Source organism: Nocardia cyriacigeorgica (assembly GCF_005863245.1).
GTDB classification, from domain to species: Bacteria; Actinomycetota; Actinomycetes; order Mycobacteriales; family Mycobacteriaceae; genus Nocardia; species Nocardia cyriacigeorgica_C.
In genome coordinates this window covers 1-56,115 of the sequence record NZ_VBUT01000015.1, presented here as the reverse complement: position 1 = coordinate 56,115, position 56,115 = coordinate 1, and the positions used below count along the sequence as shown (strand labels likewise).

At 66.9% G+C, this 56,115-nt stretch carries 54 protein-coding genes and 3 tRNA genes (1 of these 57 only partly in view); 31 read left to right on the top strand and 26 right to left on the bottom strand.

Annotation, left to right across the window (positions count from 1 at the left end; all coding sequences use genetic code 11):
• The 4 genes in view from FEK34_RS28750 to FEK34_RS28735 are tightly spaced (at most 6 nt apart) and all read right to left on the bottom strand, a layout consistent with a single transcriptional unit that may run on beyond the window.
• A protein-coding gene (locus FEK34_RS28750) for a HEAT repeat domain-containing protein (protein WP_138453005.1) crosses the window boundary here: on the bottom strand, positions 1-692 show its 5' portion. Its footprint begins 370 nt before the window's first position; 692 of the gene's 1,062 nt are visible here — the first part of the coding sequence; it begins with the start codon at positions 690-692; the stop codon falls past the left edge of the window.
• The gene (locus FEK34_RS28745) at positions 676-2,001 is read right to left on the bottom strand and encodes a putative toxin (RefSeq protein WP_138453003.1); all 1,326 of its coding nucleotides are present in this window, start codon (positions 1,999-2,001) and stop codon (positions 676-678) included. Before FEK34_RS28745 ends, FEK34_RS28750 begins: the two co-directional genes overlap by 17 nt.
• A 6-nt stretch (positions 2,002-2,007) precedes the next feature.
• Positions 2,008-2,307, bottom strand: a complete 300-nt coding sequence (locus FEK34_RS28740; protein ID WP_138453001.1) for a WXG100 family type VII secretion target — start codon at positions 2,305-2,307, stop codon at positions 2,008-2,010.
• Between the two features lies 1 nt (position 2,308).
• On the bottom strand, positions 2,309-2,629 hold the full coding sequence (locus FEK34_RS28735) for a WXG100 family type VII secretion target (RefSeq protein ID WP_138452999.1): 321 nt from the start codon (positions 2,627-2,629) through the stop codon (positions 2,309-2,311).
• A 97-nt stretch (positions 2,630-2,726) separates the two neighbouring features.
• On the opposite strand from FEK34_RS28735, the gene FEK34_RS28730 reads away from it, so the two are divergent.
• A complete protein-coding gene (locus FEK34_RS28730; protein ID WP_138452998.1) occupies positions 2,727-3,158 on the top strand; it encodes a hypothetical protein in 432 nt (143 codons plus the stop codon).
• A 31-nt stretch (positions 3,159-3,189) separates the two neighbouring features.
• Positions 3,190-4,095: a dihydrodipicolinate synthase family protein gene (locus tag FEK34_RS28725; RefSeq protein WP_138452996.1), complete on the top strand. Its 906-nt coding sequence runs from the start codon at positions 3,190-3,192 to the stop codon at positions 4,093-4,095.
• Positions 4,096-4,107: 12 nt separating this feature from the next.
• Here the strand turns inward: FEK34_RS28725 and FEK34_RS28720 are convergent, their stop codons facing one another.
• A complete protein-coding gene (locus FEK34_RS28720; RefSeq protein ID WP_171048464.1) occupies positions 4,108-4,767 on the bottom strand; it encodes an AAA family ATPase in 660 nt (219 codons plus the stop codon).
• A gap of 511 nt (positions 4,768-5,278) precedes the next feature.
• On the opposite strand from FEK34_RS28720, the gene FEK34_RS28715 reads away from it, so the two are divergent.
• Complete coding sequence (locus tag FEK34_RS28715; protein WP_171048463.1) at positions 5,279-6,373, top strand: DUF4238 domain-containing protein; 1,095 nt, start codon at positions 5,279-5,281, stop codon at positions 6,371-6,373.
• 175 nt (positions 6,374-6,548) lie between these two features.
• Here FEK34_RS28715 and FEK34_RS28710 read toward each other — a convergent pair whose 3' ends face one another.
• Positions 6,549-7,235 carry a TetR/AcrR family transcriptional regulator gene (locus FEK34_RS28710; RefSeq protein ID WP_138452990.1) on the bottom strand — a complete coding sequence of 229 codons (687 nt, stop codon included), beginning with the start codon at positions 7,233-7,235 and terminating at the stop codon, positions 6,549-6,551.
• 91 nt (positions 7,236-7,326) lie between these two features.
• On the opposite strand from FEK34_RS28710, the gene FEK34_RS28705 reads away from it, so the two are divergent.
• Both FEK34_RS28705 and FEK34_RS28700 read left to right on the top strand, forming a co-directional pair.
• Positions 7,327-8,502: a serine hydrolase domain-containing protein gene (locus tag FEK34_RS28705; RefSeq protein WP_138452988.1), complete on the top strand. Its 1,176-nt coding sequence runs from the start codon at positions 7,327-7,329 to the stop codon at positions 8,500-8,502.
• Between the two features lie 76 nt (positions 8,503-8,578).
• Positions 8,579-9,391, top strand: a complete 813-nt coding sequence (locus tag FEK34_RS28700) for a PucR family transcriptional regulator (RefSeq protein ID WP_171048462.1) — start codon at positions 8,579-8,581, stop codon at positions 9,389-9,391.
• 55 nt (positions 9,392-9,446) lie between these two features.
• On the opposite strand, the gene FEK34_RS28695 is transcribed toward FEK34_RS28700, so the two are convergent.
• From FEK34_RS28695 to FEK34_RS28675, 5 genes are all read right to left on the bottom strand, one after another.
• Positions 9,447-10,505: an IS110 family transposase gene (locus tag FEK34_RS28695; protein WP_138452984.1), complete on the bottom strand. Its 1,059-nt coding sequence runs from the start codon at positions 10,503-10,505 to the stop codon at positions 9,447-9,449.
• Between the two features lie 310 nt (positions 10,506-10,815).
• Positions 10,816-11,229, bottom strand: coding sequence for an NUDIX hydrolase (locus FEK34_RS28690; protein ID WP_249358005.1), 414 nt, complete (start codon positions 11,227-11,229; stop codon positions 10,816-10,818).
• A gap of 305 nt (positions 11,230-11,534) precedes the next feature.
• Entirely contained in the window at positions 11,535-12,203 is a 669-nt protein-coding gene (locus tag FEK34_RS28685) for a hypothetical protein (protein ID WP_138452981.1), read from the bottom strand.
• Between the two features lie 5 nt (positions 12,204-12,208).
• The gene (locus tag FEK34_RS28680; protein WP_138452979.1) at positions 12,209-13,348 is read right to left on the bottom strand and encodes a radical SAM protein; all 1,140 of its coding nucleotides are present in this window, start codon (positions 13,346-13,348) and stop codon (positions 12,209-12,211) included.
• Complete coding sequence (locus FEK34_RS28675) at positions 13,345-14,028, bottom strand: ATP-binding protein (protein ID WP_138452977.1); 684 nt, start codon at positions 14,026-14,028, stop codon at positions 13,345-13,347. The genes FEK34_RS28680 and FEK34_RS28675 overlap by 4 nt, the downstream gene beginning before the upstream one ends.
• Positions 14,029-14,320: 292 nt before the next feature.
• On the opposite strand from FEK34_RS28675, the gene FEK34_RS28670 reads away from it, so the two are divergent.
• Together FEK34_RS28670 and FEK34_RS28665 are read left to right on the top strand one after the other, a co-directional pair.
• Complete coding sequence (locus FEK34_RS28670) at positions 14,321-15,637, top strand: helix-turn-helix domain-containing protein (RefSeq protein ID WP_249359705.1); 1,317 nt, start codon at positions 14,321-14,323, stop codon at positions 15,635-15,637.
• On the top strand, positions 15,634-16,527 hold the full coding sequence (locus FEK34_RS28665; RefSeq protein ID WP_138452975.1) for a phosphotransferase family protein: 894 nt from the start codon (positions 15,634-15,636) through the stop codon (positions 16,525-16,527). Before FEK34_RS28670 ends, FEK34_RS28665 begins: the two co-directional genes overlap by 4 nt.
• 78 nt (positions 16,528-16,605) lie before the next feature.
• Here FEK34_RS28665 and FEK34_RS28660 read toward each other — a convergent pair whose 3' ends face one another.
• Positions 16,606-16,959 carry a DUF397 domain-containing protein gene (locus FEK34_RS28660; RefSeq protein ID WP_138452973.1) on the bottom strand — a complete coding sequence of 118 codons (354 nt, stop codon included), beginning with the start codon at positions 16,957-16,959 and terminating at the stop codon, positions 16,606-16,608.
• A complete protein-coding gene (locus FEK34_RS28655) occupies positions 16,956-17,801 on the bottom strand; it encodes a helix-turn-helix domain-containing protein (protein ID WP_138452971.1) in 846 nt (281 codons plus the stop codon). Before FEK34_RS28655 ends, FEK34_RS28660 begins: the two co-directional genes overlap by 4 nt.
• 450 nt (positions 17,802-18,251) lie before the next feature.
• Between FEK34_RS28655 and FEK34_RS28650 the strand changes: the two genes are divergently transcribed.
• From FEK34_RS28650 to FEK34_RS28640, 4 genes are all read left to right on the top strand, one after another.
• Positions 18,252-18,710, top strand: a complete 459-nt coding sequence (locus FEK34_RS28650; protein ID WP_138452969.1) for a hypothetical protein — start codon at positions 18,252-18,254, stop codon at positions 18,708-18,710.
• On the top strand, positions 18,707-19,177 hold the full coding sequence (locus FEK34_RS30300; RefSeq protein WP_171048461.1) for a hypothetical protein: 471 nt from the start codon (positions 18,707-18,709) through the stop codon (positions 19,175-19,177). The genes FEK34_RS28650 and FEK34_RS30300 overlap by 4 nt, the downstream gene beginning before the upstream one ends.
• Positions 19,174-19,599 carry a DUF4254 domain-containing protein gene (locus FEK34_RS28645; RefSeq protein ID WP_171048460.1) on the top strand — a complete coding sequence of 142 codons (426 nt, stop codon included), beginning with the start codon at positions 19,174-19,176 and terminating at the stop codon, positions 19,597-19,599. Before FEK34_RS30300 ends, FEK34_RS28645 begins: the two co-directional genes overlap by 4 nt.
• Positions 19,600-20,334: 735 nt before the next feature.
• Entirely contained in the window at positions 20,335-22,125 is a 1,791-nt protein-coding gene (locus tag FEK34_RS28640) for a recombinase family protein (protein WP_171048459.1), read from the top strand.
• On the opposite strand, the gene FEK34_RS28635 is transcribed toward FEK34_RS28640, so the two are convergent.
• Positions 22,091-22,167, bottom strand: a tRNA-Arg gene (locus FEK34_RS28635). The genes FEK34_RS28640 and FEK34_RS28635 overlap by 35 nt on opposite strands.
• A 145-nt stretch (positions 22,168-22,312) precedes the next feature.
• Here FEK34_RS28635 and FEK34_RS28630 point away from each other — a divergent pair.
• The 7 genes from FEK34_RS28630 to FEK34_RS28600 all read left to right on the top strand — a co-directional run bounded on the left by FEK34_RS28630 (position 22,313) and on the right by FEK34_RS28600 (position 34,098).
• Positions 22,313-24,352, top strand: a complete 2,040-nt coding sequence (locus FEK34_RS28630; RefSeq protein WP_138452964.1) for a cytochrome c oxidase assembly protein — start codon at positions 22,313-22,315, stop codon at positions 24,350-24,352.
• Complete coding sequence (locus tag FEK34_RS28625) at positions 24,349-25,317, top strand: threonine/serine dehydratase (RefSeq protein WP_138452963.1); 969 nt, start codon at positions 24,349-24,351, stop codon at positions 25,315-25,317. The genes FEK34_RS28630 and FEK34_RS28625 overlap by 4 nt, the downstream gene beginning before the upstream one ends.
• A gap of 322 nt (positions 25,318-25,639) precedes the next feature.
• Positions 25,640-26,155, top strand: coding sequence for a single-stranded DNA-binding protein (gene ssb, locus FEK34_RS28620; RefSeq protein WP_138452960.1), 516 nt, complete (start codon positions 25,640-25,642; stop codon positions 26,153-26,155).
• A gap of 72 nt (positions 26,156-26,227) precedes the next feature.
• Positions 26,228-27,904 (top strand): energy-dependent translational throttle protein EttA, encoded by a 1,677-nt coding sequence (gene ettA / locus FEK34_RS28615; RefSeq protein WP_036534346.1) that lies wholly within the window; start codon positions 26,228-26,230, stop codon positions 27,902-27,904.
• A gap of 96 nt (positions 27,905-28,000) precedes the next feature.
• Positions 28,001-32,935, top strand: a complete 4,935-nt coding sequence (locus FEK34_RS28610; protein ID WP_138452958.1) for an NAD-glutamate dehydrogenase — start codon at positions 28,001-28,003, stop codon at positions 32,933-32,935.
• Between the two features lie 14 nt (positions 32,936-32,949).
• Positions 32,950-33,405: an acyl-CoA thioesterase gene (locus tag FEK34_RS28605; RefSeq protein ID WP_138453022.1), complete on the top strand. Its 456-nt coding sequence runs from the start codon at positions 32,950-32,952 to the stop codon at positions 33,403-33,405.
• Positions 33,406-33,432: 27 nt separating this feature from the next.
• A complete protein-coding gene (locus tag FEK34_RS28600; RefSeq protein ID WP_138452956.1) occupies positions 33,433-34,098 on the top strand; it encodes a hypothetical protein in 666 nt (221 codons plus the stop codon).
• A 109-nt stretch (positions 34,099-34,207) separates the two neighbouring features.
• Here the strand turns inward: FEK34_RS28600 and FEK34_RS28595 are convergent, their stop codons facing one another.
• Positions 34,208-34,525 (bottom strand): AzlD domain-containing protein, encoded by a 318-nt coding sequence (locus FEK34_RS28595; protein WP_138452955.1) that lies wholly within the window; start codon positions 34,523-34,525, stop codon positions 34,208-34,210.
• A complete protein-coding gene (locus FEK34_RS28590) occupies positions 34,525-35,190 on the bottom strand; it encodes an AzlC family ABC transporter permease (protein ID WP_138452953.1) in 666 nt (221 codons plus the stop codon). Before FEK34_RS28590 ends, FEK34_RS28595 begins: the two co-directional genes overlap by 1 nt.
• A 205-nt stretch (positions 35,191-35,395) precedes the next feature.
• Between FEK34_RS28590 and FEK34_RS28585 the strand changes: the two genes are divergently transcribed.
• A complete protein-coding gene (locus tag FEK34_RS28585; protein ID WP_138452951.1) occupies positions 35,396-35,962 on the top strand; it encodes a helix-turn-helix domain-containing protein in 567 nt (188 codons plus the stop codon).
• A 10-nt stretch (positions 35,963-35,972) separates the two neighbouring features.
• On the opposite strand, the gene FEK34_RS28580 is transcribed toward FEK34_RS28585, so the two are convergent.
• Positions 35,973-36,674: an HNH endonuclease gene (locus FEK34_RS28580; RefSeq protein ID WP_171048457.1), complete on the bottom strand. Its 702-nt coding sequence runs from the start codon at positions 36,672-36,674 to the stop codon at positions 35,973-35,975.
• A gap of 207 nt (positions 36,675-36,881) precedes the next feature.
• On the opposite strand from FEK34_RS28580, the gene FEK34_RS28575 reads away from it, so the two are divergent.
• From FEK34_RS28575 to FEK34_RS28555, 5 genes are all read left to right on the top strand, one after another.
• Positions 36,882-37,286: a globin gene (locus FEK34_RS28575; RefSeq protein WP_138452949.1), complete on the top strand. Its 405-nt coding sequence runs from the start codon at positions 36,882-36,884 to the stop codon at positions 37,284-37,286.
• A 16-nt stretch (positions 37,287-37,302) separates the two neighbouring features.
• Positions 37,303-38,877: a glycoside hydrolase family 13 protein gene (locus FEK34_RS28570; protein WP_138452947.1), complete on the top strand. Its 1,575-nt coding sequence runs from the start codon at positions 37,303-37,305 to the stop codon at positions 38,875-38,877.
• A gap of 185 nt (positions 38,878-39,062) precedes the next feature.
• Positions 39,063-39,338, top strand: a complete 276-nt coding sequence (gene ctaJ, locus FEK34_RS28565; RefSeq protein WP_036534362.1) for an aa3-type cytochrome oxidase subunit CtaJ — start codon at positions 39,063-39,065, stop codon at positions 39,336-39,338.
• Complete coding sequence (locus FEK34_RS28560) at positions 39,325-39,789, top strand: DUF5130 domain-containing protein (RefSeq protein WP_138452945.1); 465 nt, start codon at positions 39,325-39,327, stop codon at positions 39,787-39,789. Before ctaJ ends, FEK34_RS28560 begins: the two co-directional genes overlap by 14 nt.
• A gap of 133 nt (positions 39,790-39,922) precedes the next feature.
• Entirely contained in the window at positions 39,923-40,345 is a 423-nt protein-coding gene (locus tag FEK34_RS28555) for a helix-turn-helix domain-containing protein (protein WP_138452943.1), read from the top strand.
• Between the two features lie 342 nt (positions 40,346-40,687).
• Here the strand turns inward: FEK34_RS28555 and FEK34_RS28550 are convergent, their stop codons facing one another.
• The 3 genes from FEK34_RS28550 to pepN form a co-directional block, all read right to left on the bottom strand.
• The gene (locus FEK34_RS28550; RefSeq protein WP_138452941.1) at positions 40,688-41,275 is read right to left on the bottom strand and encodes a ClpP family protease; all 588 of its coding nucleotides are present in this window, start codon (positions 41,273-41,275) and stop codon (positions 40,688-40,690) included.
• Positions 41,272-41,874 (bottom strand): ClpP family protease, encoded by a 603-nt coding sequence (locus FEK34_RS28545; RefSeq protein ID WP_036534369.1) that lies wholly within the window; start codon positions 41,872-41,874, stop codon positions 41,272-41,274. The genes FEK34_RS28550 and FEK34_RS28545 overlap by 4 nt, the downstream gene beginning before the upstream one ends.
• A 135-nt stretch (positions 41,875-42,009) precedes the next feature.
• Positions 42,010-44,592, bottom strand: coding sequence for an aminopeptidase N (gene pepN, locus FEK34_RS28540; protein ID WP_138452939.1), 2,583 nt, complete (start codon positions 44,590-44,592; stop codon positions 42,010-42,012).
• A gap of 124 nt (positions 44,593-44,716) precedes the next feature.
• On the opposite strand from pepN, the gene FEK34_RS28535 reads away from it, so the two are divergent.
• On the top strand, positions 44,717-45,553 hold the full coding sequence (locus FEK34_RS28535) for a phosphoribosylaminoimidazolesuccinocarboxamide synthase (RefSeq protein WP_138452937.1): 837 nt from the start codon (positions 44,717-44,719) through the stop codon (positions 45,551-45,553).
• Here FEK34_RS28535 and FEK34_RS28530 read toward each other — a convergent pair.
• The 3 genes from FEK34_RS28530 to FEK34_RS28520 all read right to left on the bottom strand — a co-directional run bounded on the left by FEK34_RS28530 (position 45,542) and on the right by FEK34_RS28520 (position 48,514).
• Positions 45,542-46,780, bottom strand: coding sequence for an RNA polymerase sigma factor (locus FEK34_RS28530; protein WP_138452935.1), 1,239 nt, complete (start codon positions 46,778-46,780; stop codon positions 45,542-45,544). The genes FEK34_RS28535 and FEK34_RS28530 overlap by 12 nt on opposite strands.
• Positions 46,777-47,178 carry a YciI family protein gene (locus FEK34_RS28525; protein WP_138452933.1) on the bottom strand — a complete coding sequence of 134 codons (402 nt, stop codon included), beginning with the start codon at positions 47,176-47,178 and terminating at the stop codon, positions 46,777-46,779. Before FEK34_RS28525 ends, FEK34_RS28530 begins: the two co-directional genes overlap by 4 nt.
• Before the next feature lie 115 nt (positions 47,179-47,293).
• On the bottom strand, positions 47,294-48,514 hold the full coding sequence (locus FEK34_RS28520; RefSeq protein ID WP_138452931.1) for an NAD(P)/FAD-dependent oxidoreductase: 1,221 nt from the start codon (positions 48,512-48,514) through the stop codon (positions 47,294-47,296).
• Between the two features lie 163 nt (positions 48,515-48,677).
• Here FEK34_RS28520 and FEK34_RS28515 point away from each other — a divergent pair, with 163 nt between their 5' ends.
• Complete coding sequence (locus FEK34_RS28515) at positions 48,678-49,331, top strand: DsbA family protein (protein WP_138452929.1); 654 nt, start codon at positions 48,678-48,680, stop codon at positions 49,329-49,331.
• Between the two features lie 178 nt (positions 49,332-49,509).
• Here the strand turns inward: FEK34_RS28515 and FEK34_RS28510 are convergent, their stop codons facing one another.
• Positions 49,510-50,472: a M48 family metallopeptidase gene (locus FEK34_RS28510; RefSeq protein WP_432761000.1), complete on the bottom strand. Its 963-nt coding sequence runs from the start codon at positions 50,470-50,472 to the stop codon at positions 49,510-49,512.
• A 360-nt stretch (positions 50,473-50,832) separates the two neighbouring features.
• Here FEK34_RS28510 and FEK34_RS28505 point away from each other — a divergent pair, with 360 nt between their 5' ends.
• Together FEK34_RS28505 and FEK34_RS28500 are read left to right on the top strand one after the other, a co-directional pair.
• Complete coding sequence (locus tag FEK34_RS28505) at positions 50,833-51,306, top strand: ribose-5-phosphate isomerase (protein WP_138452925.1); 474 nt, start codon at positions 50,833-50,835, stop codon at positions 51,304-51,306.
• A 17-nt stretch (positions 51,307-51,323) separates the two neighbouring features.
• Positions 51,324-52,121 (top strand): Fpg/Nei family DNA glycosylase, encoded by a 798-nt coding sequence (locus tag FEK34_RS28500; RefSeq protein ID WP_138452923.1) that lies wholly within the window; start codon positions 51,324-51,326, stop codon positions 52,119-52,121.
• Between the two features lie 86 nt (positions 52,122-52,207).
• Here FEK34_RS28500 and FEK34_RS28495 read toward each other — a convergent pair whose 3' ends face one another.
• Positions 52,208-53,164: a GGDEF domain-containing protein gene (locus tag FEK34_RS28495; RefSeq protein ID WP_171048456.1), complete on the bottom strand. Its 957-nt coding sequence runs from the start codon at positions 53,162-53,164 to the stop codon at positions 52,208-52,210.
• 416 nt (positions 53,165-53,580) lie between these two features.
• Here FEK34_RS28495 and FEK34_RS28490 point away from each other — a divergent pair.
• The 3 genes from FEK34_RS28490 (at position 53,581) to FEK34_RS28480 (ending at position 55,275) form a co-directional block, all read left to right on the top strand.
• Positions 53,581-53,651, top strand: a tRNA-Gly gene (locus FEK34_RS28490).
• A 32-nt stretch (positions 53,652-53,683) separates the two neighbouring features.
• Positions 53,684-53,760 (top strand) — tRNA-Pro (locus FEK34_RS28485).
• Positions 53,761-53,892: 132 nt separating this feature from the next.
• Positions 53,893-55,275 (top strand): tyrosine-type recombinase/integrase, encoded by a 1,383-nt coding sequence (locus FEK34_RS28480; RefSeq protein WP_138452921.1) that lies wholly within the window; start codon positions 53,893-53,895, stop codon positions 55,273-55,275.
• Between the two features lie 147 nt (positions 55,276-55,422).
• On the opposite strand, the gene FEK34_RS28475 is transcribed toward FEK34_RS28480, so the two are convergent.
• Positions 55,423-55,920, bottom strand: a complete 498-nt coding sequence (locus FEK34_RS28475) for a hypothetical protein (RefSeq protein ID WP_138452919.1) — start codon at positions 55,918-55,920, stop codon at positions 55,423-55,425.
• Positions 55,921-56,115: the final 195 nt, after the last annotated feature.

Genomic DNA, 56,115 nt, shown 5'->3' with positions numbered 1-56,115 from the left:
AGGACGTTGATGACGCGCTGGTTTCCTTTGGCAGAGCGGTCGTTGAGGTTGCGGATGAGTCCGGCGCGGATGACGGCTTTGTGGTGTTCGGGTGTGCCGCGCCGTCCTCGATGTTCGGGTCCGGGGAGTTTGGTGTCGAGGTGTTCGAGCCAATCGAGGAAGACCGGGATTGCTTGGGGCAGTGGTTTGAGCTTGGTGATCGGGCTGAGTGTGTAGGTGCGCACTCCGACGGCGGCAAGGTCGCGGACCAGGCGCAGGTCGAATCCGTTCTGGCGGTCGTGCAAGCGCGGGGGCGGGTTGTCGAGCCAGTCCGGTCGGTCGGGCATGCCGGGATAAGGCGGGTGGATCAATTCGACCTCACCGATCTGGTCGGCGTGGTGGCTGGGTCGGCTGGTCGCGTCCGTGGCAGCAGCGGGAGTGGGAGGAGCGGTTGTCGCGACCTGCTCGGCGAGAGTGAGTGCTGCTGTGGCGTCGATCCGCTTCCGGAGGGTGTGCAGGCGGGCGACGGAACCGCGGGCAGCGTCGGCCCACCGCAGGTAATCGTCTGCGGCCGAGGTCGACTCGACGACCGGCCGAACCTGATCGATAGCTTCTGCGAGGGCATCGGCGAGGGCGTCGACTTGGTTTGCGAGCGCCCGTAGCCGTTGAGCGGTCTGATCGCGGCCGGGCGGTGGGTCAGTGTCCGTCGCCATCGTCGAGCTCCTTGCGGATGAGGGTGATCTTGCCTTCGTCGACCAGCTTCTGGACCTCGGGGGTGAGCTGGGTGCGGTGGTCGGTGACCAGGATGACCGAGTATCCCTTGCTATTGGCGTAGTCGAGGTAGTCGGTGATCTGTTCGGTGTCGTCGCGGTCGAGTGTGTTCTTGTTTTTGACCTCGGTGACTTGTTCGTTGTCGTGGTCGATGTAGTCCGGTTCGCGGTCGCGGCCGTTGACGTTGATCTCTTCCTTTGGCCCTGGTGGAACCCCGGCTCGTTCTTCGCCGCGCTGGCCCGCGTCGGTGTTGGCTCTGCCGTCGCGGTTGCGGATGGGGTCGGTTTTGCGGGGTGTGCGGCCCAGGATCGGCCGTAGCAGCATCGATGATGCGGTCGCGTTGTTGTAGATGCCGGTGTTCGACTCGATAGCGGTTTTGACGAATCCGTCGAGTTCGACCATGAGGGTCTCGAAGTCGCGCACCGCTTGGGCGAGCAGTTCTTCGCGCTGGGATTCGATGATCTTGCGGTTGACCTGTTTGGCCGGCGGAGGGTTGGCGCCGGTGCCGGCTTCGGCGACGAGTAGGGCTTTCATCGCGACGTCGAGGCTGTTGAGGATGGCTTGGACTTGCTGGCGTTCCAGGTCGGTCTTGGAGGCGACCTCATCGCAGGCGGTTTTGAGTGCTTTGGCCAGGTCGCCGGTGTCTCGGTAGGCGATAGCCAGCCACTGCAGATCCTGCAGGATCGTGTCGATCTCTTCTTCGGTCTGGTCGGCCAGCTTGCTTTTCACCTCGTCGAACATGGCGTGGGAGTCGGTGTTGGCTTGTTCACCGAACGTGTGGAAGTGGCCGCCGGCCGCGCCGATCCGGGTGAAGTCGGCGTCGGGCCACTTCTTCTTGACGCGTCCCTCGATGTAGTCCCAGTGCGCAGGTCGATCGCCGGTGCCGCCGGCGGAGTACGTCGTGGGATGCATGGCCCGGGTCATCGTGGTGCCCTGAGGCTGCGGCGGCGGGGTGAACGGTGGCGCAGCCGGATCGTTGGCGCTTTCGGTTTCGGCGTGATTGAGCCCGAACTGATGTACCTGGTAGCCGAGTTCACGGGCGGCCATCGAACAGAACGAGGCGAGTTCGAAGACATCGGAGGCGGACTGGTCATAGCTTGTCGACCATCGCACCCCGGCTTCGTGGACACCGGCCGACCCGGTGACATCGAGCACGTCGTCGAGGGTGCGCAACGCGTGGTCGATGGTGTTGCTGGCCTCGACCAGCCGTGCTGCCGCCGCGAAATAGGCTTCGGGATCGATATTGCCCATCGGCGGCTATGCCCCGGATAGACCGAGTGTTTCGGCGTTGGCGCGCCGCGCTTGAACGTAGTTGTCGCGAATGTTGTCGATCTTGAGCCGGTAATCGGCGAGCTGGTCGATCACCGCCGTGATGTCGGCGTGCCAGCGACGATGTGCCTGGGCGAACGCGTCGGCGACCTCCCCGGTGAAACCGGCGGTGATCTGGGTCGCGGTGTCGGAGACATTCTGGATCTCGCCCGTAGCGGCGCGGATGAACCCATCCAGCGAGGCAGAGAACGTCGTCAATTGATCCAGGTCGAAGGAATGCGCTGCCACCTCACGCCTCCGGTGTCGGCGCGGGGGCGGTCTCGGTCACGGCGGCGCTGTTGTCGTTGTCCTGCTGCTGCAGCGCAGTCTTGGCTGCGGCGAGTTTGGCCGCCATATCCTCGAGCTGGCCGAACAGCGGGGTCAGCGTGTCGAACTCGCGGCGCCACAGATCGTTCATCGACGTCGCCGCGGGGCCCGTCCAGGTCGACTGCAAATCGGTATGTGCGCGGTCGATGGCGCTCGCGGCGTCCACCAACGTCGTATGCAGGGAATTGAGCCGATCTATGCCCGCCTGCAACTGCTCGGGCGAGAACCCCACCTCGTCACTCACTGGCTTCTACCCCCTCGAAATCTGGCCGGCCACGCTCCATCACGCACCGCCGGTACAGTCGCCATCGACACGATAGCGCGGAAGGGAGCCGAGGCCGATGACCAGGCGACGCTGGCAAGAGGACGCCTCACCACAAGCGCAGACCGACATCGACAACCTTTTCGACGAATGCGTAGACCTCATCAGCGGACAACTTGTCAAGCAGCGGGGATTCGGTCCGTTCGCCCTCGCCATCAGCCACGACGATCAGCGCAGTGTTCGCCTCGCCCCGGCATCCGCCACCAGCAAGGCCCGCATCCTCGACGCACTCGTCCAACCCGGTGACCGCGCCACAACCCGCGCGATCGCCGTCGCGATCGACGTCACCATGCCCGCCGGTGGCGACGCCGCGGAGCTCCTGGTCGAACACGCCGACGGCATCGCGCTGCAATTCCTCGTCCCCTACCACCTCGACAAGGCTGCCCCCCTTGCTATCGACGCCACCCTCACCTCGATCGCGAAACGGCGCATCTGGGGCCTGCGACTCTGATACGACTACTGACTCGGGTTACAACGGTGTCATGATGGTGTCTCCAGTGGTGGCTGTCGTTACCCCGTTCGACTCCCGTCTTCGGATCGATTTCGGCGCGCTGGGTGCATACCTTGACCTGCTCGCCGACGCTGGGGTTCGCAGCGTTCTGGTCAACGGGACGACCGGGGAGTTCGCCAGCCTGACCGTCGCCGAGCGCAGCACTGTCGTCGAGTTCTGCCGGGAGAAGTGGCCGTGGCAGCTGATCGCGCATGCCGGTGCCAGCGCTGCCGCGGACGCGGTCGCCATGGTCGAGCACGCCAACGACCACGCCGACGCTCTCGCGCTGATCGCGCCGTTCTTCTTCGCCGGCGTCGACGTGGATGGGGTGGAACGCTTCTTCGATCAGGTGCTGGCATCCACCAGAATCCCGGCCCTGCTCTACAACTTCCCCCGCCACACCCAGCTCACCCTCGACCCGCTCATGGTCGGGCGGCTGGCGGTACGACACCCACAACTCATCGGGGTGAAGGACTCGGGCAAGGACCGCGCTGTCACCCGCGCCTACCAACAGCACAGCCCCGGCCTGCAGGTACTCATCGGTGACGACAGCCTCGGCGCGAAAATCGTCGACCTCGGTATCGACGGTGTGGTCACCGGCGCCGGCGGCCCAGTCGCCGAGCTGCCGGTAGCGATCGCGGCAGCGATCACCGCAGGTGACCGGGAGCGCGCGGAGCGGCGGCAGGCGCAGTTCGACCACTACACCAACTACCGGCGCGGGGTGCCGATCTCTGATATCGCGTTCGCCAAAGCCGCCCTCACCGCCCGGCTCCCAGGGTTCCCGGCCCATGTCCGCGCACCGCTGGTCACCGCCACCGACGAACGCCGGGATGCGATCCGCGCGTTCATACGCGACGAAATGCCCCTCGATGGGATCGGTCACCCGCCGCAAGCGTGAGTGTGAGTCGGGTCAGTTGTCGATGACGAGATCGACAACCGCATGGGCGGTCTCGCGAACACCGCTGTCGAGGACCTCGGCCCGGTAAGAGTCCCAATCGGCGAGCTTGGGCCGATCCCGATCAAGACCCCGCGCGACGATCCGGTCACGGATGACCTGGACCGGTGCGTCGATCCAGATGGTCGTGATCGGCGCATCGCTGGGTCCGTAGGCGAGGCGGAAGTGCTCGGCCAGGCGCCGGCGGTGTTCGGCAGCGGCGCGGATCGGCGACAGGAAGGGCGCGTCGAGCACCACAGTACAGCGGGCGGCCACGGTCAGCCCGGTGCGGATCAGGCCGTCGTAGATGCCGGGCGCGACGACGGCCCGGTAGGTGGCCGAATCGCGGTCGTAGCGGTCGCCGGTCAATCGTTCGGTAACGGTTTCCTCGAGCAACGGCGCGAAGGTGTCCTTGTCCAGCCGGACCGCACCAGCGCACTCGGCCGCGTACCGGGCGGCGGTGGTCTTGCCGGACCCGGGAAAGCCGCACACGACCACAGCACCACCCTCGCGGTGGTGGGGCAGGCACGACCGCAACGCGGCGCGCGCCTGCTCGCTCAGCAACGACTGCCCATCAGCTGCCGAACCGTCCGTCCGGATGCGCCCGGCCCGACCTGCACCACGTTCGTTCGTCAAGAAGCTCACCCCAATTACATCCACCCGTCGATGTATCTGGCTGTGACGCTGCCATGATTGTCAACCCACTCATCGCGTGCTCGGATGGCCAGCATCTCGCCAAAAGCTATGCTTCCCAGCCTCTTCCGGACAGTACCCGATTGATCGTGTGCCCCTACCAAATCGAAGGATGGAAGGTGCGCACGATGCCAGCATCGACGCCATCAGCGCACTCCTCTCGGTTGTACACAGCATCGGCACGATCCTGGACTTGCCCTTTGACTGGCGAGTCACCCACGTCAACTGACCGCAGCCTCTGCTTGCGAACTGAACATGGAGTTTGGCATAAAGGGTGGTTCAACGGATGCCGAAAGTTTCCGGCTGTGCGGCGCTAGTCGGTGGCCGCAGCACCCAGCGCGCGGGCCAGCGCGGTCAGGCTGTCGGCGCTCACACCAGGTCAAGCTATTCATTGCGAGCGAGTCGGCGGCCTCGACTACGCGTAGGAGCGACACACAGCTCTACTCTGACGAACGTGGATCTCAATTTTCTCGCTGCGCTCAGCTCGGTCCGCCCGTTCGAGCACCGCTGGCTGGGTGCGGGGTTCACGCGCGAGTCCCGTGAGCAGGCTGAGCACGATGACACGAAGAAGCAGCACTACGTGCCGGCGTTTTACCTGCAGCGCTGGGCCGTCGACGGGAAAGTGCAGCCTTTCCAGGTCGACTCCCGCACTGCCCATCCGCCACAACTAGTCCGAGATGTGGGTAAGGCGAAGAACATTTACACCCTGCCTGAGTACGGCGCCACGATGGACTTGCCGCTCAGGTGGGTCGAGAAGCACCTGTCGCGGATCGAAGGCTTGTGCTCGCAGCACCTCGACGCGTTGGTTGAGCTGGACAGCGGCCTCGTCACCGACGATGCTCTCCGACAGGATATGTCGGTGTTCCTCGGGCTCCAGATCACCCGCACGCCCAGCCAACGTGAGCGGCACCTCGCGCTCATCAACGGGCCAGCCGCCGCGAAACGGGAGTACCTGAAACGCACATCACCGGGTGCGAACGCTACCGAGGTAGCGCAGCGAATGCGCCCACGTTTCACCGATCCCAAGCACGAGGCGATACACCTGATGATCGAGGACGTCCGATATCCGGTCGGGCCGTTGCTGCATCGCCGCAAATGGGCTGTGTACCGGACGAACAGCCCGTTGGTCACCTGCGACGATCCGGTGCTGTTCCTGGCCGGTCCGCCGTTCGAACGTTCCGTTTCACTGGCGGGCTCGAGTGCGGTCGTGCTGTACCCGCTGGACCCCTCCCATCTGCTGGTCATGCTGCGCTGGGACATGCAACATCGCGGTCCGCTCGTGCTCGACGTCGCGGAGACAGCCGCCGTGAATCTTGAGATCGTAGCCGCAGCAACGCGCACATCATTCGAACGTCCCGGCGACGACATCGCCTCCGAATGCTCGGTCCCAATCCGCGTGCCGATCCCGGAACTCGATGACGAGACCGCACAGTCGCTCGAAACCGAAGCCGCGTTGCAGTACCTGTTTGGCCGAGCCCGTCGAGTCAGCCGCTGGGCCGACTCCACAGCGAGCCCTGATTGGCCGGTACCACGTTGGTACTCGTCCTGACATCGTCGTCGCGGTCAAGCAGCATACTGAAACTCATCGACGACCGAACGACATCGTGCAGCTGATGACGCTGGGCGGTGAACGCGATCCTCACTCACAACCGCGCATACAAGTGCGTCATGCGGTGACGCGGAATCGACAACCATGCGGCGCCACAAACGCGGCGCGCTCACTGCTACCTACGCCTGCCTCGCAGTTCGATGGCGTCCAGGAACAGGTCGAGTGCTACGTCGAAGTGGTCTTCCTCGTCGACTTCGGCCAGGTAGGGCGCTACTGCGGCGATGCTGGGATAGCGGGCTGGGGGCAGGGTGAGGTATTCGCGGCTCCACGCCTCCCGGTCGCCGGCCATGGCTTCCTCAGGCAGCGCCATGAGTGTGGCTTCCATTGACGAGTAGGCCAGCGCGATCTCGACCAGGGCTCGGTAGCACGATGCGGCTTCGCGGCCTTGGAGGCCGGCCTGGAGGAGTGCCCCGAGGACGATTTCGGCGCCGTCGAATTCGGATGCTCGCCGCGCGGTGCGGCCGGAGACTGCCACAGCCACCTGCGGATGGGCGCGGCAGGCGAGCCGCACCCGCTGAGCGAGGTCTTTGAGGGTGGACCGCCAGTCGTCGGTCACCTCCACGCCGCTGAGTGCTTCGGCCATCAGCCGATCGGCCAAGGCGAGCATCAGTTCGTCCTTGCCGCGGAAGTGGCGCAGCACCGCGGTGTGGTCGACGCCGAGCTCGGTGCCGAGCCGCCGGAAGGTGAGGGCCTCGGAGCCGTCGCTCTCGATGACGCCCATCGCCGCCTCGATGATCCGATCCGGGGTGAGCGCACCCCGTGGACGGCGCTTCCGGGTCGGGGTCGCAGGGCTGGACGGCATCGGAACAGCATACAAGCGATTTAATCACCACTGTTGACACCAGTGGTGACAAATGGTTGCATTCCGGTCACCTCACAGGAACGGAGTGCGAATGTTCAAGCGAAGTGTGGTCGTCGCGGTCTCGGCGGCAGTATTGGCGGCGTCGTGGGCGGCCCCGGCGCAGGCGGACGGCGCGTTGCCGTTACCGCTGTTGCCGCATGTGCCCTTCTACTTCACCGACACCGCGCAGGCGTCGAACCGGCCGGAGCCGCTGACGGCTCGCGGGCTCACGGCTCTGGATGCGACCTACGTCTACAACGGCAAGACTCAGACCGTCACCGGCTTCCTCGAGCGCTCCTCGACCCGGGGTTTCCTGGTGATGAAGGACAACCAGATCCTCGACGAGCGCTACTTCAACGGTTACTCGGCCAGTAGCCGGTTCAACTCGTGGTCGGTCGGAAAGTCCATCACCTCGGCCGCGGTGGGGATCGCGGTGTCGGAGGGGCGGATCGCCTCGGTCGATGATCCGGTGACCAAGTACATCCCGGAGCTGTCGAAGAGTGGCTACCACGGCGTGAGCATCCGCGACGTGCTGCAGATGTCGTCGGGCACCGCCTACGACGAAACCGACTACACCGACCCGACGAAGGGGTCGACCGCCACCACCATTCGCATGGTCGCCGGTACCTCGCTGACCGACCAAGCCAAGGAGATCAAACGCGAGCGGCCGGCGGGAACCAAATGGAACTACGACTCGATGAACACCTTCGTCCTCGGCTGGCTCGTGACGAAGGCGACCGGGACGCCGCTGGCTGATTACGTGGAGGACCGGATTTGGAAGCCGGCAGGCATGCAGACCTCGGCGCTGATCGGTAAGGACTACACGGGCAACGCCATCGGCTACTGCTGCTATCACGCGACGGTCCGCGACTTCGCGCGATTCGGGTTGCTGTATCTGCGTGACGGCCGGGCCGGCGGGAAGCAGGTCGTGCCCCAGCAGTGGGTCCAGGACTCGACACATGCCTCAGCCCCGCACCTGCAACCGCATAACCTGCGTCCCGACAAGCCCGAAAGCTCGGAGAACAACTACGGCTACGGATATCAGTGGTGGCTCGGCGACGGCGACCGCGGCGACTACTCCGCGATCGGCATCCTGGGCCAGTTCATCTATGTCTCGCCCAAGGACGGCATCGTGATCGTCAAGACCAGCGAAGACCTCAACTCCGAGGTCAACATGGGCGAAGCGATCCACGCCTTCCGTGCCATCGCCGATGCCGCCGGCCGATGACCCCGAACCCCTGAAGCGCATCCGGTCCCGTCGAAGCCACGCACGGGACCGGATGGCACGCTCGCCAGGAGATCTGATGCCGACGATCGACGAAAACCTCCACGCACCCCCGTACTCGGAAAACGGCACCGCTGGCGCACTGAACGAGTTCGCGATCGCGCTGCTGTCCGGCGGCCCTGTCAGACTGTCGATCGCCCGTCATTTCCACATCCCCACGACGAGCACATTTGCTGTCGTCGCTGCGGGATTCTCGGTAGGCCAGGACAGTAGGGCGGCGGTGCCCGAGACCCGATTGAACGACATCCGCCGGCGCCTGGCAGCCGAATGCGGGTTTCCCGTCCCAGCGCTCCTGGGGCCTTGCTATGGCACGATCCTGATTCCGTCTTCCTCTGCCCTGGGACGCCGAATCTGTGACCTGCCCGCACTGTTGTCTGCGGTCGTGCGTCTGCCGACCACTGCTGTCGCTGTCGAATCGGAGACCGCCTCGATCGCAGAAGCCGCCGACACCGCCCACCAGCTACTCGACCTCGCCATCCGTCTCCGCAAACAGCCGCAGCTCTACCGGCTCAGCCAGCTGGCTGTCGAGTACCAGATCACCCGACCCGGACCCGGCCGCGACCACTTGGTGTCGCTATTAGAGCCGCTCGAACCACACCCAGAACTGATTCACACCGTGGAAGGACTCATTGAGCAGGGATTCGATCGCCAACGGACCGCCCGACGGCTATGCGTTCATCCCAACACCATCGACTACCGCATGCGTCGAATCTCGAGCCTGACCGGTTTGCCCGTGACACACGGATCCCACTTACGCCTATACGCAGCATTCACCGCGCGCGCGTTCGTTCGCGCCGAGCAGCGACACGACAGTCGCTCCTACCTTCGTTGAAGTCCCAAACGAGTCCTGGGTTCAGGGTCTATCTCGCTAGTTGGCTCCTCTCTGGTCAAGCCCCGGCCAGCAGAGAGGTACCGGCATCTCGGAGCATGATTCGGTAGACCACGTCGGAGAGTTGGCGTTTCAGGCACCGCAACGCTTCCTTGTGGCCTTTCCCGGCGGCACGTTTGCGCTGGTAATAGGCGCGGCCGACGGTGTCGCGGCGGATCTGGGTGATCGCGATGACATGCAGGGCGTCGTTGAGCTGACGGTCGCCCGCGCGGGAGAGCCGGTGGCGGCGGGCGTCTCCGGAGGACACTTCGATCGGAGCGACACCACCATAGGAGGCGAACGCGGCAGCGGATCGGAAGCGGCGGATGTTACCGGTGTGGGCGAGAATTTTCGCCGCTACCACGGTGCCAACACCATGGATGGTGGTGAGCTGGGTGCGTGATTCGGTGACGGCGGCGTCGAGTGAATCGGTCGCGGTGTCGATACGGCGATCGAGCCGGCGAAGTTCGGTGACCAGATCGACGGCAACCTGGCGGAGAGTCCGACCGTAGTGCTCACGCGGACGCACCGAACGCAGCAGCTGGGCCGCGGCCTCGGCGGTGAGCCGTTTGGGCAGCCCCGCGGGCACCAGTTGGACCAGCAGGCGGTGCAGCCGGTTGGCGGTCTGGGTGCGGGTGAGGATCAGGTCGTCGCGGTATTCGGTGAGCGTTCGCAGCACCTGGGCGGTCGAATCGGTGCGCATGGACTGCAGTCCGGTGCTGTTGAGTGCGGCGATACCGACCGACAGGGCGTCGGCTTCGTCGATTTTGCGGCCGTGGCCGGTCGAGAGCATTCTGACCCGGTGGGCGAGTTTGGCTGGAACATCGAGGGTTTCGATACCGTCGATGGCCAGCTTCTGCGCCAGGGGCGCCCCGAGTCCACGCGCTCCTTCGATCGCCCAGATCGCGTGGGGCCAGGCTCGGGCGAATCGGCGCAGCTGCCGATAGCCGGCGCGGTTGACCTCGACACGCAATGAACCGAGTGGCCGGCAGTGTTGATCGACAGCGACTGCCGTCCACGATGCTTTGTGTGGGTCGACAGCGATCACGACCTGACCGGTTGGAGTGGCTTTCGGCATGACACCTCCAGGAAGACCTACGAAACAAACGGTTCCGACGAGGAGGGCAAACCAACTTCGGGCGGTGCAGACCTCTCTCGAGCCACTCCCTGTCGGCGGCCACGGCCGGGACGCATGCCGTTAGAAGGTCAATCCCAGTGGATGACAGGTGTTTTCCGAGCGACCCCGACCGCAGCCTCGAAGATCATGGCTGCAGACCACGAACTCCGGCCCCAATTCAACAAGTTGGTACCTCTCTGCTGGCTGGGGCTTGACCAGAGAGGAGCCGTTAGATCCACAGTCCCCGGGACTAGCCACGTGCGCCGATTGGCTACCACCCGTACACGGAGAAGGTCTTGGTGTCTCTGATGTGGCCGAGTGCTGTTCGGCAATAGTCGATCAGGTGGTCGGGGAGCGCGTGGAGGGGAAACCAGCGCAGTTCGGTGCATTTGTCGGGTTCGCGGTTGGTGGGTTCGCCTGTCCAGGTCTCGACGATGAAGAAGAAGGCGATGCGCCCGCCGGAGGATGAGTTGTGCATGACGTGGGTGAATTCGACGTCGGCGGGGTTGATCCGGACACCGATTTCTTCGTCGGCTTCCCGAATGAGGGCGTCGATCACGGATTCGTCGGCCTCGAGGTGCCCTGAAGGCAGGTGCCATGCACCGTCCTCGTAGCCGGTGTTCTGCCGCTGTCCGAACAACACCTCGTCCCCACGGCGCAGCAGCAGGTGAACGTCTCCAGTCACTTTGTGCCGTTGAGGTTTCGCCGTTTGGGCAGGACGTGTGGTGGCTTCCAATGGGGAGCGCTCCTTCAAATGGTGTTTTGGGTGATGAGCGGGGCCGCGAGGACAGAGCGTAGGCCACTGGGCCACGTGCTGGTATTCGTCGGATGCATATCCGTTCGGCCGTCGCGCGCGATGAGCCCCGCGCCCTGTGTCCGCCAAGATGCGCAGCTCGAACGGCAGCCTTCAGCAGCACGTGCAGGCGAGCCGCGATGCCGAGCCGCACGGCCTTGCTGCTTCGTTGCTGGGGCGGATCTGTTCGTGGGCGTTCAGAACAGGTTCCAGTTCCGGAGGCTTGCGATGACCTCGGCCAGTTGTTCGCGTGTCATGTGTTTGCGGAGTGCGTCTTCGGAGGTTTCGCGGGCGGCGCCGTATTGCCACCAGACTTCGCCGGTTTTGCGGTCGGAGACGAGGAAGCGGTCCTTGAGTGCGGGTCCGCGGACGACCAGTGAGACGGTGTGTGGTTCGGCGACGACGGCGTGGACCATCGAGTGGTGCAGTGCGTAGGACGCCCCGATTGGTTCGGTGCGTGCTTGGAGTACGGGCAGTTTCGCGGGGTCGATGTGTTCGTCGATGTCGGTGTTGCCGAACAGGTAGTGGCGGTAGTGGCCGTGCAGGATGCGGCTGGCGTAGCTCCAGCGGTGGTTGTGGGGTCGGTCGAAGTAGCCGGGCAGGAAGATGTGCAGGCGTACGCGGACGCCGGTGTCGGGGTTGTCGTGCAGGACGATCTTGTCGAGGATGTCGTAGTGCTCGCACAGGTTCCACAGCTCGGGCCGGTCGGGGAGTTCGTCGAGACGGTCGCGGACGAGGTCGGGTTCGGCGGCCAGGTCGTCGAAGAACTGGGCGGCGTGGTTTTCGACCTGGTCGATGTCGTGCCAGTCGATCCCGGAGAGCCGCTGTGCGACGGTGTCGAGGGTGCGTGTGGTGGGGTTGGTCATCTTTCTCATTCCTCGGGTTTGGCGCTGGATTTCCACAGCCGGCAGACGGGCACGATGTCGTCGTAGGCCGAGCACGACGATGCGCCCATGACGAGTTCTTCGGCGGGGCAGCCGCCCATGCAGGAGGTGGCTTTGCAGCCGCCGCAGCTGCTGGTGGTGAGGGCGCTGGTGAACAGGTCGAATTCGTTGGCGCCGTGGTTGAGCTGGACTTGGCCGTCGACCATGTGGGCGAAGTGCAGGTCGGTGTCGAACAGGTAGGAGCAGACATAGGCGCGGCCGTCGGGGAAGATGGAGATGCGGTCGAGGGTGCGGCCGATGCAGCCTTGGTAGCCCTCGCGGGCGTATCGATCCATCTGGTCGCGGCGGGCGTAGGTGGGCTGATACCAGACGCGGGTCTGGTAGCTCGGGGCGATGGTGTTGAGGGTGTCGCAGAAGTCGATCCATTCCGGCGGTGTCATGGCCATGTCGGGGTTGCCGTGGCCGGTGCCGATGGTGGAGAAGACGTGGAATTTGAGCAGGCTGACGCCGAGTTGGTCGCTGATGTCGAGCAGGTGCAGGACGTCGGCTTCGTTGGCTTTGTTGACGGTGCAGATGATGCGGGTGTCGAAGCCGCGTTCGGTGAGTTCGGCGGTGGTGGCCATGGCGGTGTCGAAGGTCCCGGCGCCGCGGACCGCGTCATGGGTGGCGGCGCTGCCACCGTCGAGGCTGACCTGGACGTAGGCGAAGTCCGACGGCTCGAGCTGCCGGAACTTCTTGACTGCGGGGGCCTGTGCGTTGGTGGTGGTGATGACGTGCTCGTAGCCGAGCTTGCCGGCCGCGCGGATCGCGTCGCAGAAGTACGGGTGCAGGGTCGGCTCCCCGCCGAGGAGGGTGACTTTGCTGCCACCGAGCTTGCGCCAGGTGCTCAAGGTGTCCACGATCGCCGGCAGCGGCAGTTTGAGCGCGCGGTCGAGGCGTTCGCCCATGTAGCAGTGTTCGCAGCGCAGTTGGCAGGCTTCGGTGATGTAGAGGTAGACGTTGCGGAACCGGCCATAGGGGACGCGGTCAACGCGTTCGGGTTCGGGCATGTCGATGTTGCGCGGCATCCGCGCGTGGCCATAGCCGTCGGTGCGCAGTGTCGGGATCGGCAACGGGGTGGAAGTCATCGGGCAACACTCCGGGAGATGAGAAGCGGGGCAAGCAAGTTCGCCGCGCCGTTGACGCTGGTGGTGGTGTCGAGCTGGGTGACGGGCACGCCCGAGTCCACGAACGCGGCGCGGACGCCCTCGGCGGCGTGCTGGTAGCGGCGGATGCGTGCCTTCAACAGGCGCGGGGCGTCCCCGCGCCGCGGATGCAGCAAGCCGCCGCACCTCGCGCACGCCCAAGGATCGTCGGCGCGCGGGATGGCGGGCAGCCGCGGGTCGCCGATCGGATCCGGTTCACAGCGGTGGCAGACCTTCCTGTTCTTGGCCCGCTGCTGCAATGTCTTGGCGTCGGTCGACACCTCCACCGCCTCCACGCGCGCCTCCGGAAAAAGGGCGCGTTGTTCGGTGAGCAGTTGATCGACTTGTCGTGCGGCGCCGGGAAAGTTGTCCAACAGCACCGTGTGGAGATGCGGGTCTTCAGCGGTCGCGGTGAATAACGCGCGCAGCGCGGCCGATACGGTGTAGTCGTCGATCCAGCCGAGGCGTCGGCTGTCGGTGGCGGTCGCGGCCAGCACCTCGCGCGGAACATGCTCACGCAGCCGGAAGACCCGCCGGCCCGGTGCGCCACCGAGCAAGGTCGTCAGCGTCGTCTTCCCGGCTGCTGGCGGCCCGAACAACGCAACTACCAACGACAGACCCATCTCGCTCCTCCTCGTCGAATGCCGAAACCGACTGCGGCAAGCGTGCGGCGGGGAAGACGATGAAACCATCACGGCGACGCATGACGAGGTATGCGTCGAAGGCATAACGCGTTGTGCGGCAGCGTGATAGCGTCGCTCGATCATGGAGCCTGAGGGGGCGAATGGTCCCCGCGACCGATCCGGGAGCTGCGGGGTGACACGGAATCCACAACCGGGCCGCGCCTGCACGCGGTGCGGCGCACGACTCAACCGATACAACACCGGCACCGTCTGCGGCCCCTGCGAATCCGGCGTGCTGGAACCACCCGACCTACTGCGGGCGTTCTGGGAAACCGAACGGATGCGTGAGGCCCTGGCCACCTGGCATATGGGCCGCGTCATCTACGCCTACCGCACTCACCCACACCATGGACGCCCGATCGGGCAAGAGACAGTCGCCGGCTGGCTCGGCCTCACCCAAGGCCAGCTCAGCAAGCTCGAATCCGGTCGAGCACCCGAACAGCTGAGCAAACTCATCCGCTGGGCACAAACCCTGCGCGTCCCCGCCGACCTGCTGTGGTTCTCCCTCCCGCCACACGACACCGATACCCTCGACCAGGTGAACCGCCAAGACTTCCTGCGCGCCGCAGCGTCGATCGCGGTCGCCCCCGCCGCGATGACCGACTTGATCGGCGCCCTGGAACCGACACCGGTGCCGTCGATGGTCGGCCCGCACGAGATCGCGCAGCTACGCGAGGCGGCGAGCATGTTCCATTACTGGGACCACGCCTACGGAGGCGGAGTAGTCCGCGACGCCGTCGCCGCGCAGCTCCGCTACGCCGTCCGGCTCCTCGAAGCCCGCTGCGCCGACCGCCACCGCGGCGAGTTGTTCTCCGCCGTCGGCGTCCTCAGCCACACCGCCGCGTTCATGGCCTTCGACGCCTACGCCCACACCGACGCCCGTACCATGTTCAAACTCGCCCTGTCCTGCGCCGAAGAAGTCGACGACTGGCAACTACGCGCCAAGATCCTGTCCTCGATGGCACGCCAATCCATCTGGTGCGGCAACCCCGACGCCGGACTCACCTCCGCGGAACTGGCCCTCGTCCGCGCCGACCGCCTCACCGCAACCCAACGCGCCATGCTTCACACCACCCGCGCCCGCGCGCTCGCCAAAATGGGTCGCGTGCAGGACACCATGGCTGCCGTCGGGAACGCGGACGACGCATTCGACCAAGCAAGCCCCCGTAACGACCCGCCATGGATGGCCTATTACGACCACGCACAACACGCCGGCGATACCGGACACGCACTGTTCGACCTCGCCACCGCCGGCCGATTCATCCACGAGGCACGCACCCGACTGGCCATCGCCGTCGACGGACACACCGACCAATACGTCCGATCCCGCGCGATCTCGGGCACCAAACTAGCGACCCTGGTGATGACCGTCGGCGACCCCGCCGAGGCCGCCCTCATCGGACAACGCGCCCTCACCGACGCTGGCCTCTTGCGGTCCCGCCGCGCCACTGACGACCTGCATGCCCTGCGCCGCGCCGCCACCCAGCGCACCGACCAGCCTGAGGTCGCTCCACTGTCTTGCCGCATCGACGAGCTGCTCCATCCATGACTACCGACACTCACGACGCTGCACTGGAAACGCTGCACGTCGCATGCGACAAAGCCGGGCTGCCGCTCGACCGCGCGACCGTACTGAGCCGCAGCGAAAACGTGCTCTACCGGCTCGAAGCAGGAATCGTCGCCCGCGTGACGCGCCCCGGCCAGCAAGCGGCAGCCCGCCGGGAAGTCGCCGTCGCCGACTGGCTCGAAGCTTCCGGCGTACCGGCCGTGCAAACCTGGCCCGGCATCGACCAACCCGTCATCGTCGATGACCGCGCCGTCACCTTCTGGCGCGAACTCCCCCCACACCGGCACGGCCGCCCCGCCGAAATCGCGACCGCACTACGCCGACTCCACAACCTCCCACCACCGGACATCAACCTCGGCACCATCGACCCATTCGTCCGCCTCGACCACCGCATCGCCACCGCCATCACCATCTCCGACGACGACCGCGCATGGATGCGCGACCACCTCGCCGAACTACGCGAGCGCTGGCGCAACGTGCCGGCCGGGCTGCCCTGGTGCGTCGTCCACGGCGACGCCTGGGGCGGCAACGTCGTCGCCACCGACAACGGCGAGGTCTACCTCCTCGACCTCGAACGCACCTCCCTCGGCCCACCCGAATGGGACACCGTCCACACCGCCATCAAACACCACAGCTTCGGCTTCATCACCGACACCGAATACCGCGCATTCTGCAATGCCTACGGCCACGATGTCACCGACTGGTCAGGCTACGAACTCCTTCGCGACCTGCGCGAATTCCGCATGACCTGCATGGCCGCCCAAGGCGCCACCGAAAACCCCACCCACCGCGAACAGGCCGACCACCGAATCGGCTGCCTCCGAGGCAAATGCGGCCCGAGGCCATGGCGTGGATGGCGACCCATCACATAATTGCTTGAGCAGCGAGAGCGGTGCGGTCGGGGCCCAGACTGCGAGTGGGCGTAGTGGTCGGAGTAGCGGGTGTCCGGGCTAGGCTGCGGTCATCGTGAACTCGCCGCTCCGGACACCCGCCGCGAACGCTGCCCATTCTGTCGCCGTATACGTCAGTGCCACGCCTTCGGCGTCGCGGATCGTCACTCTGCCGTGGTCATCGCGGTGCATCAAGGGCAGGTCGGTGTCGGTACTCGAGACGAAGCGCAACGCTTGGTCCAGGAATGACGCCCACCGTGTGACCGGCAGCATGATTTCGGGCTGTGTCGCAGGATCGCCCGTGTATTTGCTGTCGCGTATCCGTACGACGTCGCCGTCGAACCGGATTTCCACGCAGGCGCCGCCATTGCTGCCGCTGTAGCTGCTCTTGCGCCACCCGTCCGGCGTGGTCATGCTGCGTCCTCCATTTCCTGGGCGATCTTCAGGATCAGGGTACGAGACTCGACGGGGCCGGTCGCTGCCGCTTGCAGCCTGTCCCACAGTCGAGCGTACGCGCGCACGTCTTCGGATTTGTCGATGTAATCGGCGTCGTTGTACCCGTCGAGGTAGACGACGTCGGAGGCGTCTTCGCCGAACCGCAGGAGGATGAAGTGCGCCCAGGCGTCGCCGACACTGCGGGCATTGAACGGCAGCACTTGCAGGGTGACGTGCGGATTACGGGCGATGTTGGCGAGGTGGATCAGGGCGTTCTTCATGACGGTCTCGTCGCCCACGACTCGGCGTAAAGCGGATTCGCTCAGGATCGCGTTGATCTTCTTGTTGCGGTCATCGAGGATTGACTGCCTCGCTAGCCGGACCGCGATCAGGTTCTCGATCTCCTCATCCGAGACGCGTGGCTGCCCGGTCAGCAACATCGCCCGGATGTACTCCTCGGTCTGGAAGATGCCGGGGATCACTTCGTGCTGGTACCACTTGATCTCGGTCGCGTCGGCTTCCAGATCGAGATACTGGCGGAACCAATCGGGAACGCCGCGACCACTCCAGCGGCCACGCTGGCGCCCGGCTCGCGCCAGCTGCTTGAGTGATTCGGCTTCGCTCGGGTCGACTTCATAGAAGTCCAGAAGCAACGTCAGATCTGTCAGCTTGATGCCGCTCTGCCCTTGCTCGAGCCGGCTGATCTTGCTCGCGGCCGAGTCGATCACCTCAGCCGCCTCGTCCTGAGTCTTGCCGGCCACCTCGCGGTACCGCTTGAGGGCGAGACCGAGACGGCGCCGCTGGATCGTGGGGCTTGTCATCGTTTCTCCGCTCCAGATTATTCGTGATCAACCGCCGATCGTTGGCTCGTCTGACGTACCAGTCCGATCGCGACTTCGCAAGAACCACACATTTGCATTCCTAAAATAGAAGTCTAGTTGTAGTCTGAACGGACTACCAAAATGGAAGTCTATTTCAGACTTTGGAGGCAACTTCGATGGCTCGACTCATGACGCTGACGAATGATCATCCGGCCGGGACTCGTGTCCGTAATCCGATTCAGCCCGCCGCCCGCCCGGGGCAGCTCGGAACGGGCAACCGACGATGAACCGCCGTCTAGAGGCGGAGAACCCGATGGCGAACGTCGAAGCATTCTGCGTTGGCGCAGCCCGGGGGCGAGAGGTGGTCCGGTCACGGCGCGAGGCGTCGGGGCTGCGACCGCCGGGATCTGCGGCAGGGTCGGACGCGGGTAGGCGGCACCGGGGGCCGCGATGACGCTGTTGCAGGTGTGTCAGTCGGTGCACGAGGTGGTCTACGTCTATCGGCATCGGTTTGGTTTTCCGGTTGAAGTTGTCGCCGACCGGCCGTTGCTGATCACAGGCCGCGACATGACGGCAGTATCGATGCCGCAGCCGCTGGGTCGTGTGGTGCGTGATCACCTCGTCCGCGCGGGAGTGGCGTCGGTTCCGGTGATCACCCACCTGAAGCATCCCCGATGGATATTCCTTGTCGGACTGGACAGGCCGACTGATACGCCGTCATCTGGGATGTTGGCCGCATTCGGGGTGGATGTCGTGAGAGCGGATAAACGGGTGTGGCTTCCGCATCTCTATGCGAGCGTCGGCTGGCGTTGGGAGAGCGAGCCGCACCCGATGTCGCCGTCCGGCCGACCGGCGGTCCCGGTCCGTGCAGAGCTGCTGACCACAACACGGGCCGTGGTCGAATTATGAACGGCCGCCTGCCCGTGCCGAGGACTGTCGAGGAGGGTGATGGGCTTGCCTGGCCAGGCCAGGACGATCTCCTCACCGCGATCCGGGGCCACCACGTCGGCCGCCATCCCCTAGTCCACTGGGCAGCCGAACTCGGCACGATCCACACCCAGCTACTCGACTATCCAGACATGGCGCTGCTGCGACACCGTCGTGAACGGCTGATCACGACAATCGACGCTTGGCTGGCCCCACGTCTTCCCCGGCCGCACGCGATAGCGATCTGCCACCCCGAATCCATGGGCACGCTGATCGACCGAATCGCAGCTACCCAGGTCCAAGCCTGGACCCGGCTCATGTCTCAGCCCGCCGACCACCCCGACGTCCACGATGCATGGTGCCGCTTGGCCGAACTCGTCGAAAACTACACAGACCTCGTCACCGGACTCGACCGCCGCTCGATCTACCTCCCGGACCCGTCACCATGACCAAACATCTGCCTACCGCCGCCCAACTTCTCTCCGCCTGCCGGGGATTTCCCGACACCGATGGCGTCCTTGTAGACGCCGCGGTCGACCTCGGTGAACTGCATAGCGACCGCCTCGCGAACCCCGCTGAGGACGAGCGGATCGACTGGCGGCGAGCCCAGCTCGTCCTCGAGATCGATCGATTCGTCCTATTGGCGGTACCGGTGCCGTTCCCAAACGCGCGCATACACACCGAGACCGTCGGCCGGGTGATCGACCGGCTCGCCGAACTCACCGCACAAACCTACGCCGCGCTCACCGCACCCTCAGACACCGTTTACATCGAGGTGTGCGCTCAGCTGGACGAGCTGGCATCGGCGTACCAGGACCTCATTGATGACCTAGTCGCTGGGGCCCGACGCCTCCCGGACCACGGTCTCTGAAGTTGGGCCGCCAGTGGGGGCTCGCGTGACGACGATCTGCATCGACACAGTCGCCCAACGGAAGTGTTGATCCTGAGCCTATTGCGCGGAGTCACTAGACGAACGTCCCAGCCGGTGCCCGACGACGACAACCGAGGTGGCTCATGAGCATTCACGCTAGCTGCGAAACCCGACCAATTCGCGAAAGCGCAGGGAAACCGCCCACGAATCGTAGCGCTATGCCGTGCAGCCTTAGCCCGTGCAGGGCGCATACGGCACGATGTGGGCACGAATCCAGGACCCCGCGACGTGTGGCCGACCGCTTCCAGCATGCCGATAGCAGCGGGTTGCGAGACAGCTGGTTTCGGGCTCGCTTGACGACGCCGGGAGTACAGAGCGTTCATGGTCCCGTCTACGTGGACTACCAGCCTGGAACCGGATCGAGACAGGGTAGGCGATGACTCGGCGACAGCGCGGTTCGGGATCCATCCCGCCCTCGCCGCGCGACGGGACGCCCATTGATTCCAGTGATCCTTCCGAGGTCGGTCAGGCTGTGGCCGCTGTTCCTCAGCAGGCTGAGTTGGAGATTCGGATCGTAGGTGGGCCGGAGGGTGAGCGACTTGCCGAGTTACAAGCGCGGGTATTACGGGAGGTAACGAGATGGCAGCTGGCCCAGAGCAATTCCGACGATGGGCAGCGAACAGCGGCCTAGGGACGGTGGGGGCGCCGTCGGGTGACGCCGGCCCGAGTTTCCGTGTGGCATTCGCGGGCCGGACATCAACCGCCGACCTGCAAGACCCGACCTTGTCGATCCCGCGCCAGTTCTCGAACTCGAACCTGGCATTACCCGCGGGCGCGATGATCACCGCGCATTTCTGGGATGTCGAGTCCGGTCGCATGGACCTGACCGACAGGGGTACCGGTAGCGCTCATGAGCAATTCAGCATTCCGGTACCTCGGGACGGCGGCATCCAGGACCTACTCGCAGAGGCGAACCGTGCGGACCGTCGCTTCGATTACGTGATCTGCGAATCGATCGAACGCATCGCCCGACGCACCTACACCGGCACCGATATCGAACACCGCCTGGAGAAGGCCGGCGTCACCCTGTTGGCCGCCGACGAACCATTCCGCCTGGCAGTGCCCGATAGCGGACGGAAAGAGAAGCGGGCCACGCAGGTGCTGACCCGCCGCGTCAAGCAAGGCGTCGCGGAGTTCTACGTCCTGGAGATGCTGGAGAAATCCTGGGACGGCTTCGCCGTCCACACCGAAGCCGGGTTCAACGTTGGCAAGCCTTGCTACGGCTACCGCGCCAAACACGTCCCACACCCTGTGCCCGCCAAACGCGCCAAGGGGCAGAAGAAGACCCTGCTCGAACCGGACCCTATGCGCGGGCCTGTCGTGCAACGGATGTTTCGGTGGCGCTGTGATGAACGACTCACCTACCAGCAGATCGCTGACCGGCTGAACGACGACCTGGTGTCGAACCCGCCTCCCATTCCCGTCGACCCGGCAACGGCAGCCGGGAAATGGACGTGGTCGAATGTGCGGGAGGTGCTGACCAACCCCAAACACACGGGCCATATGGTATGGAATCGTCGGGGACGCAAGTCGAACAGAAATAGGACCAACTCGGTATCGGAGTGGGTCTGGTCACCTCAGCGGGTTCACGAACCGCTGATCAGTCTCGACGACTTCCTTGTCGCCCAAGAGGTAGGGCCCACGGTGCAGCGGTCACGGGGCGGAGCCGGCCAGAATCCGCATCCGCAGACCAAACGCTCCTATCGATACCGGTCCTACGTCTTCTGCGATCACTGCTCTCGCCGCATGAATGGCAAGACACGCAAGATCGCCGCCTACTACGTCTGTGCGCCCAAGAAGAACTACATCCCGGAAGGACACCCAACCGGCGGCTCGTTCTTCCTCAGGGAACAAGCGATCACCGAACACCTCAACACCTTCCTCAACCAGCACGTGTTCGGCCGGTATCGGCGCACCCTTCTGACCGATGACCGCGCGCATGAGAAGGCCGAGGCGGCACGCCAACGAGAAATCACGGCGCTGCGTGCGGGTATCACCGAGATCGACGCCAAGATCAAACGACTCGTCAGAAGTCTGGAGCTGGTGGATGAGCCCGACAGCGACCTGATTCGAGACATCAACGAGCGGCGGGCTGAACTCCGCGCTCAGCAGGCGCAGCTGCGGACAAAACTCGAGAGCCTGCGCACCGAAGCCGTCGACGCGCCGAACCCGAGCCTGATTGAGCAGCTACCGAATGGGTACATAGCCGTCGAGAAGCTGCCGCTCGAACTGGCCCGCGATCTATTCGAAGCCCTACGACTGGAGATCCGATACAACAAGACCCGCGAACAACTCCACTACCGCATCACGCTCGTCGCAACCCACATCCCTACCGCGGGTCGAATCGCCAGCCAGGCGCTAGCGGCCACTGGGACAGCGGGAGCGGCGCGGGAAGCCGCCACCCGGGTGGGTGACGGCGGTCCCATCTATATGGCGCCCCCGGCAGGAATCGAACCTGCGACCTAGGGATTAGAAGGCCCTTGCTCTATCCAACTGAGCTACGGAGGCAGTGGGTTCCACCATGGCCGACTTCGGCCGTGGTGTCCAGCGGAAAGTATAGCGACCGTCCAGCTCTGGCGAGGGGTGGCGCGGGAGGGGAGACAGGCGCCGGGCCGGGCACGCCGGGTCGGCGCTGCCGACTACCCTCAGTCGTATGTCGTCACCGCAAGGCCCGTCCACCGAAACCGATGCCGAGGTCTCTCGGCCGGGCTCGGGGACGACCTTCGCGGCGCTGGGTGTGCTGGCCGGTGCGATCACCGCGGTGGTCGCCGCACTGGTGGTCGGGCTGTCGGCGGCCGAGGCGCTGACCTTGCTCGGCATCCCCGATCCCGGGCCGCTGACCACCTACGGCATGCCCGCGGTGCGCGCGCTGTCGGATCTGTTCGCCGCGCTGACCGTCGGTTCGCTGCTGTTCGCCGCGTTCCTCATCCCTCCGCAATCGAGCGGACTGCTCGACGTCGGTGGCTATCGCGCGGTGCGCAGGGCCTCGAATATGGCGTTGGCCTGGGCCTGCTGTGCCGCGCTGCTGGTGCCGCTGACGGTGTCGGACACCACCGGCCGCCCCGTGCGGGAGGTACTCGCGCCGGCGGACCTGTGGGGTGCGATCGATCAGGTCGCGTTGGCCGGCGCGTGGCGCACGACGGTGATCTTCGCCTTGATCGTCGCGGTGGGCTGCCGGCTGGCGCTGCGCTGGGGCTGGACGCCGGTGATGTTCGGCGCCGCGATCGCCACCATGATGCCGCTGGCGTTCACCGGCCATTCCTCCTCCGGCGGGTCACACGATGTGGCCACCAACAGCCTGATCCTGCACCTGATCTCGGCGGCGATCTGGGTGGGCGGACTCGTCGCGGTGCTGGCGCACGCGTTGCGTGACGGCACCCACACCGATATCGCCGCGCGCCGATTCTCCGGGATCGCGACGGTGGCGTTCATCGTCATCGCGGCCAGCGGCGTGATCAATTCCTGGGTGCGTGTACCGCTGGACGAGTTGTTCACCAGCACTTACGGCCGGCTGGTGCTGGCCAAGGCTGCCGCCCTCATCGTGCTCGGCGTGTTCGGCTTCTTCCAGCGGCGCGCGGCGCTACCCGCCTTGGCCGCCGACCCGAAGGATCGTTCCGCGCTGATCCGCTTCGCCGCGGTCGAGGTGCTGATCTTCGCCGCGACGATCGGCCTGGCCGCCGGGCTCGGCCGCACTCCGCCACCGCCGCCGCGCACCGTGCCGACCCCGGTCGAGGTGGAACTCGGCTACGAACTGGCAGGACCGCCCACCGTGACGCGGCTGCTGTTCGACTGGCGCTTCGATCTGATCTTCGGAACCGTGTCGATCGTGCTCGCGGTGCTGTATCTGCTCGGGGTCCGGCGGCTGCACGCGCGCGGCGACGCCTGGCCGATCGGGCGGACCATTGCCTGGCTGTCGGGCTGTGTGATCCTGCTGTTCACGACGTCCTCGGGCGTCGGCCGGTACGGGCCGGCCATGTTCAGCGTGCACATGGGCGCGCATATGGCGCTGTCGATGCTGGTGCCGATCCTGCTGGCGCTGGGCGGTGCGGTGACCCTGGCCCTGCGTGCCCTGCCGCCCGCCGGGCGCGGCGGTGTCCCGGGTCCGCGCGAATGGATCCTGGCGGCGGTGCACAATCCGGTCTCGCGGGCGCTGACCCAGCCGGTGGTGGCGTCGGTGATCTTCGTCGGCGGCTTCTATGCCCTCTACCTGGGTGGCATCTTCGACAACTTCGTCGACTCGCACGCCGCACACCTGTTGATGAACCTGCACTTCCTGCTCGGCGGCTACCTCTTCTACTGGGTCGTGATCGGGATCGATCCCAAGCCGCGGCAGGTGCAGCCGCTGACCAAGCTGGGCATGGTGTTCGGTTCGCTGCCGTTCCACGCCTTCTTCGGTGTGGCCCTGATGAGTACGACCACAGTGCTCGGCGGGTGGTTCTACCGCAGCCTCGGCCTGGACTGGAACACCGACCTGCTCGGCGATCAGCGCACCGGCGGCAGCCTGGCCTGGGCCAGTGGTGAAGTGCCGCTGGTGGTGGTGATGCTGGCGTTGCTGATCCAGTGGTCGCGCAGTGATCAGCGGCTGGCCCAGCGCACCGACCGCGCCGCCGAACGCGACCACGACGCGGACCTCGCCGCGCACAATGCCATGTTCGCCGAACTCGCCCAACGAGACCGGGCGGTACGCAAATGACCGATCAGAAGACGTCCTCGCCACGGCAACGGCCGTTCGCCCGGGTGTATCGCTCGGACGTGCGCGCGGCCCGCAGGCGATTGGCCGGGCGGATCCGCCGCACGCCGGTCTTCCACACCGATGTGACCGGCCCGGACGGACCGGTGCCCGTCACGCTCAAGCTGGAGCACTTGCAGCACGGCGGCACGTTCAAAGCGCGCGGCAGTTTCAACGCGCTGCTGGAATCGGGCGAAGGTATCGAGCACGTCGTCATCGCCTCCGGTGGCAACGCGGGGATCGCCGCCGCGCTCGCGGCCGCGGCACTCGGCAAGACGTGCACGGTGGTGGTTCCCGAGTCGGCGCCGCACACGAAGGTCGCCGCCATGTGGTCCTACGGGGCCGAGGTGCTGTGGCACGGCACCACCTACGCCGAGGCCTATGGCTACGCGAGCGAGCTCGCGATCGAACGCGGCGCCCTGCAATTGCACGCCTACGACCTGCCCGCGGTGGTCTCCGGCGCCGGTGTGGTCGGGCTCGAAATCGAGGAGCAGGTCCGTGGCCGTCCGCCGGTGCTGGTCGCGGTGGGCGGTGGTGGCCTGGTCGCCGGTATCGCCGCCGCGCTCGGACGCAGGCAGCGGGTGATCGGGGTGGAGCCGGAAGGGGTGCCGACGCTGCACGCTGCCGTGGCCGCGGGGCGCCCGGTAGAGGTCGAGGTCGCCAGCATCGCGGCCGATGCGCTCGGAGCCTCGCGGATCGGCGACATCGCCTTCGATATCGCCCGCCGCTACGACGTGGGATCGGTGCTGGTCACCGACGACGCCATCGCGGACGCGCGGGAATACCTGTGGCGGGAGTTCCGCCTGGTGGTGGAGCCGGCCGGGGCGACCGCGCTGGCCGCGATCCGCAGCGGGGTGTACGTGCCCGCGGCGGGGGAGCGGCCGGTGGTGGTGCTCTGTGGTGCCAACACCGATCTGACCACGATCTAGGCGCGTTGGACAGCGCCGAGCTCGGGTAGCGAGGTTCTGCACCGGCCGGGCTGCTGTGCGCCGCACCGTCGAGTCGATGCGCACGGCCATGCGGGAGCCGTCATCATGCGGAACATCCGCTGTTCACAGCACTGCGAGTTATCCACAAGCGCGGCTTTCGCTCTGTCGGCGGTGCCGATTCGGGCGCATGCTGGGGACGTTGCTCGCGGAGGTCATCCAGCACCGCAGCCGACGGCGATCGGATCACCGTCCGTCGGACGCGCGAGCAACACGCGACCGGCACAGCGCCGGGCGTCCGGGGAGTCGACGAAGGGGTGGACACATGTACGAGGCGATGTCGACAGTGGTGGGGACCGTGGCGACGCAGCCGGTCATCAGGGAACTGCCGGGCGGGGAACAGGTGCTGACGTTCCGGATGGCCAGCACCTCACGCAGGCTCGACCGCAGCTCCGGCGAATGGGTGGACAACGGGACGTTGTTCCTGACCGTGAGTTGCTGGCGCAAGCTGGTCGCGGGCGTGGACGCATCCATCGGCCGCGGCGATCCGATCATCGCCTACGGCCAGTTGCGGACCAACGAGTACCGCACCCGCGACGGCGTCGACCGCCGCGATCTGGAGATGCGGGCCAGTGCCATCGGCCCGGATCTGTCCAGGTGCACGGCGGTGGTGCACCGCTGGCGGCAGGCCGCGAATGCCGAGGAGGCCGGGATGGGGAATACTGCTGGGCACTCAGGCGCTGATGGTCGAGAGCACGGGGGCGACGGGCAGCAGGTGGACGCGGAGATCTCCGCGCAGGCACCGCCCCGGACTCCCGACCACGAACCCGTCGACGCCTGACGCGCCTGCGCGCCGAGCGCGGGCGCTGGCTCTGCTTCGATCCATCATTCCTCGCACCGATAGGCTTTGCTCATGGCTGAGTTCATTTACCAGATGAAGAAGGTTCGTAAGGCGCACGGCGACAAGGTCGTGCTCGACGATGTCACCTTGAACTTCCTTCCCGGCGCCAAGATCGGCGTCGTCGGCCCCAACGGCGCCGGTAAATCCAGCGTGCTGAAGATCATGGCCGGACTGGACCAGCCGAACAACGGCGATGCGTTCCTCGCCCCGGGCGCGACCGTCGGCATCCTGCAGCAGGAGCCGCCGCTCAACGAGGAGAAGACGGTGCGCGGCAATGTCGAGGAGGGCCTCGGCGAGGTCAAGGTCAAGCTCGACCGGTTCAACGAGATCGCCGAACTCATGGCCACCGACTACTCCGACGAGCTCATGGAAGAGATGGGCAAGCTGCAGGAGTACCTCGACCACGCCGACGCCTGGGACATCGACTCCCAGCTCGAGCAGGCCATGGACGCGCTGCGCTGCCCGCCGCCGGACGAGCCGGTCACCAACCTCTCCGGTGGTGAGCGTCGCCGTGTCGCACTGTGCAAGCTGCTGCTGAGCAAGCCCGACCTGCTGCTGCTGGACGAGCCCACCAACCACCTCGACGCCGAGAGCGTGCTCTGGCTCGAACAGCACCTGGCTTCTTACCAGGGCGCCGTGCTGGCCGTCACCCACGACCGGTACTTCCTCGACAACGTCGCCCAGTGGATCCTCGAGCTCGACCGCGGCCGCGCCTACCCCTACGAGGGCAACTACTCCACCTACCTGGAGAAGAAGGCCCAGCGTCTGGAGGTGCAGGGTAAGAAGGACCAGAAGCTGCAGAAGCGCCTCAAGGACGAACTCGCCTGGGTGCGTTCCGGTGCCAAGGCTCGCCAGGCCAAGAACAAAGCACGCCTGGGGCGCTACGAGGAAATGGCCGCCGAGGCCGAGAAGCACAGGAAGTTGGACTTCGAGGAGATCCAGATTCCGGCCGGTCCGCGTCTGGGCAACGTGGTGGTCGAGGTGGAGCACCTGGACAAGGGCTTCGGCGACCGTCAGCTGATCAAGGATCTGTCGTTCACCCTGCCGCGCAACGGCATCGTCGGCGTCATCGGGCCCAACGGTGTCGGTAAGACCACGCTGTTCAAGACGATCGTCGGGCTCGAGCAGCCCGACAGCGGCGAGGTGAAGGTCGGCGAGACCGTCAAGCTGAGCTACGTCGACCAGAACCGCGCGGGCATCGACCCGAAGAAGAACGTCTGGCAGGTCGTCTCCGACGGACTCGACTTCATCGAGGTCGGCAATCAGGAGATGCCCTCGCGTGCCTACGTCAGCGCGTTCGGTTTCAAGGGCCCGGACCAGCAGAAGCCGGCGGGCGTGCTCTCCGGTGGCGAGCGCAACCGCCTGAACCTGGCGCTCACCCTCAAGCAGGGCGGCAACCTGATCCTGCTCGACGAGCCGACCAACGACCTGGATGTCGAGACGCTGAGCTCGCTGGAGAACGCGCTCGAGCAGTTCCCCGGCTGCGCCGTGGTCATCTCCCACGACCGGTGGTTCCTCGACCGCACCTGCACCCACATCCTGGCCTGGGAAGGCGACGCCGACAACGACGCCAAGTGGTTCTGGTTCGAAGGCAACTTCGAGGCGTACGAGGCGAACAAGATCGAGCGCCTCGGCCCGGAAGCCGCGCGGCCGCACCGCGTCACCCACCGGAAGCTGACTCGCGGGTAACCGCAAAGCTTTTCCCCACCGGTCCCGGGTGCGGGACTAGTGTCGAGACCGGCGTCACTTTGTTGCGGAACCGAATCCGAGGGAGTTGGCGAAAAAATGACGGTCTCGTCGGAATTGTCCAGTGCGGCGTGGGTCGCGGGGTTGCCGCAACCGTTGCGCGGCGACCTCGCCGCCCTGGAAGAGGCATACTTCCGTCACGTCGACGCGGGCGATGTGGACTGTGCGATCACCGGGATCACCCAGATCTTCCGCAGGCATCTGGAGCTGGCGATGACGCGCAGTCCGGGCCGGGCCCTGGTGCGGGTGTATCACCCCGACGACGGGTCCGGTCTCGGCGCCGCGGTCCAGGTGGTCACCGACGATATGCCGCTGCTGGTGGAGTCGATCACCTCCTCGCTGAGCCGGATGGGGGTCAGCGTCAGCGAGGTGATCCATCCGATCTTCGAGGTCGAACGCGCCGCCGACGGGCGCCTGATCGACGCCAAACCGCACGAGGTGGACGCCAACGGCGATCCCGGTCTGCGGGAGAGCTGGATGCATCTGCAACTGCACCCGTCCACCAGCCGAGCGCTCCTCGACCGGGTCGAGGCATCGATGCCGGTGGTGGTCGACGACGTTCGTCAGGTCATCGGCGATACCGCCGCGATCCGGACGGCGCAGAGCACGCTGGCCGATGAACTCGATCGGGCCGCCGCCGCCGGCAATGCTCCGTTCCCGGCGGTCGACCTGACCGATTGCGCAAATCTGTTGCGCTGGTTGGCCAGTGGGCATTTCACCGTGCTCGGCTACGCCCGCTACCGCAAGGCCGCCGACGATGACGCCCGCCCGGAGGTCGTGCCGGATTCGTGCCTCGGCGTGCTGCGTCCCGGCGTCGGCACCGATTTCGATGTCCCGGCCATCACCGGGGAGCAGCCGCTGCTCATGCTCACCCAGGGGCTCGTGCCCGCGACCGTGCACCGGTCGGTGTATCCGTACTTCATCGGTGTGGCCGATCTCGACGACAGCGGCGAGGTCGTCGGCCAGCACCTGTTCATCGGGGTCTTCACGGTGACCGCCGTGCACGAGAACGTGCTCGACATCCCGGTGATCTCGCGCCGGGTGCGGTCGGCGATCGAAGACAGCGGCTTCGATCTGGACTCGTTCTCCGGGCAGGGGATGCTCGAGGTCATCCAATCGTTCCCACGCACCGAACTGTTCTCCTCCGATACCGAGACGTTGCGCCGCACCGCCACCGCGGTCCTGAACGTCCGGCTGCGCAGGCAGGTGCGGTTGTTCATGCGCGCGGACGGCTTCGGCCGATTCGTCGCCTGCATGGTGTACCTGCCGCGCGACCGCTACACCACCGCGGTGCGGCTGGAGATGCAGGAGATCCTGGTCCGTGAACTGGGCGGCGTCTCGATCGACTACTCCGCGCGGGTGAGCGAAAGTGAGCTCGCCAGTGTGTATTTCACCGTCCGCATGCCCGAGGCCGAGGCCGGCGCGCAGGGGAGGCTGCCCGCGTCGGCGGACACCTCCGAAGAGAACAGGCTGCGGATCCAGCGGTTGCTCGACGCGGCCAGCCACACCTGGGACGACCATCTCGACGATGCGGTCAGCACCTCGACGGTGCTCGACCCCGGCGTGGTCGACCGCTACGCCGATGCCTTCCCCGAGGGCTACAAACAGGATTTCGAACCGGCCAGGGCCCTGGCCGATATCGCTCGGCTGGAGCACCTCACCGAGGGCGATATCGACCAGCACCTGTATCGCCAGCCCGACGCCGCGCCGGGCTCCTGGCGATTCAGCCTCTACATCGGCGGCACCGGCGTCTCGTTGAGCCAGGTGCTGCCCGTCCTGCAAAGCCTCGGCGTGGAGGTAGTGGACGAACGCCCGTATCAGATCCAGCTCGGTGCGGCGACCGGCGAGCCCGGCGGCGAGCGCTGGATCTACGATTTCGGCCTGCTGGCCCGGCCGGAGTTGCTGCGCAGCGCGCTCGATGAGGATCTCGACGCCGAACTGATGGAATCGGCCGCTCGTTCCGACGCGCACGATGCCGAGGCCGGCGGCTTGCGCGCGCGCTTCGTGGAAGCCTTCGCCGCGGTGTGGTACGGCCGTGCCGAAGCGGATGGGCTGAACGAACTGGTGTTGCGCGCCCGGATGCCGTGGCGCGAGGTGTCCATTCTGCGTACCTACGCCAGATACCTGCAGCAGGCCGGATTCCCGTACAGCCAGACCAATATCGCCCGCGTGCTGCTCAACTACCCGGAAGCGGCGCGGCTGTTCACGGATCTGTTCGCAACGAGATTCGATCCCGACACGCACTCCACGGAGCGGGCCGCGGAGTTGGAGGCGCAGGTTCGCGCCCGCATCGATCAGGTGGTGAGCCTGGACGCCGACCGCATCCTGCGCGCCATCCTCGGGCTGATCTCGGCGACCCTGCGCACCAACTACTACGTCACCGACGCCGACGGCCGTCCCCGTGACTACATCTCGATGAAGGTCGAGCCGCGCGAGATCGCCGAATTGCCCAAGCCGCGGCCACAATTCGAGATTTTCGTGTATTCGCCGCGGGTGGAGGGTGTGCATCTGCGGTTCGGTGCGGTGGCGCGTGGTGGTTTGCGGTGGTCGGATCGGTTGGAGGATTTCCGGACCGAGATCCTGGGTTTGGTGAAGGCGCAGGCGGTGAAGAATGCGGTGATCGTGCCGGTGGGCGCCAAGGGTGGTTTCGTGGTGAAACAGCCACCGGCAGCCACCGGCGATCCGGGCGCAGACCGCCAAGCACTCGGCGCCGAAGGTGTGGCCTGCTACCGCACGTTCATCTCCGGACTGCTCGACGTCACCGACAATGTCGACCTGGCGACCGGTGCGGTGGTGCCGCCCGCGCGGGTGGTGCGCCGCGATGGCGATGACACCTACCTCGTCGTCGCCGCCGACAAGGGCACGGCCACATTTTCCGACGTGGCCAACGAGGTGGCCAAGAGTTATGGCTTCTGGCTCGGTGACGCGTTCGCCTCGGGTGGGTCGGCGGGCTACGACCACAAGGCGATGGGCATTACCGCCAAGGGTGCCTGGGAGAGTGTGAAGCGGCACTTCCAGGAGATGGGGATCGATACTCAGGCCGAGGATTTCACGGTGGTGGGTATCGGTGATATGTCCGGTGATGTGTTCGGTAATGGGATGTTGTTGTCGGAGCACATTCGTTTGGTGGCGGCGTTCGACCACCGGCATATTTTCTTGGATCCGACTCCGGATGCGGTGTCGTCGTTTGCCGAGCGGCGGCGGATGTTCGAGTTGCCGCGGTCGTCGTGGGCCGATTACGACAAGTCGCTGATCAGCGAGGGTGGCGGCGTCTGGGACCGCACGGTGAAGTCGGTGCCGATCAGCCCGCAGGCCCGGCAAGCGCTCGGGCTGGCCGACGATGTGACGGCGCTGTCTCCGCCGGAGCTGGTCCGCGCCATCCTGCTCGCGCCCGTGCAACTGCTGTGGAACGGCGGTATCGGCACCTATATCAAGGCGAGCACCGAATCCAATGCCGACGTGGGCGACAAGTCCAATGACGCGGTCCGCGTCGATGGAAATCAGCTGCGGGTCAACGTCATCGGCGAGGGCGGCAACCTCGGCGCCACCGCACTCGGGCGCATCGAGTTCTGCCGCAACGGCGGCAAGATGAACACCGACGCCCTCGACAACTCCGCCGGAGTGGACTGCTCCGACCACGAGGTCAACATCAAGGTGCTGCTCGACGGCGTGGTGAGCGCCGGGCTGCTGCCGCCCTCCGAGCGAAATCCGCTGCTGGCGTCGATGACCGACGAGGTCGCCCAGATGGTGTTGCGCGACAACGTCTCCCAGAACTTCCTGATGGGCCTGTCGCGCTCGGACGCACCGCGCATGCTGAACGTGCACCGCCGGGTGATCGACGATCTGGAGCAGCGCCGCGGTCTCGACCGCGAACTCGAGGCGCTGCCGTCGGAACCGGAGATGAAGCGCAGGCACGAGGAAGGCACCGGCCTGACCTCTCCGGAGCTGGCGAACCTGATGGCGCACGTGAAGCTCGCGCTCAAGGGAGATCTGCTCGATTCGGACCTGCCCGATATGACGTACTTCGCCTCTCGGCTGCCTACGTACTTCCCGACGCCACTGCGCGGACGCTTCGGTACCGCGATCAAGAAGCATCGGCTGCGCCGGGAAATCCTCACCACGGTGATCGTGAACGAAGTCGTCGACTACGGCGGCATCACCTACGCCCATCGGCTCAACGAAGAGGTCGGCGCCACCGCGAGCGATTCGGTACGCGCATTCACCGCCGTCACCGAGATCTTCGGGCTGCACGACATCTGGACCAGGATCCGCACCGCCGATACCTCTGTCGCGATCCGTGACGAACTCGAGCTGGAAACCAAACGCACGCTGGACCGGGCCTCGCGCTGGCTGCTCACCAACCGGCCGCAGCCGATCGCGGTCGGCGCCGAGGTCAACCGCTACAGCCGTGGTGTTCGCGAACTCGCCCCCAAGGTTCCCGGCTGGCTGCGCGGCCACCACGTGACGTCACTGACCGATCAGAGCGCCGAACTGATCGCCCGCGGGGCGCCCACCGACCTCGCCACCGAGGTCTACGGGCTGCTGAATCTGTTCCCGCTGCTCGATGTGATCGATATCGCCGATATCACCGATCGAACCGGCGACGAGGTGGGTTCGCTGTACTACGCGCTCAACGAGCACTTGAAGATCGATTGGCTGCTCGAGGCCGTCAGCCACCTGGAACGCGGTGATCGCTGGCATGCGCTGGCCCGGCTCGCGCTGCGCGACGACATGTACAGCTCGCTGCGCTCGCTCACCCTGGATGTGCTCTCCGGCGGCGACCCGGAAGAGACCGCGGACGAGAAGATTGCATACTGGGAGTCGAAGAACCAGTCTCGGCTCGGGCGTGCCCGGGCCGCGCTGTCGGAGTTGTTCGAGTCCGGTACCCACGACCTGGCCACGCTGTCGGTCGCCGCGCGGCAGGTGCGCAGCATGGTGAGTGGGGCGGGCACCCAGTCGGAGGTATCACGGTGACGAGTGTCGGATCGCTGAACGGCAATCCGCAGGCGAGGGACACGGTCGTCCTACCCAAGCGTTTTCATGCCAAGGTCGATATCCGCTGGTCGGATATGGACGCGTTCCAGCACGTCAACCACGCCCGGATGGTGACGCTGCTCGAGGAAGCGCGCATCCCATGGCTGTTCGAAGACGATCGCCCCACCGCCGCCCTGCGCCAAGGGTGTGTGCTGGCCGACCTGCATGTCCGCTACCGCGGCCAGCTGCGGCACGAGGACACCCCGCTCGATATCGCCATGTGGATCGAGCAGCTGCGCGCGGTCGACTTCACCGTGGCCTACGAGGTGCGCGCCGCCGGCGCCGCTCCCGACTCCCCGCCCGCGGTGGTCGCCTCCACCCAGCTCGCCGCCTTCGACATGGACACCCAGCGGTTGCGCAGGCTGACTCCCGATGAGCGCGACTATCTCGCGCAGTGGATGAGTGAGTGACCGGCGCACGGTGATCGTCGGTCTGTGATGTCCGAACAACGGGTCTTGTACGTCGGCGATCCAGCCGAACGGGAGAACCTCGCGACCTTCCTCGGCCGTGCTCTCCGGCTGGATCCGGCCGTGGTGGTGCGGCTGCGCCGGCGCGGTGAGCGATGGGTGTCGGCGTGGGTGGCGACGGGATTCGAGGCGCTCGCGGTGCGCACCGTGGTCGCCGAGCTGGGCGTCGACGATGTCACCGTCGGCGCCGATGCGGTGCTGGCCGGGCTGGCGTCCGGTAGCCCGATCGACCTCGGCTACTCGATGGATTCGGCCTGGCGCGGGGCGCTGCCGCCGGACAGCGGCTTCTCCCACATCGACGATGTGCCCGCCCGTACTCTGGTCGAACTCGCCGAACAGGGCGCCGACCTCGCCAAGGAGCACGGCTCGGGGCATGGACCGCCCGCCGCCCTGCTGGATCAGACGGTGCTCACCGTGTCCGGGGGTGCGGTCCAGGTGCAGGTGCCAATGCGCGTCGTCTTCGCTCTCACCGCCATGGATTTCATTCCGCACTCGGGTGACCGCGCAGACTCGCGCCGGATACCGCCCGCCGAGATCGTGCGGGTCCGATCCAGCAAGACGTGGCTGCGCCTGGATGCCCGCTACGGATCGGTCGCCCGCCGCCTCGGCGGTGGTCTGCCACTCACCCCGCGCTGAGCCGGGTCACTGCCGCTGTCCGGGCGCTGTGCCTGGTGCGATTCGCACGAGGGCACTCGACCGCCGGGGGCAATGAGATCGGCGGCCCCGCCGAGATGTACGTGCCCACTCAGTCGACGCCGACGGCCCGCAACACCGCCGTGGTCGCCGCGGCCGCGATGATGACCACCAGCAGCGGGCAGCGCCGCCAGGCCAGTACCCCTCCCACCAGCACGCCGGCGGGCAGGGCCCACCCGAATTCGTTCCCGAACGGCAGCGTGGTGGTCGCCACCAGGGCCGCCAGCAAGATCACGGCACCGATCTCGAGCAGCCGGGCCGCTCGTGGCGGAAACCGGATCCGGTTGCGCAATGCGGGCCCTGCCCACCGGAGCAGGTAGGTGCCCACGGCCATGGTGAGCATGGCGGGAACCAGCAGCGGTGAATCCATCACAGCGCTCCCAGCGCGAAGATCAGTCCGGCCAGTGCGATCAGCACCGGTAGGCCCGCCGGGACGAACGGCATTGTGAGCAAGGCCAATCCGACGCCGGCGCCTGCTCCCCGCAGGGTGGCCCGATCGCGCAGGGCGGGCAGGATCAGGGCGAGCAGGACCGCCGGAAAGACCGCGTCCAGGCCGAACGCCGCGGTATCGGGCACGATGCTGCCGATGACGGCCCCGGCAAGCGCGCCGAGCGGCCAGCACGCAGCGATGCCGAGTCCGCACAGCCAATAAGCGCTGCGGCGCCGTTCGAGATCGCCGGGAGCCAGTGCGAACGCCACGCTCTCGTCGACCATCAGGTGCACGCCGAGCAGTCGCCGGACGCCGGAGCCGAACACGTCCGGCATCGACAAGCCGTACGGCAGGTGCCTGGCGTTGACGAGCAGACCGGCCGATGCCGCCGCGAGCGGACCGGCGCCTGCGGTGAGGATCCCGAAGAACAGAAACTCCGAACCGCCTGCCAGCACCGTCGACGCCAGCACCACCGGCATCCAGGCCGGGAATCCGGCGCCGACCACCGCCGCGCCATAGGACACGCCGATCATCGCGGCAGCAACGCAGGTCGCCGCGACACTGGTCCGGATGTCCCGATCCAGTGTTCGCCACATCGAACGCATGTTGCTTATATTGAACGCAACCGATCGGATCCGTCAACGAGATAATCCGGGCCGGGATCGTGGCCGCGCGGGCGGGCGCCGGCCTGCCGGTATCCGCCGGCGACGGTCGCGAACAGCAGCGACAGGTGGAGCCGATGAACCGGCGCCCGGTCCGCCGCAGCCCGCGAGGCGAATCCGGGACGAAGACCAGCAACGGGAGCACTCGATGACAGCAGAAGATCCGGCAGTGGCGCCGAAAGCGGTGATCGCCGCGTCGCTACGCAGGGAACGCACGCGTGCGGGGTTATCGCTCACCGAGGTCGCTGCCAGCGCGGGCATCGCGAAATCGACGCTGTCGCAACTGGAATCGGGCACCGGAAACCCCAGCCTGGAAACGCTGTGGGCGCTGTGCGTTGCCTTGGACATGCCCTTCTCGCGGCTGCTGGAACCGCCGCGGCCGAGTGTGCGGCTGATCCGGGCGGGACAGGGGCCGGTGGTCGCCGCGGAGCGGTCGGAATTCCGGGCCACCTTGCTCGCCGCGGGATCGGCCGATGCCCGGCACGATATCTACCGGATCACCGCCGAACCAGGTGAGCCCCGCCGGTCCGAACCGCATACGCGCGAATCCGTCGAACACATCCTGCTCGCTGCCGGTCGCGCTCTGGTGGGGCCGAGCGATTCCCCGGAGGAGTTGTTACCCGGCGACTACATCAGCTATCCCGGTGATCGTGCGCACCTGTTCGAGGCGCTGGAGCCGGGTACCTGGGCAACGCTGGTCGTCGAACACCGCTGACGAGCGAGTCTCAGGCGGCTCCCTCGCCCAGGTACTGCAACCACACCGGATCCAACTCCGTGACGGTCGACAGCAACCGCCAGTGCGGTCCCTTCGGCGATACCAGCGGCGCGCGCAGCGTCCACCCGAGCTCGCTGAGCAGTTTGTCGGCTTTGCGGTGATTGCAGGGTGCGCAGCTGGCCACGCAGTTCTCCCAGCTGTGCTCGCCGCCGCGGCTGCGGGGGACGACGTGGTCGATGGTCTCGGCTTTACCGCCGCAGTACCCGCAGCGGTAGCGGTCGCGCTGCATGAGGGCGGCGCGGGTCATCGGGACGCGGGCCCGGTAGGGAACACGGACGTAGGTGCGCAGGCGGATCACCGACGGAATCGTGAGCGAGGATCCGGCCGAATGCACGATCGGGCCCTCGGGGTCGTGGTGGACGGTGTCGGCCTTATCGCAGATGAGCAGCACCACGGCGCGACGCGCGGACAGCGCGGTCAGCGGCTCGTAGGTGGCGTTGAGGAGCAGGACGCGGCGTTTGAGCCAGTTGCTGGTGTGTGTGGGCAGTGGGGTCGGCGCGGTGTCGGCGCGATGATTATCGCGGTGCGCCCCGGAATGATGATCGGACAACAAGTGCAGCGGAGTAGCCCCCGACCCACGGTTGTGGACGTCGGCGGGCTGGAGTTGTCGGTGCGCCCTCGCCTCCTGCGATCGGGCGTGTCGCTGCTTCATGTCGACCCCAATTTCTGCGTTCCAAGATCATGTGGTATCTCGCCGGAGACTGCCACCAAGTTGACCACGGAATGCGGGCCGGTGCACGGTGATTTAACACAATGTCGGGTGAACTGTGCCTGAAGAGCCATCGGGCCGCGATGTGCGCGAGTAGGCCGGTGGGCGGGCACAATGGAGCGCGGCGCATCCAGCGAATCGAGAGGGTCTATGACTTCGGGCGAGCACACAGCGACGTCGTTCTACGAGGCGGTCGGCGGCGAGGAGACCTTCCGCCGGATCGTGGCCGCGTTCTACCGTGAGGTGGCCGCCGACGAGGTGCTGCGCCCGCTGTACCCCGAGGAGGATCTGGGCCCCGCCGAGCGTCGGTTGCGGATGTTCCTGGAGCAGTACTGGGGCGGGCCGCGCACCTACAGCGACGAGCGCGGGCACCCGCGGCTGCGGATGCGGCATATGCCCTTCACCATCGGTCCGGTCGAGCGCGACGCCTGGTTGCGCTGTATGCGGATCGGGGTGGCCGAGATCGAGCCGGAGGTGCTCGACGACGAACACCGCAAGGCACTGCTCGACTATCTGGAGATGGCCGCGAACTCGCTGATGAACGCGACCTGGTGACCGTGGCGGGGTGGGTATGAGCACCGGTTCCGTTCCGTGGTGGGAGGCGGCGGTCTTCTACCAGGTCTATCCGCGTTCTTTCGCCGACTCCGACGGCGACGGCGTCGGTGATCTCGGCGGCGTGCGCGCCCGGCTGGACTATCTGGAGCGCCTCGGGGTGGACGCGCTGTGGATCTGCCCGGTGATGCGTTCGCCGATGGCCGACGGCGGCTACGACGTGTCCGACCCTCGCGATATCGACCCGCTCTTCGGCGGCATGCCTGCCTTCGACGCCCTGATCGCGGCCGCGCACGCCCGCGATATCAAGGTCACGATGGACCTGGTGCCCAATCACACCAGCGATGCCCATCCCTGGTTCCGCGCCGCCCTCGCCGCCGCACCCGGTAGTCCCGAACGGGCCCGCTACATCTTCCGCGACGGACGCGGCGCCGACGGTGAGCTGCCGCCGAACAACTGGCCGAGCATCTTCGGCGGCCCGGCCTGGACCCGGGTCGTGGAGGCCGACGGCAGCCCCGGTCAGTGGTATCTGCACCTGTTCGCCGCCGAACAACCCGATCTGAACTGGGACAACCCCGAGGTCATCGCCGATTTCGAGCACACCCTGCGGTTCTGGCTCGACCGTGGGGTGGACGGTTTCCGCATCGACGTCGCGCACGGCATGGCCAAACCGGAGGGCCTGCCGGATATGGAGCGCGTCGACACCCGGATGCTGATCCACGACGACTCCGATCCGCGCTTCAACAACCCCGCCGTGCACGACATACACCGCCGCATCCGCCGCGTGCTCGACGACTACCCGCACGCGGTGTCCATCGGCGAGGTCTGGGTCGACGACAACGTGCGCTTCGGCGAATACGTCCGCCCGGACGAACTGCACCTGGCCTTCAACTTCCGGCTGGCCGAGACCCCGTTCGACGCCGATGCCATCCGCCACGCCGTGGAGAACTCCCTGCTCGCCGTGGTCCCGGTCGGGGCGACGCCCACCTGGACGCTGTCCAACCACGACATCGAGCGTGAGGTGACCCGCTACGGTGGCGGCGAGCTCGGCCTCGCGCGGGCCAGGGCGATGATCCTGCTCGAACTCGGCTTGCCCGGCGCGGTGTTCATGTACAACGGCGCCGAACTGGGTCTGCCCAATGTCGACGATCTGCCCGACGAGGTGTTGCAGGACCCGGTCTGGGAACGCACGGGGCACGCCGAGCGCGGTCGCGACGGGTGCCGGGTGCCGATTCCCTGGGAAGGGTCCGCCCCGCCCTTCGGGTTCACCAGGGCGGCGCGGTCGTGGCTGCCGATTCCGGCCGAATGGGCCGAGCTGACAGTGGCCGCCCAACTCGATCGCAGCGGGTCGACCCTCGAGCTGTACCACGACGCCATCGAGCTGCGGCACAAGCGCCCGGAGTTCGACGGCGCCGGGCTGGAGTGGCTGCCCGCCGCACCCGGCGTGCTGATGTTCCGCCGTCCCGGCGGCCTCGTCTGCGTGCTCAACAGTTCGGCCGCCGCGATCGAGCTACCCGAGGGCGAGGCGATCCTGCTCAGCGCGCCCCTGGTCGATGGGTTGCTTGCCCCGAACTCCGCCGCCTGGCTGATCTGAGCATCGCCCACCGGACAACCGCGCAGCGCCGGCCAACAGTGCAGCTCAGAGCCACCCGTGACAGGCCGGACGGACGCGGGCGACGATCGGCGCGACTTTCGGCGACGCTCGCCGAAACACCTGGTCGAGGCGCAAAAGGCTTACCGATCGATGAACTACTACAGAGCATCGTCTACCTTTGAGCTGTGAGCATTCTCGAGACAGTGCTGATCTTCGTCGGCATCCCGCTGGTGATCTACGGCGTGATCGCCGGATTGTCGTTTCTCGGTAAGCCGCTGCCCGGCGAGAAGCCGGTCCACTACGACCTGAGCAAGAAGTGGACCTCCGAGCCGGTGCTGTGGAGTGCGACCGACGAGGTGACCGTGTACGGGCACCACATTGCTGATTCGCATGGTCACCATGCGGCTATCGAAACCGCGGACGCGGAGCTGATCGGAGGCAGGGCAAGTGGCAGGTTCTAAGTGGCCCGCGGTGGTCGAATCCGAACTACCGCACGGATACGCCCTGATGAGCAGCGGCCGGGTGTCCGGCGTGCACGAGGCGGGCGACGTCTTCAAGGAAGCGCCCTTCAACAATGAAGAGCGCCTGCTCATGGACAACGTGCTCACCGAGGCGACCCGCGCCACCAAGGTGCGGTTCAACGTCTTCATCGGTGATCTCGGCGCCGACCCGACCGCCGGTGCCGACGCGATCTTCCCGGTGACCCCGGAGGCGAACCGGTCGGTGCTCATCGCCGTCTCGCCCAACGACCGCGCCGTCGAGGTGCGTTCGGGCAAGGACGTCGCCGACCGCGCCAACGACCGCGTCTGCCAGCTCGGCGTCACCGCCGCACTGAGCTCGATGCGTCAGGGCCAGCTCATCGACGGCCTCGTCTCGGCCGTGCGGGTGATGGCCGCCGCCATCGGCCGCTGAATCGAACGACCAGCACCCCTCCCTTGCCGGGCGACGCCCGGCGACGGAGGGGTGTGGTGTGTCCGCGCCCGGAACGTGTCCGCCCAGAGCGGAATTCGACGACCCGGCGCGGCGACGGCGGTACGCTCCGGCTATGAGCGAGCATCCGAGGCTGCATGCCATTCCCGGAGGACGCGACCGACGCCACACCCCGCCGCAGGACCGATCCGAAGGCGAGCCGCTGTGGCGTGAGGTGCTCGGAACCCGGTTGCGCGCGCTGCGGCAGGAACACCAGGAGACACTGGCCGAGACCGCTGGCCGCGCGGGTGTCTCGCCGCAATATCTGTCCGAGATCGAACGCGGCCGCAAGGAGCCATCGAGCGAGATGATCGCCGCGCTCGCCGGAGCGCTCGGCACCTCTCTGGCCGAACTGGCCGGCGAGGTCGCGCAGACACTGAGTCACCGCCGTGCTCTGCGCCCGGCCGGGGGATCGGGCTACCGCAGCGCCGGACAGGAACCCGCCGCCCCGAGCGCTGGAGCCCCGGCGGCACCCGGGATCGTGTTGCTCGCAGCCTGAGCCGGTTGGGCTCGCAAGCTCGACCGCACCTGCTCTCACTGCCCGACGCCGCGCCCTGGCCATTCGCTCCTGACCCGCGTGAGTGTGCCGCTGACAGCTGCCCGCGGTCGCCGATAGCCGGGCGCGCCCGCACCCGGATCTGCCGCGCCGTACGCAGACTGCTGCGCCCGCTCGCATTCTGAGCGTGCCGGATGCGACCCGACCCCGCCCCGCAGCTCGACCACGTCGGGTGGCGGTCCGACCAGTCGCCCGCGGGCCCGTTCGCGGCTGCTCGGCATCGGGCGTGCCGCTGCCGGCCCGCCCGCCGCGCCGCGGTCTGGTGTGTTTCGCCCGCCTACCCGCTCACCGCGCGTGCAGCACCTGGTCCACCAGCCCGTAGTCCACCGCCGCCGCGGCCGTGAACACCCGGTCGCGGTCGGTGTCGCGGCGCAGCGTCTCGGCCGGCCGGCCGGTGTGCTGGGACAGGATCGACTCGATCTCGGCGCGCATGCGCACCAGCTCGTCGGCTTGCAGGATCAGATCGGGGATCGCACCTTGACCGCGTGCGGCCGGCTGATGCAGCACCACTCGCGCGTGCGGCAGCATCGAACGCCTGCCCGATTCGCCCGCGGCCAGCAGCACCGCGCCGACCGCGATGGCCTGGCCGACGCACGTGGTCGCCACCGGCGCCTTGATGAACCGCATGGTGTCGTACACCGCGAGCATCGCGGGCAGCTCACCGCCCTCACAGTTGATGTAGAGGTTGATCTCCTGTTCCGGGTTCTCCGACTCGAGGTGCAGCAGCTGCGCGATGAGCGCGTTGGCCACCCCCGAATCGATCGGCGTGCCGAGATAGACGATGCGTTCGGCCAGCAGATGCGAGTAGACGTCCATGATCCGCTCGCCACCCGGCTGCCGGGCGATCACATTGGGAATGGTGTAGGAGGTCATGAGATTCCGATCTTCTGGCGCTGCGGAACCACCTGGCCGAACGAGTCGACGATGTGGTCGATGAACCCGTACTCCTTGGCCTGCGCCGCGGTGAACCAGCGGTCGTGCAGCGAGTCCTCGTAGATCCGCTCATAGGGCTGGCCGGTGTCGGCGGCGATGAGCCCGAGCACGGTCTCCACGGTGTGGCGCAGGTCGTCGGCCTGCACCTCGACCTCGACGGCGCTACCGCCGATCCCGGCCGAACCCTGATGCATCAGGATCCGGGCGTGCGGGAGCGCGAACCGCCGCCCCCGGTCGCCGGCCGAGAGCAGGAACTGCCCGGCGCTGCACGCCAGCCCCAGGGCGAGGGTGGAGATCTCGCACGGCACCAACCGCATGACGTCGCGGATGGCCAGCATCGCGGGCACCGAGCCGCCGGGGGAGTGGATCCACAGCGAGATCCCGGCGTCGGGATCCTCGGCCGCGAGGGTGAGCATCTGCGTCATGAGCAGCGTGCCGTTGTCGTCGTCGAGGCCACCGTCGAGAACGAGGATGCGCCTGCCGAAAAGTTGTTCGCGGGCCCGCCAGCTGAACAGCGGAGCCTTCTCATCGTGTGCCATGACTCCACCGTGCCCCGCGCCGAGACGAAAAATCTCGCCACGCTGCTGTGAGCAGATCTGCTCACAGCAGCGAGCGCAGGCAGACGCGAAACAGGCCCGGATCCAACGGGATCCGGGCCTGTGCGGGTCGGCTATCTACTGCGCGTCGAAGGCGCGGGCGCGCAGCGAGCGTTCGATGCCCGCCTTGCCCTCGCTCACCAGCCGCGCCAGCGCCGGCGGGTGCTCCTCGGCGAGGAACTTGTCGGCGCTGGCCACCGCGGCCTCGCTGATCTCCCAGGACGGGTAGAGCCCGACGACGACGGTCTGCGCCACTTCGCTGGACCGGCGCTCCCACACTTCGGGGATCTCGGTGAAGTACCGCTCGACGAACGACGACAGCAGCTCACCCTGCCCGGCGGGCGCGAACCCGTTGACGATGGAGCGCGCGGTGATGTTGGGCACCGAATCGTCGCCCATCACCGTCGACCACGCCTGCTCCTTGACCTCGGCGATGGGCCGGGCGGTCGCGGCGGCCGCGGCCTGGCGCTTGCCCGCCGCGGTCTGGTCATTGGCCAGTTCGGCGTCGATGGTCGGGGTGTCCACGCCGTCGGCGTCGATCTCACCGGCGGCCGCCAGCGCCGTCACGATGCGCCAGCGCAGATCGGTGTCGACGACCAGACCGGCCAATCCCACCGTCGCCGGATCGGCGTCGAGCAGCTCGCGCAGCACCTCGGTGTGCCAGGGCGAGAGCTTCGCGCCGGTCAGCGCGTTGACGAAGGCCAGCTGATGATCCGAACCCGGTTCGGCCTCCCGCGCCAGCTCCAGCAGCCGGTTGGCGTACCCGGGCCAGCCGGTCTCCGCGGCCCAGGTGGGGTCGGCGTAGCTGCTGAGGGTGGTGTTGGCCTGCATGAGCAGCCGCTGCACCACGCCGATCTCGGATTCGGCGCCGACACCGCGCTGCACCAGTGCCACGAAGTCGCGGGCCCGCAGCTCGGCCTGGCGGGTCATCTCCCAGGCCGCCGACCAGGCCAGCGTGCGCGGCAGCGGTTCGGCGATATCGGCGATGCGGTTGATCAGCACATCCAGCGAATCGGCGTCCAGGCGGATCGAGCAGTAGGTGAGGTCGTCATCGTTGACCAGCACGAACTTGCCGCGCGGCACACCGACCAGCTCGGGTACGTCGGTGCGCTCGGTGGCATCGAGGTCGAGTTCGACGCGGTGGGTGCGGACCAGTTTGCCCTCGGCGTCGTCGTCGTAGACGCCGACCGCGAGCCGGTGCACGCGCTGTTCACCGGCGCCGGGCGCGGCACCCTCCTGGATGACGGTGAAGGAGCTGAACTTTCCGTCGGCGTCGACCTCGAAGTCGGGCCGCAGGATGTTCAGACCGGTGGTCTTGAGCCACTGCGCACCCCAGGTCGACAGATCGCGACCCGACGACTTCTCCAGCGCCGCGAGCAGATCGTCGAAGGTGGCATTGCCGTAGGCGTGCTCGGCGAAGTAGTCGCGCAGACCCGCCAGGAACGGCTCCAGCCCCACATACGCCACCAGCTGCTTGAGCACGCTCGCGCCCTTGGCGTAGGTGATGCCGTCGAAGTTGACCTCCACCGCGGCCAGATCCGGGATGTCGGCGGCGATGGGATGGGTGGAGGGCAGCTGGTCCTGACGGTAGGCCCAGGACTTCTCCACATTCGCGAAAGTGGTCCAGGCGCTGGTGTATTCGGTGGCCTCGGCCTGGCACAGCACCGAGGCGAAGGTGGCGAACGATTCGTTGAGCCACAGATCGTCCCACCACTTCATGGTGACCAGATCGCCGAACCACATATGCGCCATCTCGTGCAGCACCGTCTCGGCCCGACGCTCATAGGAGGCCCGGGTGACCTTGGACCGGAAAACGTAATCCTCCAGGAACGTCACCGCACCCGCGTTCTCCATCGCGCCCGCGTTGAACTCCGGCACGAACAGCTGGTCGTACTTGCCGAAGGCGTAGGGCACGCCGAAATTGCGGTGGTAGAAGCCGAAACCCTGCTTGGTCTCGGTGAACAGCCGGTCGGCGTCCATGTGCTCGGCCAGCGAGGCGCGGCAGTAGATGCCCAGCGGAATGCTGCCGTGCTCGTCGGTGTAGACGTCGGTCCACTGCGCGTACGGGCCCGCGATGAGCGCGACCAGGTAGGTGCTCATCTTCGGGGTGGTGCGGAACAGGTGGTGGGCGGGGTCGGCGGCGATGGTGTCGACCGGCTCGCCGTTGGAGATGACCTTCCAGCCGGCCGGCGCCGTGACGCTGAGGGTGAACGTCGCCTTGAGGTCGGGCTGGTCGAAGCAGGCGAACATGCGCTTGGCGTCGGCGGTCTCGAACTGCGAGTAGAGATAGACCGCGTCGTCGGCCGGGTCGACGAACCGGTGCAGGCCCTCGCCGGTGTGCGAGTACTCGCAGTCGGCCTCGACCACCAGCTCATTGGTGGCGGCGAGATCGGTCAGCGTGATGCCGGTGGACTCGTCGTAGCCGGAGACGTCGATCGGGTTACCGTTCAGGACCGCCGAGCGGACACCGCGCGCCACGATATCGATGAAGGTGGACGCCCCCGGCGTCGCGGTGAAAGCGACCGTGCTGCGGGAGAAGAACGTCTGCTCGCCCGGGTTACCCGACCCGTCGGTGAGATCGAGTTCGATGCGGTAGTTCTCGACCGAGACGGTCGCGGCGCGCTCGATCGCCTGTTCGCGGGTGAGGTTCGGTGCGGACATCGGACTCCTTCATGGTCGAAGAACAGATACGGGCACGGCGTTCCCCACAATGCCACGTCGGTAAGGTTGCCCGCGCGGCAGTAATTCCGCATCGACAACCATCGACCACGATCGGAGCGACGTCGTGAAGCATGTGCACGCCGGGAAGGTGCGCGACCTGTACGAGGACGGCGACACCCTGCTGCTCGTCGCCTCCGACCGGGTGTCGGTCTACGACGTGGTGCTTCCGACACCGATCCCGGACAAGGGTGCGCTGCTGACCCAGCTGTCGAACTGGTGGTTCGAGTTCTTCGCCGATGTGCCCAACCACGTGCTGTCCACCACCGACGTGCCCGCCGAGTTCGGCAGGCGCGCGATCCGGGTGAAGCCGCTGAAGATGGTCCAAGTCGAATGCATCGCCCGCGGCTACCTCACCGGGTCCGGGCTGAAGGAGTACCAGCAGAGCGGAACCGTCTCCGGGATCGCCCTGCCGCCGGGCCTGCGTGACGGCGACCGGCTGCCCGAACCGATCTTCACCCCGTCCACCAAGGCCGCAGAGGGCCACGATATGGCGATCTCCTTCGCCGACGTGGTCGACCAGGAGGGTCGCGAGGTTGCCGAGCGCCTGCGCGAGCTGACCCTGGCCATCTACTCCCGCGGCGCCGCACACGCCGCCGAACGCGGTGTGATCGTGGCCGACACCAAGCTCGAGTTCGGCTGGGACGGAGACACCCTCACCCTCGGCGACGAGGTCCTGACCTCCGACTCCTCACGCTTCTGGCCCGCCGACGAATGGGAGCCCGGCCGCCCGCAGCGCTCCTTCGACAAGCAGTTCGTCCGCGACTGGTCCACCTCCACCGGCTGGGACAAGGAACCGCCGGGACCGGAGATCCCCGCCGACATCGTCGAGGCGACCCGCAAGAAATACATGGAGGCCTACGAGCTCATCACCGGCAAGACCTGGGCGGGGTCACCCGCCTGAGCTGTCCGCGCCGGAGCGCAGGTGCGCGGCACGAAGCATTAGATAGTCGCGTTCGGCGGTATTCGTCGTGCGCTGCGCGGCGGCCGTGTAGCAGGTGACGGCCGCCCGGTGATCGCCCGCCATCTCGTAGAGGTGTCCGCGCACGGCAGCGAGCCGGTGGCTGTCGGCGAGCGCGCCGGCGACGGTGTCAGTGACCGCGAGGCCTGCGGCCGGGCCGTCCACCATGGCGGTGGCGACGGCCCGGTTCAACGTCACCATCGGGTTGGGTGCGATGCGTTCGAGCAGCCGATACAGCGCCAGCACCCGCTCCCAATCGGTGGTCTCGGTGGAGGGCGCCTGCGCGTGCAGCACCGCGATCGCCGCCTGGATCTGGTACGGGCCGATCAACCCGTGGTCCAGCGTTGCCGTCGCCAGCCTGATCCCCTCGGCGATCGCCGTGCGATCCCAGCGGCGGCGATCTTGTTCGGGTAGCGGAATCAGCTCGCCGTGCGGACCCGTCCTGGCGTCGCGGCGGGAATCGGTGAGCAGCATGAGCGCGAGCAGCCCGCCCACCTCCGGATCGTCGGGCAGGAGCCGGTACACCGCGCGGGTCAGCCGGATCGCCTCGGCGGCCAGGTCCGCACGGCGCAGCCGATCACCGGTCGCGGCGGTGTGGCCCTCGGTGAAGATCAGGTACAGCACGTGCAGTACCGCGTCGAGCCGCTCACGCCATTCGGCGTCGGTGGGTGGCGCGAACGGGCGGTCGAGGGCGGCCAGCCGCTTCTTGGCGCGGGTGATCCGCTGCGCCATCGTCGCCTCCGGCAGCAGGGAGGAGCGCGCGATCTCGGCGGTGGTGAGGCCGCCGACGGCGCGCAATGTCAGTGCGATCGCGCTCGCGGGCGGCAGCACCGGATGGCAGCACAGGAACAACAGCATCAAGGAGTCGTCCTGCGTGGGACCGGCCTCGGCGGGTTCGGGTTCGCGCAGGGCGACCATCGTTTCCCGGTTGCGCCGGGCGACCTCGGCGCGCACGGCGTCGGCCATGCGCCGCTGAGCCACCTGCAGCAGCCAGCCACGCGGGTTGTCCGGCCTGCCGTCGACCGGCCACTGCGTGGCGGCGGCCAGCAGGGCCTCCTGCAACGCGTCCTCCGCGGTGGGGAAATCGCCGAAGCGGCGCACCAGCGCGCCGAGGACCTGCGGCGCGAGTTCACGCAGCAGGTCCTCGGTCGCGCGGTCGGCAGCGATCACCGATCGGCGGCAGGTGCGCTCATCACCGCGCGCACCTCGATGTACTCACCGATGGGCTTACCACCGGGGCCCGGTGCGGCCGAGGCCTCGGCGGCGATGTCCAGCGCGCGTTCCTGGCTGTCGACGTCGACGATCCAGTATCCGGCCAGGAACTCCTTGGTCTCCGGGAACGGGCCGTCGGTGATCACCGGCGCGTTGCGGCCGTCGGAGCTGACGATCCGCGCTTCCTCGGGCCCGGCCAGGCCCTTGGCGTCGACCAGTTCGCCGGCGGCGGCCAGCTTCGCGCTGAGCTTGCGCTGGAAATCGATATGCGCCGCGATGTCCTCCGGCGCCCACTCGTTGATCGGAATATCGCAGTTGGCGGTGCGACCGTAGGTCTTGATCAGCATGTATTTCATCTCGGGCTCCTCATTCTCGGTGCGTCCGGCGACGCTCTCGTGAACAGGTCGGAGCCGGACCGGCGGATTCGACACAGTTGCACACGCGGCCGTCCGGGCTGCGTCATCGCGGCAGTCAGAATGGGATCGAGGTGTCTGCCAGCCGGCCCGGGTCCACCGGCTCCCGGCTCAGGATCAGCTGCTTGATGCGGTCGGTGACATCCCAGACGTTGACGTTCATGCCCGCGAGCACGCGATTGTCCCCATCGAGCCAGAACGCGACGAATTCACGGGCCGCCAGATCGCCGCGCACCACGACTCGTTCGTACTCGCCCGGCGCGGTGTACCCGGTGTACTCCATCCCAAGGTCGTACTGGTCGGTGAAGAAGTACGGCAGCCGGTCGTAGACCGCGTCCTTGCCGAGCATGGTCGCCGCCGCGACCGCGGGCTGATTGAGCGCATTGGCCCAATGCTCCACCCGGATCCGGCGACCGAGCAGCGGATGCTGCTGTTCGGCGATATCGCCCACCGCGACGATATCGGGGTCGCTGGTGGCCAGATGCGCGTCCACCAGCACACCACTGTCGACGGCGAGGCCGGCCTCGGCCGCGAGGTCGATGTTCGGCCGGGCGCCGACGGCGATCAGGACCGCGTCCGCCTCGATGACGGTGCCGTCGCCGAGCCGCACCCCGGTGGCCATCGCGTCGCGGGTGACGATCTCGGCCACCTGCGCGCCCAACCGCAGGTCGACGCCGTGCGCCCGATGCAGATCGGCGAACACCGCACCCATCTCCGGTCCCAGCGCGTTGAGCAGCGGCGCCTCGGCGGCCTCGATGATCGTCACCTCGACCTCGGCCTCGCGCGCGGCGGCCGCCACCTCCAGCCCGATCCAGCCTGCGCCGATGATGGCCAGGCGCCGCGCGCTGCGCAGCACCTCGATCAGGGTGTCCGAATCGTCGACGGTGCGCAGGGTGTACACCTTCTCGGCGTCCGCACCGGGTATGGGCAGGCGACGCGGGGTGGCGCCGGTGGCAAGGGCCAGCTTGTCGTAGGGCAGGGTGGAACCATCCGGCAGCGAGACCGTCTTGGCGCCCCGGTCGATCGCGGTGACGGCGGTGCCGAGACGCAGATCCACATGATGGTCGCGATACCAGGGCTTGTCTTCGACGGTGAAATCGTCGAACGCCTTCTTGCCCGCCAGGTACTCCTTCGACAGCGGCGGCCGCTCGTAGGGCAGCTGCTCCTCGTCGGTCAGCAAAGTGATGGTTCCGTCGAAATCGTTGTCGCGCAGGGCTTGTGCGACCTTGGCGCCGCCGAGGCCACCACCGACGACGACGAAATGCTGCGCAGAGGTCATATGCGGACTCCTAAACGCCAGGCGAATCGAGCTCCTCGAACCTCAGCTTAGGTGCGCGCGCCGCGCCGAAACGCCGAATGCGGGAACGAATCGGGGCGGCCGGTGGTTGTCGGTACGAGAGCGGCCCAGCCGCGGGACAAGTCTGCGATCGAGAGGAATCGACGTGAGCAACACCGCCGTAGATCACCAGGGCAAAGATGTCGCCGACTTCTGGTTCGACCCGCTGTGCCCCTGGTGCTGGATCACCTCACGGTGGATCCTCGAGGTGGAGAAGGTGCGCGACATCGAGGCCCGCTTCCACGTCATGAGCCTGGCGGTGCTCAACGAAGGCCGCGACCTGCCGCCGGAGTACCAAGAGCTGATGGCCAGCGGCTGGGGCCCGGTGCGGGTGGCCATCGCGGCCGCCCGCGAACACGGCGACAAGGTGCTCGCCCCGCTCTACACCGCGATGGGCTCCCGGATCCACGACCGCAGGGCCGAATACGAGCGCGCCACCACCGCGGAGACCCTCTCCGCCGTCATCGCCGACGCCCTCGCCGAAACCGGCCTACCGGCCGAACTGGCCGAGGCCGCGCACAGCACCGACTACGACGCCGAACTGCGCGAAAGCCACCACGCCGGAATGGACAAGGTCGGCAAGGACGTCGGCACCCCGACCATCCACGTCAACGGCGTGGCGTTCTTCGGCCCCGTGCTCTCCCGCATCCCGCGCGGCGAGGACGCGGGCAAGGTCTGGGACGGCGTCGTCGCCCTGGCCTCCTACCCGCACTTCTTCGAACTCAAGCGCACCCGCACCGAAGAGCCTGTGTTTGATTAGCGCCGCCTGCGGCGTCGCGTGTTCGCGGCCCCTGGGGGTCTCGCGTCTGCGCTACCGCTGCTTGCCTTCGGCGTGCGCAGCGACAGCGCAGACGCGAGACGGGCCGCGAACTTTGGGGCTCGGTCTCGCTTCGCTCGAAAATTGGGGTTTACCGGCCGTTGTATGGGGGTGTGTGCGCTTATGCGACCGGCTTCGGCGGCAGGCTCGGAACCTCGCCGTACGGGCCGTACGGACGCTGACCGGGCGGAAGCTGCGGGGGCGGGCTCGGCCGCCAGAACAGGCGGCCGTGCCTGCTGCGATCGCGCAGCGCCCACATCCGCCAGGTCAGCACCGGGTGCGTGGACAGGGCATTGACGATCCAGACGAAGAAGCCCTTCTCCTGCGCGGCGCGGTCGGCCATCTCGTCGAAGCCGACCATGGTGTTCATGTACTTGCCGGCGGCGAGGGTGCCCATGGCCGCGCGGGCACCCTCGTGCCGGTTGCAGAAGCCGTGATTGTCGGCGGTGTACTCCTGCGAGCGGATCAGTGAGCTGCCGACGATCGGCAGGAACGGCACCAGGAACATGCCGAGCTGACGCCAATACGAGGTGTGCCCGGCCGCGATATGCCCCACCTCGTGGCCGATGATGAACGCCAGCGCGTCCGGTTCACGAGCGGCGCCGCCGATTTCGAACAGGTCGCTGTAGACCACCACGAACCGGCGGAACCCGTGACCGGAGGCGAAGGCGTTGATCTGGCCGTTGCCGAGCACCACATAGGCATCCGGCGCCTTGGCCATGCCGAACCGCGCCGCCGCCTCCTGCACCATCCGGTAGCCCTCGGGGAATTGGGTCGGCGACATCTTCACGCCGTTGACCCGCTGGGTCGCGTAGTTCGCGCCACGGCCGAACCAGATCAGGATCGGCGCGAACACCAGCGCCAGGATGTATTCGTTCACATTGCCGAACACCAGCAGCAGCGCCGCGAACAGATACGCCAGGGCGGTCAGCGCGACCACCACGATCAGCAGCGGGATCTCCCACAGATGCCGCGCGGGCATGCCGAACGGCGACAGCCCTCGCGGCTGCCTGCCCGGCGGCACGGCGGGCGGCACCGGCGCGGACCCGTAGGCGGGGTAGCCGGCGGTGGGGTAGCCGGGCATACCGGGGTACGGCGCCGATGGATACGCCGTCGGCGGGGCGGTCTGTGGTGGCTGCGGAACGTCGCTCGACTCGGATCCGGACGAGGAACCCTGCGGCGCGTTCTTGCGCAACCACTCTGGCTGCCCCCCGGACTGATCGGCCTGCGGACGCTGAGGATCGATCGGTTGCATGGACGCCCACTCTATTCAGATCGGGCCGGTCGAGTCGGGTCGCAGGCGCCGTCCGAGCCCGGTGTGGCCACCGCCACAGCGCGCCCCTTGGCCGGCCGCGCGCGACATCGCCGAACCGCCCGGTGGGCGGACGCAACCCCTGGCCGCACCCTCGACGGAGCCGCATTACAGCGCGGATAGGATTCCCCCATGCGCGTATACCTTGGTGCCGACCATGCCGGTTTCGAACTGAAGAATCACGTCAAGGCCCATCTCGAGCAGGCAGGCCACGAAGTCGTCGACTGCGGCGCCCTCGAATACGACGCGCTCGACGACTACCCCGCCTTCTGCATCGAGGCCGCGCGGCGCACCGTCGCCGACCCGGGCAGCCTCGGCCTGGTCTTCGGCGGCAGCGGCAACGGCGAGCAGATCGCCGCCAACAAGGTGCCCGGCGCCCGCTGTGCGCTGGCCTGGAGCGTCGAGACCGCCAAGCTGGCCCGCGAGCACAACAACGCTCAGCTCATCGGCATCGGCGGCCGGATGCACTCCACCAAGGAAGCGCTCGCCATCGTCGACGCGTTCATCAGCACCCCGTGGTCGGAGGAGCCGCGCCACCAGCGCCGCATCGACATCCTCGCCGAGTACGAGAAGACCGGCGTAGCTCCCGCGCTGCCCGGCCAGTAGACCGGCCGTATTCGACAGTGCCGGAGGGTCATACGCTGCACCGCCTGGCGAAGCTGCATCAGCAGCGGCTGGCAGGCGGTGTGGTGCGGGTGTCGAGCCCGCAGGGCAAGTTCGCCGACGGTGCCGCGCGGGTGGACCGGCAGGTGCTGGTCCGCTCCGAGGCCTGGGGTAAACATCTGTTGCACCACTACGAATCCGGGCTGGTCGTGCATGTGCATCTCGGGTTGTACGGCAGCTTCACCGAATCGGCGATGCCGATGGGGGAGCCGGTGGGGCAGGTCCGGATGCGGCTGGCCGGCGCCGATTTCGGCACCGACCTGCGTGGGCCCACCGCCTGCGAGGTGCTGACCGCCCCCGAGGCCGGCGCGCTTGTCGACCGGCTCGGGCCCGATCCGCTGCGCCGCGGCGCGGATCCGGAGCGGGCATGGCGCCGGATTCACCGTTCCCGCAGGCCGATCGGCTCACTGCTGATGGATCAGCAGGTCATCGCGGGCGTCGGCAACGTCTACCGGGCCGAGGTGCTCTACCGCCACGGCATCGCACCGCAGCGGCCGGGCATCGCGCTGGCCCGCGATGAATGGGACGCGATGTGGGCCGATCTGGTGCAGCTGATGCGGGTGGGCGTGCGCCGAGGCAAGATGCATGTGGTGCGGCCGGAACACGATCACGGTGAGCCGTCCTACGCGCCGGACCGCCCGCGCACCTACGTCTATCGCCGCGCCGGCGCACCCTGCCGGATCTGCGGTACACCGGTAGCTCATTCGGTGCTGGAGGGGCGAAACCTCTTCTGGTGCCCGGCATGTCAGGCGAGTTGAGCGGCGCGTCGCCTCGCTGCCCCGGCGGGGGCAGCTCAGCCGATTCGCTCCGCGTGTCGCGTGATTCGCGGTGTCGTGTCGGCCTTTCAGCCCGCGACGGCCGCCCCCAATTCCGCCTCGTCGGCATCGGCGAGCGCGAATCGGCGCCCACCCGCGGTCTTGGCCGAGTACATCGCCCGGTCGGCGCGGCGCAGCAGATCGGTGAAATCGCACGGGCTGCCCGGCGGTGAGTACGCCGTGCCGACGCTCGCCGACACCGGCACCGGACCCGCGGACGACCACACCGGATCCCGCAATGCGGCCACGATGCGATGTGCGAGATCGCCGAGGTTGTTGCGCGGGGGATTGGTGGCGAGCACGAATTCGTCACCGCCGTAGCGGCAGATGACGGTGTCGGGCGGGCACACCTCACGCAGCCGATTGGCAAGGTCGACCAGCACTTCGTCGCCCACGGCGTGCCCGTAGCCGTCGTTGATCTGTTTGAAGCGGTCCAGATCGATCAGCAGCAGCCCGATTCCGCGCGTCGGGTCCGCGGCCATCAAACGCACCCGGTCTTGCAGCAGCGTGCGATTGGCGAGGTCGGTCAGGGCATCGTGGGTCGCCTCGTGGCGCAGCCGGTGCTGCAGGGCGGCGATCTCCTGCACCCGCACCGATACCGCCGCCGAGATGTGCTGCTCCTGCTGGGCCAGTGCACGCTCCTGCAGGGCCTGGGCGTAGCTGTCGATGGCCTGGCTGGCCACGAACGGCCACCTGGTCGCCGTCAGCGATCCGGGCGGGCCCGCGCGGAAACCGAGCAGTGTGCGAGTGGCCTGGGCCAGCATGCGAATTCGTTCCAACGGCGCCTCGGCCAGCCGCGCACCGAGCATTCGGGCTTCGAGCACCGGAAACGGTTCGGATCCGGCCAGTTCGAGCAGTCGCTCGATGATCTCGATCAGAACAGGTTCCAGCTGTTGTGGGGCCGCCTCGACTCCGGGCTCGGCGCAGACCGTGCGCGCCCAAGCCCGTGCGGTCGCGGCGACCGGCGGTCGGTCCTCAGCCGGCATGGCGCTCACCGGACACAGGTGACGACTCCGCGCGGGCTCCCCGATCCGAGCCCGACACCGGCGTCGCACCGGTCGTTCTCACTGCTACGCGGATGGTCCACCTCGTCGGGTGCACGCTCACCGCCCCCTTTCCAGATACCCCCGTCCGGCAAAAAGGATCCTAGCAAGCCGATCGGCCTCGAAAAACGGCGTTCTGCAACGAGTTCTCGGTGCGAAGCCACGGGCGATCGGGTATGTGATCGCTGTGCGGCCGCGAGTGTTACACACCAATTCCGGTTAGCTCGAAAATCGCCGGGAGACCGTCGCGCAGCCGCCCGTGCGCCGGGGCGGGGGCCTGATTGGCGTTACCGGAGGCGAGTTCGGTACAGTCGCTCATGCACACGACATCGTGGCGATCCCATCGATGTCGTATGCCTGCGGGTGTAGTTCAATGGTAGAACCTCAGCCTTCCAAGCTGATGGTGCGGGTTCGATTCCCGTCACCCGCTCACACGCAATATGCTCGCCCCTGGCGAGGCCTCGGGGTGTAGCGCAGCTTGGTAGCGCATCCGCTTTGGGAGCGGAGGGTCGCAGGTTCAAATCCTGTCACCCCGACCATCGAAACCATTCATACCCCCTGCTCAGGGGGTATTTTTCGTGTGCTGGTAGTGCAAGCCGATACGGGCATATCAATGTGTATCAGTGCATCGTAGCCTACAATTTGGGCCTACAGTGATTCAAGGGGCCGACATGGACATGGAGCAACGCGACGGGAAGTGGCGCGCGACCGTCGAGATCACCGCCGACAAGCAGGCTGATCTGATCAAGCGAGTGTCGGCAGTCCATCGGCTGATGAAGAAGATGGACAAGGAGCCGCAGAAGCCGCGCCGTGACCGCGGCGAAGGCACCCTGTACAAGCGCAACCGGGACGGCATGTGGGTCGGGCAGGTCGAGCTGGAGCGCGGCCCCGACGGGAAGCGCCGGAAGTCCAAGCCCGTGTACTCGGCGGACAAAGCGACCGCGGTGTCCAAACTCAACGAGCTGAAGGATCGCATCGCGAAGGGCCTTGAAGAGGCCGACCAGCGCCTCACTGTCGAGGCGTATCTCGAGAAGTGGGTCGCCGAGGTTGCGCCGACCAAGGTCGGGCCGAACGCAATCCGGTCGTACAAGTCCGCCATCAACACCCGAATCGTCCCGTCGATCGGCCACCGACGCTTGGCCGAGCTGAGCCCCGACGACATCCGGTACATGCATCGCTGGATCCTGTCGCACACCTACAAACGCGGCAAGGTGAAGAAGCCGTATACGACGCGGTCGGTGGAGGAAGCGCACAACGTGCTGTCCGGTGCCCTCGCGGACGCGCTCAGCGATGGCAAGGTGTGGCGCAATGTCTGCACGCTGGTTGCCAAGCCGACGGTCACCTCGGAGTCGCACGGAGCGCTGACCGCCGAGCAAGCGCGCAAGGTGCTGCTGTCGTCGATGGCGGCCAAGGATCCGATGGTGACGAGGTGGGCGGCGGGCCTGATGCTCGGCGGACGGCAGGGCGAGCTGCTCGGCCTCGAATGGGACCGAGTCGACCTCGATGCTGGCGTGGTCGACCTGTCATGGCAGCTGCAATGGCTCAAGCTCAAGCCGGGAGCCAAGCCCGACGACCCCAAACGGTTCGACGTGCGGGCAGATTTCGAGCACCGGCCGTTGTGGCGCGGCGCGGCATGGACGCGACCGAAGACGAAGACGTCCGAGAGGCTGATCCCGATCCCTGCGCCGCTGGTACTGATCCTCACCGAGTATCGCAAGATCGCGCCAGCGAACCCCTGGGGCTTGGTGTGGGTGACACTGCCCGGCGAGAAGTCCCGGATCAAACATGCGAGGCCGATCAACAAGACCGACGACAATGCCGCATGGAAGGCCGCGCAGGCGCGCGCCGGCGTCGAGGTGCCGCTGGATGTGCATGCGATGCGTGGAACCACGGCGACGCTGCTCATGGAATCGAAGGTGCCGGACAAGGTGATCCAGGCTGTCCTTGGCCACTCGAATGTTGTGATGACCCGCAGGTACCAGCAGGTCAACCTCGAAGAGGCGCGGAAATCCCTCGGCAGCTTGGACGCCCTGCTCGCGCCGTCGAAAGAGTGACCGGCGACTGTCAAGCGTGGTTGCCGAAGCCCGCTTACGGCATTCCCAAGCGGGCCCGGACGGCATAGAACGAGGAGGCCACAGCCGGAACATGTTGGCTGTGGCCTCCCTGCTTGCGGGCGCCGCGTTCGTGCGGACTATGTCTGGTCAGGCGTTGTTCTTCGTGACCGTCACAATGATCATTGAGTCCGCCGGAATGACGCTTCCTACACCAGGTTCGATGCTGACGACAGTCCAGTTTGCGCGCATGATCACCAGGTCAACTCCTGGTGTGGCGGACGCGTATTGGATATTGGTGAACCCGAGGTCCTCAAGTTTGTCACCAGCGATCGCAGCGTTGACGCCCGCGAGTTCGGGGACCGTCAGGTTCGGGACCGGTTGGGCCGCGCTGGATTGCTGAACGGTCTGAGTTGGGGCGGCGGGCTGCGCCGCGGACGGGGGCGTCGGCAGCGGTGCGGTGGTCGTGCTGACCTTGTCGGCCTTATCGCCAGAGAGCGCGGCAACGCAGCCGCCGAACCCGCAGAGCAGAATGATGCCACCGATGACGGCGAGAATGATGATGACACGCGTGTTGGGCGTCTTCTTCTCTATCGGAGGTGGATACATGCCGGGCGGGGGCTGCTGCGGATATCCGGGTGTAGTCAAGTCCTGGTTCCCCTGTCTTGAAGCGTTCCTCATCAGAGAAGTGGCTTCTCGCCATCTCCTCGTGTGAGCATCGGTAGCCGCGATCAGCTGTTACGGCTTGCGCGAAATTCGCTGTCTGAGTTACCCATTGGTAGCCACAGCAGGACGCGTACGGCGTATGCCGATTTTTGCCCCCGGTCTTCCGCTTTTTTCGGT

Coding starts and splice junctions, on each gene's coding strand:
- FEK34_RS28680 (WP_138452979.1), bottom strand. CDS start 13,348: ATGACTTCCACCCCGTTGCCGATCCCGACACTGCGCACCGACGGCTAT.
- FEK34_RS28700 (WP_171048462.1), top strand. CDS start 8,579: ATGCCGACGATCGACGAAAACCTCCACGCACCCCCGTACTCGGAAAAC.
- FEK34_RS28575 (WP_138452949.1), top strand. CDS start 36,882: ATGACTTCGGGCGAGCACACAGCGACGTCGTTCTACGAGGCGGTCGGC.
- FEK34_RS28590 (WP_138452953.1), bottom strand. CDS start 35,190: ATGCGTTCGATGTGGCGAACACTGGATCGGGACATCCGGACCAGTGTC.
- FEK34_RS28570 (WP_138452947.1), top strand. CDS start 37,303: ATGAGCACCGGTTCCGTTCCGTGGTGGGAGGCGGCGGTCTTCTACCAG.
- FEK34_RS28595 (WP_138452955.1), bottom strand. CDS start 34,525: ATGGATTCACCGCTGCTGGTTCCCGCCATGCTCACCATGGCCGTGGGC.
- FEK34_RS28610 (WP_138452958.1), top strand. CDS start 28,001: ATGACGGTCTCGTCGGAATTGTCCAGTGCGGCGTGGGTCGCGGGGTTG.
- FEK34_RS28630 (WP_138452964.1), top strand. CDS start 22,313: ATGTCGTCACCGCAAGGCCCGTCCACCGAAACCGATGCCGAGGTCTCT.
- FEK34_RS28745 (WP_138453003.1), bottom strand. CDS start 2,001: ATGGGCAATATCGATCCCGAAGCCTATTTCGCGGCGGCAGCACGGCTG.
- FEK34_RS28675 (WP_138452977.1), bottom strand. CDS start 14,028: ATGGGTCTGTCGTTGGTAGTTGCGTTGTTCGGGCCGCCAGCAGCCGGG.
- FEK34_RS28525 (WP_138452933.1), bottom strand. CDS start 47,178: ATGAAATACATGCTGATCAAGACCTACGGTCGCACCGCCAACTGCGAT.
- FEK34_RS28495 (WP_171048456.1), bottom strand. CDS start 53,164: ATGCCGGCTGAGGACCGACCGCCGGTCGCCGCGACCGCACGGGCTTGG.
- FEK34_RS28510 (WP_432761000.1), bottom strand. CDS start 50,472: ATGCCCGGCTACCCCACCGCCGGCTACCCCGCCTACGGGTCCGCGCCG.
- FEK34_RS28705 (WP_138452988.1), top strand. CDS start 7,327: ATGTTCAAGCGAAGTGTGGTCGTCGCGGTCTCGGCGGCAGTATTGGCG.
- FEK34_RS28550 (WP_138452941.1), bottom strand. CDS start 41,275: ATGACCTCCTACACCATTCCCAATGTGATCGCCCGGCAGCCGGGTGGC.
- FEK34_RS28650 (WP_138452969.1), top strand. CDS start 18,252: ATGACGCTGTTGCAGGTGTGTCAGTCGGTGCACGAGGTGGTCTACGTC.
- FEK34_RS28580 (WP_171048457.1), bottom strand. CDS start 36,674: ATGAAGCAGCGACACGCCCGATCGCAGGAGGCGAGGGCGCACCGACAA.
- ssb (WP_138452960.1), top strand. CDS start 25,640: ATGTACGAGGCGATGTCGACAGTGGTGGGGACCGTGGCGACGCAGCCG.
- FEK34_RS28660 (WP_138452973.1), bottom strand. CDS start 16,959: ATGACCACGCCGGACGGGTGGCGCAAGAGCAGCTACAGCGGCAGCAAT.
- FEK34_RS28600 (WP_138452956.1), top strand. CDS start 33,433: ATGTCCGAACAACGGGTCTTGTACGTCGGCGATCCAGCCGAACGGGAG.
- FEK34_RS28725 (WP_138452996.1), top strand. CDS start 3,190: ATGATGGTGTCTCCAGTGGTGGCTGTCGTTACCCCGTTCGACTCCCGT.
- FEK34_RS28480 (WP_138452921.1), top strand. CDS start 53,893: ATGGACATGGAGCAACGCGACGGGAAGTGGCGCGCGACCGTCGAGATC.
- FEK34_RS28625 (WP_138452963.1), top strand. CDS start 24,349: ATGACCGATCAGAAGACGTCCTCGCCACGGCAACGGCCGTTCGCCCGG.
- FEK34_RS28645 (WP_171048460.1), top strand. CDS start 19,174: ATGACCAAACATCTGCCTACCGCCGCCCAACTTCTCTCCGCCTGCCGG.
- ettA (WP_036534346.1), top strand. CDS start 26,228: ATGGCTGAGTTCATTTACCAGATGAAGAAGGTTCGTAAGGCGCACGGC.
- FEK34_RS28520 (WP_138452931.1), bottom strand. CDS start 48,514: ATGACCTCTGCGCAGCATTTCGTCGTCGTCGGTGGTGGCCTCGGCGGC.
- FEK34_RS28585 (WP_138452951.1), top strand. CDS start 35,396: ATGACAGCAGAAGATCCGGCAGTGGCGCCGAAAGCGGTGATCGCCGCG.
- FEK34_RS30300 (WP_171048461.1), top strand. CDS start 18,707: ATGAACGGCCGCCTGCCCGTGCCGAGGACTGTCGAGGAGGGTGATGGG.
- FEK34_RS28505 (WP_138452925.1), top strand. CDS start 50,833: ATGCGCGTATACCTTGGTGCCGACCATGCCGGTTTCGAACTGAAGAAT.
- FEK34_RS28710 (WP_138452990.1), bottom strand. CDS start 7,235: ATGCCGTCCAGCCCTGCGACCCCGACCCGGAAGCGCCGTCCACGGGGT.
- FEK34_RS28685 (WP_138452981.1), bottom strand. CDS start 12,203: ATGACCAACCCCACCACACGCACCCTCGACACCGTCGCACAGCGGCTC.
- FEK34_RS28695 (WP_138452984.1), bottom strand. CDS start 10,505: ATGCCGAAAGCCACTCCAACCGGTCAGGTCGTGATCGCTGTCGACCCA.
- FEK34_RS28730 (WP_138452998.1), top strand. CDS start 2,727: ATGACCAGGCGACGCTGGCAAGAGGACGCCTCACCACAAGCGCAGACC.
- FEK34_RS28555 (WP_138452943.1), top strand. CDS start 39,923: ATGAGCGAGCATCCGAGGCTGCATGCCATTCCCGGAGGACGCGACCGA.
- FEK34_RS28545 (WP_036534369.1), bottom strand. CDS start 41,874: ATGGCACACGATGAGAAGGCTCCGCTGTTCAGCTGGCGGGCCCGCGAA.
- FEK34_RS28665 (WP_138452975.1), top strand. CDS start 15,634: ATGACTACCGACACTCACGACGCTGCACTGGAAACGCTGCACGTCGCA.
- FEK34_RS28655 (WP_138452971.1), bottom strand. CDS start 17,801: ATGACAAGCCCCACGATCCAGCGGCGCCGTCTCGGTCTCGCCCTCAAG.
- pepN (WP_138452939.1), bottom strand. CDS start 44,592: ATGTCCGCACCGAACCTCACCCGCGAACAGGCGATCGAGCGCGCCGCG.